Here is a 57671-nt window from a genome sequence, read left to right as displayed (position 1 = left end):
GGGCTCCCGGGTGGTGGGAGCGCTGCTTTTCCTGGAAACTAGAACGTGTTCTAATGTGTCTCATCGACCACTCGGTCCCTCTCGACCGTGCAGACAGGAGCTCGACGATGACCACCACCTTCCCGGCAGAGGTGCAAGCCGTTCTCGACGGTGTCCGCGACCTGCTGCCGACCTTCCGTGACCGCGCCGAGGACGGCGAGCGGCTCCGGGTCGTGCCGGACGCCTCGATCAAGGAGTTGGAGGAGACCGGCTTCTTCCGCCTGCTGCAGCCGCGCCGGTTCGACGGCCTCGAGGCCGATCCGGTGGCCTTCTACACCGCCGTGCGCGACATCGCCTCGGCGGACGGGTCGACGGGCTGGGTCTCCAGCGTGGTCGGCGTCCACCCCTGGCAGGTCGCCCTCTTCGACGACAAGGCGCAGCAGGCCGTGTGGGGCGAGGACACCCGGGTCCGGCTCTCCTCCTCCTACGCGCCGACCGGCAAGGCGGTGCAGACCGACGGTGGGTTCCTGCTCTCCGGCAAGTGGAGCTTCTCCTCCGGCTGCGACCACTGCAGCTGGGTGCTGCTCGGCGGCCTGGTGTTCAACGCCGACGGTCAGGTGGTGGACTTCCGCACCTTCATGGTGCCGCGGGAGAAGTACCAGATCGTCGACGTGTGGAACGTGGTCGGCCTGCGCGGCACGGGATCGAACGACATCGTCGTCGAGGAGACCTTCATCCCCGAGGAGTTCACCCTCTCGATGGGGGAGACCGGCCAGTGCCGGGGGCCGGGTCAGGCGGTCAACACCTCCGACCTCTACAAGCTCCCCTTCCACTCGATCTTCACCTCCACCATCGCCACCCCGATCATCGGGATGGCGAAGGGCGCCTACGCCGAGCACGTGGAGATGCAGAACAAGCGGGTGCGTGCCGCCTACCTCGGTGAGAAGGCGTCCCTGGACCCGTTCGCCGCGGTCCGGATCGCGCGGGCCTCCTCCGAGATCGACGCCGCCTGGGCGCTGCTGATGAGCAACGTCCGCGAGGAGCAGGCGCAGGTCGCGAAGGGGGAGCAGATCCCGCTCGAGCTCCGGCTGCGGGTGCGCCGGGACCAGGTGCTCGGCACGGCGCGGGCGATCGAGGCGATCGACGCCCTGTTCGAGGCCTCCGGCGGGCGCGCCCTCGCCGAGGGCACCTACCTGCAGCGGGTGTGGCGGGACGCGCACGCCGGCCGGGTGCACGCCGCGAACGACCCCGAGCGGGCCCTGCAGATGTACGGCGCCCAGCAGTTCGGCCACAAGATCGATCCGGGGATGTACTGATGGGCGCGGCTCGCACCGGGTTCGGCAAGGAGGAGACCCGGGCCACGGTCCGGGTCGCGACCGAGGCCGCCGGCGAGCTCACCCTCAACTACTACGAGGCCGACGCCCGGAGCGAGGCGGATGCCGACCGGCTCCCGCTGCTGATGCTGCACGGCGGGGGCCCGGGCGCCTCGGCCTGGTCCAACTTCGGGCCCGCGCTGGGCGGGTTCGCGGCTCGCTACCGCACGCTTCTCGTCGACCAGCCGGGCTTCGGCGGCTCCGACAAGCCGCCGGTGGTGGGCAACTACTACCGGTTCTCCGCCGACGCCGTGGTGGCCCTGATGGACCGGCTCGGGCTGGAGCGGGTGCACCTGCTGGGCAACAGCCTCGGCGGGGGCACCGCGATGCGCCTGGCGCTCACCCACCCCGATCGCGTCGGCCGGCTGATCCTGATGGGCCCCGGCGGGCTCTCGCTCAACCTCTTCCACGCCGACCCGACCGAGGGCGTCCAGCGGCTGATGGACTTCTCGGCCGACCCGTCCCGGGACGCCCTGCGCGCGTTCATCTCCACGATGGTGGTGAACCAGGCGCTGGTGACCGACGAGCTCGTTGAGGAGCGCTTCGCCGACGCCACCGCCCCCGGCGCCCAGGACGCCATGCGGTCGATGGGCATGTCGTTCTTCGACCCGGCGACCGCTGAGGACGGCATGCTGTGGCGCGAGGCGCACCGGCTCCGCCACCACACCCTGCTGACCTGGGGCCGGGAGGACCGGGTCAACCCGCTGGACGGCGCGATGGCGGCCCTCAAGCTGATCCCCAAGGCGCAGCTGCACGTCTTCCCGCGCTGCGGCCACTGGGCGCAGATCGAAGCGGCCGACGAGTTCCGCGACATCGCCGTCGCGTTCCTGGACCGACATCGTCCGGCCACACACCCCGCACGCACCACCCCTGGAGAGACCTCGTGACCATCAACCTCAAGTCCATGGGCTACGTCCGCGTGGCCAGCACCGATCTGGACGCCTGGAGGACCTTCGCCGGCAAGGTGCTGGGCCTCGCCGAGGGACGCGGACCGAACCCGGAGAACCAGTACTGGCAGATCGATGCGGTCTCGGCCCGCCTGGTCGTCTTCCCCTCCGACGTCGACCAGCTCGACGCCACCGGGTGGGAGCTCGCCGACCACCAGGCGCTGCAGGAGGCGCGCGACCACCTGACCGCGGCCGGCGTCGACTTCGAGGAGGGCACCACCGAGGAGCTGGCCGAGCGCCGGGTGCAGGAGATGATCCGGTTCCGCGACCCCTGGGACAACGTCTTCGAGCTGTTCCACGGCATCACCTACGAGGCCCGCCCGGTGGTGCCGCCCTACGGCGCGACGTTCGTCACCGCCGACCAGGGCATGGGACACATCGTGATCCCGGTGCTCGACGACGTCGAGGCTCTGCGCTTCTACACCGAGGTCCTCGGCTTCCGCCTCCGCGACTCGATGAGCCTGCCCGGGGAGCTCGGTGGCAAGGAGCCCGGCACCAAGATCTGGCTCCGCTTCCTCGGCATCAACCCGCGCCACCACTCGCTGGCGTTCCTGCCGATGCCGAACCCGACCAAGTGCGTGCACATCATGCTCGAGGTCGACAAGCTCGACCACGTGGGCCGCGCGCTCGAGCGCGTCCGCAAGTACGACGCGCCCCTCTCGGCCACCCTCGGGCGGCACATGAACGACGAGATGATCTCGTTCTACGTGAAGTCGCCCGGCGGCTTCGACATCGAGTTCGGCACCGAGGGCCTGCGGGTGGAGGACGACCGCTGGGTCGCCCGGGAGTCCACCGCGGTCTCCTACTGGGGCCACAACTTCGGCGGTGGCAACTGAGACCCGCCGCGCCGCGAGGAGGACGGATCACTAACGTGGGGGCCGTGCCTGCCGACGAGACGCCATCGGACATCCCGGAGGGGATCAGCCCGGACGCACGCGTGACCTGGCCTCCGCCGGCGCTGATCGACTCCTGGCTGGGCGACGCCGAGGTGGACTTCGAGTTCCGGCCCGGCGAGGACGTGGCCGTCCACGACGATCCGGAGGCCAGGGCGGCGGCGCGCCGTTTCCGCGACGTACTGGGCTGCTTCGGCTCGGGGATCACCGTGATCACCACGATGAGCGGCGACGAGCCGGTCGGGATGACCTGCCAGTCGTTCTCCAGCGTCTCGCTCGACCCGCCGCTGATCACCTTCATCCCGGCGAAGAGCTCCCGGGCCTGGCCGCTGATCCAGCGCTCGGGCAAGTTCTGCGTCAACGTGCTCGCGGCCGACCAGGAGCACGTCTCGGCCACGATGGCCACCCGCGGGATCGACAAGTTCGCCGAGGTCTCCTGGCAGCCCGCCGAGGTGACCGGGTCGCCGGTGATCGACGGCACCCTGGCCCACCTGGACTGCACGATCCACGCCGCCTACGAGGCCGGCGACCACTACATCGTGGTGGGCCGGGTCCAGCACCTCGCCACCCAGGCCGAGGGCGCAGACGTCACCGAGCCGCTGCTCTTCTTCAAGGGCCGCTACCGCACCACCGACGGCTGACCCGCCACCCATCCCGCGGCCCGTCGCGGGTCCCGGTTCGGGCCCTCCGGTGATTCAGTGCCGGCGATGAGGTGTGATCGTCCCGGTTGGGTGGAATCACCCACGGGTACGCAGCGCCGACACGTAGGGTGGAGCAGATGAAGAAGAAGGTCCTCGGACGACCCGTCCGCCGCACACTGGTGATGGCGAGCGCCTTGGCGCTCGCACTGACCTCGGTGCTGGTGGTTCTCGGTGGCACCAGCAGCCAGGCGGCCGCCCCCGGCGGCACCGGCGGCTCGCAGGCGCAGGGCTCGTTCGACAGCCACGTGGTGGCCAGCGGCCGGAGCGCCGCGAAGGCCGCCGCTGCCGCGTCCTACTGGACGCCGCGCCGGATGGCCGCTGCGGTGCCGATGGACGAGACCGTGGGACGGCCCGGCAGCTCCCGGGCGGGTGCCGCCGCAGCGAAGAAGGCCAACAAGCGGGTCAACGTCCCGCGCCCGGTCGGCAAGCTCTTCTTCAGCGACGGGAACGTCGACGCGGTCTGCTCCGCGACCGCCGTCCGCGGCCCCGGCTCCAACCGGGTGCTCACCGCCGGGCACTGCGTGCACACCGGGCCCAACCCGCAGACCGGCCAGCCCCGCTTCTACAGCAACTGGATCTTCGTGCCGCGCTACCACAAGGGCAAGGCGCCGTTGAACCGCTGGGTCGCCAACTACGCGTTCGTCCCCAAGGCCTGGAGCCGCAAGCACCGCTACGCCTCGGACCAGGCCGTGCTGCTGATGCGCAAGTCCAACGGGAAGAAGCTGGTCAAGAAGGTCGGCGGCGCGAAGGTCGTCATCAACGCCAAGCAGCGCCAGCGCAAGGTCCGCGCCTGGGGCTGGCCGGCGCAGGGCCGGTACAACGGTCAGCTCGCCTGGCGGTGCGACGGCCCGACCAAGAAGACCAACAAGTACGGCGCCCGCGGCGACGCGGTGCTCTCCTGCACCATGAACGGCGGCGCGAGCGGCGGTCCCTGGCTGCTGCGTCAGCGCAAGGGCCTGGTGCTCTGGGCGGTGACCTCGCGGCGCGCGCTGGCCCGGCCGCACCTGATCGCGCACCCGCTGCCGAAGGTGGTCCGCGCGATGATCAAGGCGCGCCCCAGTTGACCGACGCCTGACGGCGCCTGAACGACGCCCTGACCGGGGATTCCCCGGTCAGGGCGTCGCTGCGTCAGAGGGTCGCTGCGTCAGAGGGTCACCGCGGCGCGGTGCCGGTGCGGAGCGCCGGCGAGGTGGCTGAGCGCGTGCGCGCGCTTGAACCAGAGATGGGCATCGTGCTCCCAGGTGATCGCGATGCCGCCGTGCAGCTGGATCGCCTCGCCGGTGACCAGCTGGGCGGACTCCAGGGCGTAGGAGACCGCGGTGCGGACCAGCATCGCCGTCTCCTCGGCGTCGTCGGAGTGCGCCAGCGCGTAGCACGCGGCCCAGCTCGCCGACCTGCTGATCTCGGTCCGCACCAGCATGTCGGCCATCCGGTGCTTCAGCGCCTGGAACGAGCCGATCGGTCGACCGAACTGCTCCCGCTCCCGGGCGTAGCCGACGGTCTCGTCGAGCGCACGCTGGCACAGGCCGACGGCCAGCGCGGCGACCGCCGCGGCGGTGACCAGCTCGGTGCGGGCGAGCGCCGCGGCGCCGTCGCCGATCACCGTGGTCGCCGCAGCGTCCAGGTCCGCCCGGCCCAGCCGGAGGGTCTGGTCCATCGACTCGGCCCACGTCGTCCGCGGATCGGAGACCTCGACGAGGTCGTCGCCGACCACCGCCAGCACGATGGTGGCGTGCTCCACGTCCAGCACGGCCCAGGGGTCGGTGACCAGGGTGCCGATCTCACCGGCCGCCAACCGGGGGAGCAGCCGCTGCCGGACCTCCTCCGTGCCACCGGCGAGCAACGCCTCGGCGGCGACGGTGGTCGCCAGCAACGGGTTCGGGGCGAGACTGCGACCGAGCTCCTCGAGCACCACGGCGGTCTCGAAGAACGAGGCTCCGACGCCGTCGTACTGCTCCGGCACGGCCAGGGCGGCCACCCCGACCTGCTCGGCGAGGGCGCTCCACAGGGCTGAGTCGTACCCGGCCTCGGACTCCGCCGCGGCGCGGACCGCAGCGGAGCCGGCACGCTTGTCCAGCAGGGAGCGGACCGTGCTGGCCAGCTCGCGCTGGTCGTCGTCGAGTGCGAAGTCCATCAGCGCGCTCCGGCCGGGGTGGCGGTCAGGCTCTGCAGGATCCGGGCCCGGTGGAACCCCGGCGTGCCCCACGCGGTGACCAGCGCACGGATCCGGGTGATCCACACGCTCAGGTCGAACTCCTCGGTGTAGCCGATCGCGCCGTGCACCTGCAGGCCGGTGCGCGAGGCGCGGTAGGCGGCGTCGGCGCAGGCGACCTTCGCGGCCGAGACCGCCCGGCCCCGGTCGACGTCGTCGGCCAGCGCGGCCCCGTGGACCAGGGGGCGGGCGAAGTCGAGCGCGATCCGCACGTCCGCGAGCTGGTGCTTGATCGCCTGGTAGGAGCCGATCTCGCGTCCGAACTGACGGCGCTGCTTGACGTAGGTGACCGCGCCGGCGAGCACCCGCTCGCCGGCGCCGAGCAGCTGCGCGGAGGTCGCCAGCGCCGCCGCGTCGAACGCCTCGGCGGCCCGGTCCGCGGTGTCGTGGATGCCGCCGGCCCGGAGCCGGAAGAGCCGGCGGGTGCGGTCCACCGAGGTGAGCTGCTCATCGGGGGTCGCGGTGCGCAGCCCGTCGCTCCCGGCCAGGTACACCTGGGTGGCGACGTCGGCATCGAGCGCGTACGGCGTGTGCGGCGGCACCGCGACCGTCGCCACCGCGCCGGCGGCGACCGCCTCCTGGGCCTCGCCGGAGAGCTCGGTGGCCAGGTAGGCGGCGGCCTCGACCCAGGGGCCGGGCACCGCGTGCTTGCCGAGAACCTCGAAGGCCACCGCGAGCTCGACCGGGGTGGCGCCCATCCCGCCGGCCTCCTCGGGGACCAGCAGCGCCGAGACCCCCTGGTCGGCGAGACGCCGCCACAGGCTCAGCCCGGGGGCGGTGTCGCCGGCGCCCCAGGCGCGAGCGACCCCGACCGGGTCGGCGCCGGCGATCAGTCGGTCCAGCGACGCGGCGAAGTCCCGCTGGTCCTCGGTCAGCTCGAACCTCATCGGCCCGCTCCCTTCGGCTCGCGGGGCAGACCGAGGATCCGCTCCGCCACGATGTTGCGTTGGATCTCGTTGGTGCCGGCGTAGATCGGTCCGGACAGCGAGAAGGTGTAGCCGTCGAGCCAGCGCGACTCCAGCTCGGCGTCGGGGCCGAGCAGGTCGAGCGCCGTCTCGTGCAGCGCGATGTCCAGCTCGCTCCACCAGACCTTGTTGACCGACCCGGCCGCGCCCACGTCGCCGCCGTCGGCGAGACGGGTGACGGTGCCCCAGGTGTAAAGGCGGTAGGCCTCGGCCTTGATCCAGGCGTCGACCACCCGGTCGGCGACCCGGGCGTCGGGCCGCTCACCGTAGAGGTCGACCAGGCGGTCGGCGGCGGCGGTGAACCGGCCGGGAGAGCGCAGTGAGAGACCACGCTCGTTGCCGGCGGTGCTCATCGCGACGCGCCAGCCGTCCCCGGGCGCGCCCAGCACGTCGGCGTCGGGGACGAAGACGTCGTCGAAGAAGACCTCGGCGAACCCGGCCTCACCGTCGAGCTGGGCGATCGGCCGCACCGTCACTCCCTCGGCGTCCAACGGGAACAGGAAGTAGGTGAGCCCGGAGTGCCGCGCGGCGTCCGGGTCGGACCGGAAGAGCCCGAAGCCCCAGTGCGCCAGCGCCGCCCGCGAGCACCAGATCTTCTGCCCGTTGAGCAGCCACCCGCCGCGCTCCTCGTCCCGGCGCGCCGTCGACTTCAACGATGCGAGGTCCGAGCCCGCCTCCGGCTCGGACCAGCACTGCGCCCAGATCCGCTCGCCGGTGGCCATGGTGGGCAGGAACCGGTCCTGCTGCTCGGCGGTGCCGTGCTCGAAGATGATCGGCGCGAGCAGGAAGATCCCGTTCTGGGAGACGCGTCCGGGAGCGCCGGCGCGGTAGTACTCCTCCTCGAAGATGATCCACTCGATCAGCGACGCCTCACGTCCGTGGTACTGCTCGGGCCAGGAGACGACGGAGTAGCGGGCTGCCGCGAGCCGCGCCTCCCACTCCTGGTGCAGCGCCCACCCCTCGGGGGTGTCCATCGAGGGCAGCGGGGTCGTCGGGACGTTCTCCGCCAGCCATGCCCGTGCCTCGGCCTGGAAGGCCTGCTCGGACTCGTTCAGTTCCAGATCCATTCAGCTGTCCCTCAACTCGTTCTTCAGCACCTTGCCCCCGAGGTTGCGGGGGAGTGCGTCGACCTTGGCCACCTGTCGGGGCACCTTGAAGTTCGCGACGCGCTCCTTGGCGAAGGCGATCAGCGCGTCCGGGTCCACGTCGCCGACGACGAACGCCTTGCCGACCTCGCCCATCCGCTCGTCGGGCACGCCGACCACCGCGACGTCCTGGACGCCCTCCATCCGCAGCAGCGCCTGCTCCACCTCGGCGGGGTAGACGTTGAAGCCACCGCAGATGTACATGTCCTTGAGCCGGTCGGTGATCGTCAGGTTGCCGGCCGCATCGAGCGTGGCCACGTCACCGGTGTGCAGCCAGCCGTCCTCGTCGATCGTCCTCGCCGTCGCCGCGGGGTCGTCCAGGTAGCCCTGCATCACGAAGTCGCCGCGGACCAGCAGTTCGCCGGCGACCGCGGCGTCCGGTGCTGTGTCGGTCGCGGTGTCGGCAGCCCTGTCGGGAGCATCGATCCGGACCTCCATGCCGGGGATGGCCCGGCCGCAGGTGGACGCCACCAGCTCGGCGGGGTCGCCGGCCCGGGCCATGGTGACCACCACGGCCTCGGTCATCCCGAAGGCGGTGACCACCTGCTCGAAGCCGAGGCCGTCGGGGGCCGCCGCCCGCATCCGCTCGATCAGCACCACCGGGACCACGGCCGCGCCGGTGACCGCCAGCCGCAGCGAGCCCAGGTCGTAGTCGGCACGGTCCGGGGCGGCGAGCAGGCTCTGGTAGATCGTCGGCGCGCCGGGGAGCACGGTGATCCGCTCGTCCTGGATCAGCTGCTGGGTGCGGGCGAGGTCGAAGGTGGCGACGGGATAGAGCGTCGCGCCGCTGGTCAGCGCGGTGATGATGCCGACCTTGTAGCCGAACGTGTGGAAGAAGGGGCTGATCACCAGGTAGCGGTCGTCGCGGCCGACGCCGCCGAGCTCGCCCCAGGTGCGGGCGACGCCCACCGTCTGGCGGTGGGCGGTCATCGCGCCCTTGGGCAGCCCGGTGGTGCCGGACGTGAACAGGATGTCGGCGGTCTCGTCGGGCGTGACCGAGTCCGCACGCGCCTCGATCTCGGTCAGTGGGACCGCCTGCCCGCGCGTGACCAGCGCCTCCAGCTCGGCGATGTCGATCACCTCGGCGACGCCCGGCAGGTCGGAGGCGTCGCGGAGCTCGGCGATCTGGTGCCGGCCCAGGAAACCGTCGGCGACCACGACCAGACGCGCCCCGGCGCGATCCACGATGTCGGCCGCCTCGTGCCCGGTGTAGCGGGAGTTGAGCGGGACGAGGACGCCCCCGGCGTAGGTGATGGCCAGGCCCGCGACGGCCCAGTCGATGCTGTTCGGTGCCCAGATGGCGACCCGGTCGCCGGGCCGCACGCCGGCGGCGAGGTAGCCCCGGGCCACGTCGCGCACCCGGTCCAGCAGGCCGGCGTAGGAGAGCGTGGTGCCACCCTCCACGTAGGCGGCATGGTCGCCGAAGGTCGCCGCTGCGGCGCGCAGGACCGCGGGGATCGTGCTCGGGGTGCTGGTCTCGCTCATTCCCTCTCCTCCATCGGCCGCCGAGGCTGCCTACCAAGCATTTGCTTGGTAGAGTAGCACTCGTGGACTTGACCGAGAGCGCGGAGGACCGCGCGTTCCGTGCCGAGATCCGGGACTGGCTCGCCGACAACCTGGCGGGGGAGTGGGGAGCCCTCAAGGGGCTCGGAGGTCCCGGTCGCGAGCACGAGGCGCATGAGGAGAGGCTGGCGTGGAACCGTCACCTGGCCGAGCACGGCTGGACGGCCGTCGGCTGGCCGACCGAGCACGGGGGTCGTGGGCTCTCGCTGTGGCAGCAGGTGATCTTCCACGAGGAGTACGCGCGCTCCGGGGCGCCGGCCGGGGTCAACCACCTGGGTGAGCAGCTCCTCGGCCCGACCCTGATCGCCTTCGGCACGCCCGAGCAGCAGCAGCGGTTCCTGCCCGAGATCGTCGCGGTGCGCGAGCTGTGGGCGCAGGGCTACTCCGAGCCGGGCGCCGGCTCCGACCTGGCCGCGGTGCAGACCCGGGCCCGGCTCGACGAGGCGAGTGGCGAGTGGGCGGTCGACGGACAGAAGGTGTGGACCTCGATGGCGCACGTCGCCGACTGGTGCTTCGTGGTGGCTCGCACCGAGCCCGGCTCCCAACGGCACCGCGGACTCTCCTTCCTGCTCGTCCCGCTCCAGCAGGACGGCGTCGAGATCCGTCCGATCGAGCAGCTCACCAGCGGATCGGAGTTCAACGAGGTCTTCTTCTCCGACGCCCGCACCCCGGCTGACCACGTGATCGGCGAGGTGGGCGCCGGCTGGGGAGTGGCGATGGGCCTGCTCGGCTTCGAGCGCGGTGTCTCCACCCTCGGCCAGACCGTCGGCTTCGCCCGCGAGCTCGAGGACGTGGTGCAGCGGGCGAAGGCCAACGGCAGCATCGACGACCCGGTGGTGCGTGACCGCCTCGCGACGCTGCGCACCGAGCTCAGCGCGATCCGCAGCTATGCCCTGCGCTCGCTCGCCCTGGTCCAGGGCGGGGAGGACTCCGCGGCAGGCGGGGGCGCCGGCTCCATCTTCAAGCTCGCCTGGTCCGGCTGGCACCGCCGTCTCGGCGAGGTGGCGATGGACGTCGCTGGAGCCGAGGGACTGCTGACCCGCGCCGGGCGTGGCCTGGACGGTGCCGGCCACTACGACCTCGACGCGCACCAGCGTCTCTTCCTCTTCTCGCGTGCCGACACCATCTACGGCGGCAGCGACGAGATCCAGAAGAACATCCTCGCCGAGCGTGTGCTCGGTCTGCCCAAGGAGGCACGCGCATGACCGACCCGACCCGCACGCTGAAGACCGAGCAGCCCACCCCGGACTACGTGCCCGGGCACGACCTCCTCGCCGGCAAGGTGGTGGTGGTCACCGCGGCCGCCGGAGCCGGGATCGGGGCCGCGGTGGTGCGGCGGGCGCTGGAGGAGGGGGCGAAGGCGGTCGTGTTCAGCGACACCCACGCCCGGCGCCTGGCCGAGGCCGAGGAGAGCCTGGCCGCCGAGTTCGGTGCCGAGCGTGTGCGTCAGCTGGTCTGCGACGTCACCGACGAGGAGCAGGTCGCCGCGTTGCTCGACGCGGCCGAGGAGTTCGGCGGCGTCGACATCATGATCAACAACGCCGGCCTCGGCGGCACCGCCGACATCCTGGAGATGAACGACGAGGAGTGGTCCAGGGTCCTCGACATCACCCTCACCGGCACCTTCCGCTGCGTCCGGGCCGCCGGCCGCCGGATGAGCGAGGCCGGCAAGCGGGGCGTCATCGTCAACAACGCCTCGGTGATCGGCTGGCGGGCCCAGGAGGGCCAGGCCCACTACGCCGCGGCGAAGGCCGGCGTGATGGCGCTGACCCGGTGTTCGGCGATCGACCTGGCGCCGCACGGCATCCGGGTCAACGCGGTCTCGCCCAGCCTGGCGATGCACCCCTTCCTGGAGAAGGTCACCTCGGCCGAGCTCCTGGTCGAGCTGAAGCAGCGCGAGGCCTTCGGCCGCGCCGCGGCGCCGTGGGAGGTCGCCAACGTGATGGTGTTCCTGGCCAGCGACTACGCCTCCTACATGACCGGCGAGGTGGTCTCGGTGAGCAGTCAGCATGCCTGAGTCCCAGCGCCGGACGCCGGCGCGCGTCCGCACCGGCGCCGGTACGACGAGCGGCGGGCGTCGTACTGAGCTGCTGGCGATCGCGGCGCGGCTCTTCGCCGAGAAGGGCTTCCGCAACACCACGGTGCGCGACATCGCGGATGCCGCCGGCATCCTCTCCGGCAGCCTCTACCACCACTTCGACTCCAAGGAGTCGATGGTCGACGAGATCCTCTCCTCGTTCCAGGCCGAGCTCTTCGGACGCTACGAGGAGATCCTGGCCAGCGACGACGACGCGCGCTCCAAGCTCGAGGGTGCCGTCCGGGTCTCGTTCGAGGCGATCGAGAACCACCCCGACGAGGTGGCCATCTTCCAGAACGAGGCCGACTACCTCGGCACGTTCCCGCGGTTCGGCTACCTGGCCGACCGCAACGCGCAGTCCCGAGAGGTCTGGGTCACCCTGATCACCGAGGGCGTCCGCACCGGCGTGCTGCGCGACGACCTCGACGTCACGCTGACCTATCGGTTCATCCGCGACACGGTCTGGGTCGCGGTCCGCTGGTACCGCCCCGGCGGGGACTGACCCACACCGACGTCGCCGACCAGTACGTCCGGATCCTGCTCGACGGGATCGCGAAGTGAAAGGAACCCACCATGGCTGAGGCCTACATCGTCGACGCCGTCCGCACCGCGGTCGGCAAGCGCGGGGGAGCGCTCGCCGAGGTCCACTCGGCGGACCTCGCCGCGCACACCCTCGGCGCCCTCGTGGAGCGCACCGGGGTGGACCCCGGGGCGGTCGAGGACGTGATCCTCGGCTGCTGCGACACGATCGGGTCGCAGGCCGGCGACGTCGCGCGCACCGCCTGGCTGGTCGCGGGCCTCCCGGACCACGTCCCGGGCGTCACCATCGACCGCCAGTGCGGCTCCTCGCAGCAGGCGGTGCACTTCGCCGCGCAGGGCGTGCTCTCCGGGACCCAGGACCTGGTGGTCGCCGGTGGTGTGCAGAACATGAGCGCGATCCCGATCTCCGCGGCGATGCTGGTCGGCCAGCAGTACGGCTTCTCCACCCCGTTCGCGGAGTCGCCCGGCTGGGTGAAGCGCTACGGCGACCAGGAGGTCAGCCAGTTCCGCTCGGCGGAGATGATCGCCGAGAAGTGGGACATCACCCGCGAGGAGATGGAGGCGTTCGCGCTGGCCTCCCACGAGCGCGCCCGCACCGCGATCGCCGAGGGGCGCTTCGCCGGTGAGATCGCGCCGCTCGCCCTGGCCGACGGCTCGGAGTTCGCCACCGACCAGTGCCCGCGGGAGACCTCGCTGGAGAAGATGGCCGGGCTCGAGCCGCTCGCCCCCGGCGGGCGGATCACCGCCGCCGTCGCCTCGCAGATCTGCGACGGCGCCTCGGCGCTGCTGGTCGCCTCCGAGCAGGCCGTCTCCGACCACGGGCTCACCCCGCGGGCCCGGATCCACCACCTCTCCGTCCGCGGCGACGACCCGGTCTGGATGCTCACCGGGCCGATCGGGGCGACCAAGCACGCCCTGGCCAAGACCGGGCTCGGCATCGACGACATCGACCTCTTCGAGTGCAACGAGGCCTTCGCCTCCGTGGTGCTGGCCTGGATGAAGGAGACCGGCGCCCCGCACGAGAAGGTCAACGTCAACGGCGGCGGCATCGCGCTCGGCCACCCGATCGGCGCCACCGGCACCCGTCTGATGACCACCCTGCTCAACGAGCTGGAGCGGACCGGCGGGCGCTACGCGCTGCAGACCATGTGCGAGGGCGGCGGCCAGGCGAACGTGACCATCCTCGAGCGTCTCTGACCTCCGGCGCCGAGGATCCAGGTGCAGCCAGGTGAGCTGACCTGCTCGCCCGGGACGGCGCTGGGCGAGCAGGGCCAGGTGCCCCCGCACTGATCCTGGAGTCTCCCGGGACCGGCGGCGATGGCCCGCCCGGCTCCGACGTGCTTGTGTGGGGTCATGACCGTGGACCTGCGCCCCTTCGAGCCCGCCGACGCCGCGCACGTCGCGCGGCTCGCGGGCCGCGTCGGCTGGCCCTCGCTCACCGACCCCGAGCTGGTCCGGCGGATCTGTACGTCGCCGGGCGCGACGTCGTACTCGGCCGTGGCCGGCGACCGGGTGGTCGGGTGGGCCCAGGCGCTCGGCGACGGGGTGCTCCAGTCGCACCTGAGCTTCCTGGTGGTGGACCCCGACCATCGGCGCCACGGGATCGGGCGGCTGCTGGTGATGGCGACCTTCCAGGCGACCGGCACCAAGCGGATGGACCTGATCACCGAGGCCGGGGAGGGGTTCTACGCCCGCTTCGCCCACCACGCGATGCACGGCTACCGGCTCTACCCGGGTGCCGACGACCCGCTCCTCGGCGACGGACGCTGAGCAGACCGGCCGGCCGGACGGTATCGACCGCGCGTGCTCGCCCGCGCCTCGATACGATCGAGTTCCCCGTCGCGGTCCCCGGGCGGGTCAGCAACAGCCAGGAGGCAGCGCAGTGTCCGAGATCAAGGTCGTCCGCATCCACGCCGGTGAGCGTGAGGAACGGGTGACGACTGCGGGCACCCGGGCCTGGGAGCTGTTCACCGACGCGGCGGACTCCGCCGACGTGGTCGCCGCGCGGGTCGCCGGCGAGCTCAAGGACCTCTCGTACCCCCTGGTCGACGGCGACCAGGTCGAGTCGGTGCACATCGCCAGCCCGGACGGGCTGGACATCCTGCGCCACTCCACCGCCCACGTCCTGGCCCAGGCCGTGCAGCAGGTCTTCCCCGACGCCAAGCTGGGCATCGGTCCGCCGATCACCGACGGCTTCTACTACGACTTCGACGTCGAGACGCCGTTCGTGCCCGAGGACCTGGCCCGGCTCGAGACCGCGATGCGCAAGATCATCAAGGAGAACCAGCGCTTCGACCGACGGGTGACCACCGACGCCGACGCGCTGGTCGAGCTCGCCGACGAGCCCTACAAGGTCGAGCTGATCGGGCTGAAGGGCTCGGTCGGCGGAGACGGTGCCGCCGAGGCCGCCGAGGGAGCGTCCGCGGAGGTCGGCGCCGGCGAGCTCACCATCTACGACAACGTCAACCGCAAGGGCGAGGTCGCCTGGTCCGACCTGTGCCGAGGCCCGCACCTGCCGACCACCAAGCGGATCCCGGCCTTCAAGCTGATGCGCAGCGCAGCCGCCTACTGGCGCGGTGACGAGAAGAACAAGCAGCTCCAGCGGATCTACGGCACCGCCTGGCCGAGCAAGGGCGAGCTCGACGCCCACCTGCACCGGATCGAGGAGGCCGAGCGGCGCGACCACCGCAAGCTGGGCCGCGAGCTGGACCTGTTCAGCTTCCCCGACGAGATCGGCTCCGGCCTGCCGGTCTTCCACCCCAAGGGCGGCGTGATCAAGCGGGCGATGGAGGACTACGTCCGCGAGCGGCACATCGCCGAGGGCTTCGACTACGTCGGCACTCCGCACATCGCCAAGGAGGGACTCTTCTACACCTCCGGGCACCTGCCGTACTACGGCGAGGGCATGTTCCCGGCGCTCGACGTGGACGGCATGGAGTATCGCCTGAAGGCGATGAACTGCCCGATGCACAACCTGATCTTCCGCTCCCGGCAGCGCTCCTACCGGGAGCTTCCGCTGCGGCTCTTCGAGTTCGGCAGCGTCTACCGGCACGAGAAGTCCGGCGTGATCCACGGCCTGACCCGGGTCCGCGGCTTCGCGCAGGACGACTCGCACTCCTACTGCACCCCGGAGCAGGCACCCGGCGAGGTCCGGCACCTGCTGGACTTCATGCTGTCGCTGCTGCGGGACTTCGGGATCGACGACTTCTACCTCGAGCTGTCCACGCGCGACGCCTCCAAGGACAAGTTCATCGGCTCCGACGAGGACTGGGCGGCCGCGACCGAGGTGCTCGAGGACGTGGCCACCGCGACCGGCCTGGAGCTGGTGCCGGACCCGGGCGGGGCCGCCTACTACGGCCCGAAGATCTCGGTCCAGGCGCGCGACGCGATCGGCCGCACCTGGCAGATGGGCACCGTCCAGTACGACTTCAACCAGCCCTCCGCCGACCGGTTCGCCCTCGAGTACGTCGCCGCCGACGGCTCGCGCCAGCAGCCGGTGATGATCCACTCGGCCAAGTTCGGCTCCATCGAGCGCTTCCTCGGCGTCCTCGTCGAGCACTACGCGGGCGCCTTCCCTCCGTGGCTGGCCCCGGTCCAGGTCCAGGGCATCCCGATCGCGGAGCGCCACGAGGACTACCTGCGCGACGTCGCCGGCCAGCTGCGCGGCCGGGGCATCCGGGTGGAGGTCGACGTGACGGACGACCGGATGCAGAAGAAGATCCGGAACGCGCAGTTGCAGAAGGTGCCGTTCATGGTGATCGCCGGGGACGACGACGTCGAGGCCGGCGCGGTCAGCTTCCGCTACCGGGACGGACGGCAGGACAACGGCGTGCCGGTGGCGGAGGCGATCGAGCGGGTGGTGGCGGCGGTCGCCTCGCGCGAGCAGGTCTGACCGCCGGGACCCAGGTGACCCGACCGTCCGTCCTCCTCGCAGCGCTCCTGGTCGCACTGGGGCGCTGACCGGCTGCGCCTCCACCTCCGAGGAGGCCGGTCCGGACGGGGCGTCGACCTCGTCGGGCGCGCCGAGCGCGGGGCCGGGGCAGGACGGTGGCGGGGCCAGAGCGTGCCCGACGACGACGCCGGCGACCTCGCCGACCTCGCCGAGCAGCTGGCCCAGGACGGTGAGAGCCGGCAGGAGATCCCGCCGGTCGACGGCGCCCTGCTCGGCGCCGACATCAGCTGGCCCCAGTGCCCGCCGGGGATGGGCATCCCGGAGAAGCGCACCCTGGGGATGCCGATGCCGGTTCCCGAGGCCGAGTACGTGGTGGTCGGGCTGACCAACGGCCCGGGCTTCACGCCGAACCCCTGCCTGGCCGACCAGGTCGACTGGGTCGGCGACCACCAGCTGCTGCTCTCGGCGTACGCGGTGGCGAGCTATCCGGACGCCGGCACGCTCGAGGACTACGGCGACCAGGGGCCCTACGACGCCGGCAGCAGGCTGGGGCGGCTGAAGAACGTCGGCTACCAGCAGGCCCGCTACAACATCGGCAACATGGGCACCGTCGGCCTCCGCACCCCGATCGTGTGGATCGACGTGGAGCCCGTCCCGGACTTCGAGTGGAGCGCGGACACGACGGCGAACGCGGCCGTGGTCGAGGGTGCCGCCCGCGGCTATGTCGACGCGGGCTACGCGATCGGGGTCTACTCCACGCCGCACCTGTGGGAGCAGGTCGTCGGCGACCTCCGCCTGGAGGTGCCGGAGTGGCGCGCCGCCGGTGAGACCTCCCGCGAGGAGGCGCTGTCGCGCTGCGGGGACGACTGGTCGATCCAGGGCGGCGAGGCGGTGCTCGGCCAGTGGGTGGAGCAGCGTCGCGACCACAACGTGACCTGCCCGGGGATCACCGCCGACCTGGGCCGCTGGTTCCACCAGACCTGAGATCACGCCGAGCCCGTGCGGCGTGCCCGCGTCAGGCCGGGGCGGCGTGCCCGCGTCAGGCCGGGGCGGTGGGTCCCGAGGAGTCGCGGGCGCCGGTGGAGCCACCGGTAGGCTGCGCAGCGGCGCATCGGGACGGCACGGGAGGAGAGTGGGCGGATGAGCGCGCCCGACGGGCTGGAGCGGCTGTGGACGCCGCACCGGATGACCTATGTCCGTGGCGAGGAGCAGGACGCGCCGAGCGACGGACCGCCGAAGCCGGAGTGCCCGTTCTGCCGGATCACCCGCGACCCGGCGACCTCCACCGACGACGACCTGGTCGTGGTGCGCGGGGAGAGCGCCTACGTGGTGCTCAACCTCTACCCCTACAACCCCGGGCACCTGATGGTGCTGCCCTACCGTCACGTCGCCGACTACACCGACCTCGACGAGACGGAGACGATCGAGGTCGCCCGGCTCACCCAGCAGGCGATCAGCTCGATCCGCAAGATCGCCCAGCCGCACGCGTTCAACGTCGGGATGAACCTCGGCGGCGCGGCCGGCGGCTCGCTGGCCGCGCACCTGCACCAGCACGTCGTGCCGCGGTGGTCCGGCGACGCCAACTTCCTGACCGTGATCGGCGGCACCAAGACGCTCCCGCAGCTGCTCGAGGACACCCGGGACCTGCTGGCCGCGCACTGGGGCTGAGCCCGCTAGGGTTCGCTGCGATGTTGGACCGATTCAAGGACTTCTGGCAGGGCGTGGTCCTGCTCCCGGTGGTGCGCCTGTTCATCCGCCTCGGGATCAGCCCGGACGCGGTGACGCTCGTCGGGACCCTCGGCGTCGTGGCCGGCGCCCTGATCTTCTTCCCGATCGGCGAGCTGCTGATCGGGGTCCTGGTCATCACCGCCTTCGTCTTCAGCGACCTGGTCGACGGCAAGATGGCACGCGAGCTGGGCCGCAAGTCCCGCTTCGGCGCGTTCTGGGACTCCACCCTCGACCGGATCGGCGACGGCGCAGTCTTCGGCGGGCTCGCCCTCTACTTCGCCCGGCCCGAGCACGGTGACAGCTACCTCTACCTGTGCCTCACGCTCTACTGCCTGGTGATGGGATCGGTCACCTCCTACGCCCGGGCCCGCGCGGAGTCGCTGGGCATGGACGCCAAGGGCGGGATCGCCGAGCGCGCCGACCGGCTGGTCGCCATCTTGGTGATGACCGGCTTCGCCGGAATCTTCGACGCCGACATCCTGATCTACCTGACGCTGTGGGTGCTCGCCTTCGCCAACACCTACACGGTCGCCTTCCGCGTGCTGAAGGTGCGCCGCCAGGCGCTCGCCCTGGACGCCGCCGATGCTGCTGCGGCGTCCGGCCCGGCGGACGACGGCAACCCTGAGACCGCCTCCTGAACACTGTTCGGGTGGTCCTAGACTCGACCCCATGAGCGAGCAGCAGCCCACCACCGGAACGACCCGCGTCAAGCGCGGCATGGCCGAGATGCTCAAGGGTGGCGTGATCATGGATGTGGTCACCCCCGAGCAGGCGAAGATCGCCGAGGACGCCGGTGCGGTCGCGGTGATGGCGCTGGAGCGCGTCCCGGCCGACATCCGGGCCCAGGGCGGGGTGTCCCGGATGAGCGACCCCGACATGATCGACGGCATCGTCGAGGCGGTCTCCATCCCGGTGATGGCCAAGGCCCGGATCGGTCACTTCGCCGAGGCGCAGGTGCTGCAGTCGCTGGGGGTGGACTACATCGACGAGTCCGAGGTGCTCACCCCCGCCGACTACGAGAACCACATCGACAAGTGGGCCTTCCAGGTCCCCTTCGTCTGCGGTGCGACCAACCTGGGCGAGGCCCTGCGCCGGATCACCGAGGGCGCCGCGATGATCCGCTCCAAGGGCGAGGCCGGCACCGGCGACGTGTCCAACGCGGTGACCCACATGCGCACCATCCGTCGCGAGATCCGCCGCCTGGGGGCGTTGGCCGAGGACGAGCTGTTCGTGGCGGCCAAGGAGCTGCAGGCACCCTTCGACCTGGTGGCCGAGGTCGCCCGGTCCGGCAGGCTGCCGGTGGTCCTCTTCACCGCCGGCGGCATCGCGACGCCCGCGGACGCTGCGATGATGATGCAGCTGGGCGCCGAGGGCGTCTTCGTCGGCTCGGGCATCTTCAAGTCCGGCAACCCCGCCCAGCGGGCCGAGGCGATCGTGAAGGCGACCACCTTCCACGACGACCCGGACGTGGTCGCCAAGGTCTCCCGCGGCCTGGGTGAGGCGATGGTCGGGATCAATGTCGAGGAGCTGCCGGCGCCGCACCGGCTCGCCGAGCGCGGCTGGTGACCGGCGGTCCACCGCGTCGCGACGTGCCGACGGTCGGTGTCCTCGCACTGCAGGGGGACGTGCGCGAGCACCTCGGCGCACTGACCTCGCTCGGCGTCGAGGCCCTCGCCGTACGGCGTCCGGGGGAGCTGGCGCGCTGCGACGCGCTGGTGCTGCCCGGGGGAGAGTCGACGACGATGGCCAAGCTGGCCCGCACCTTCGACCTGCTCGAGCCGCTGCGTGAGCGGATCGCCGGCGGGATGCCGGCCCTCGGCACCTGCGCCGGGATGATCCTGCTCGCCGACCGGATCGTCGACGGGGCGGTCGGCCAGGAGACCGTCGGCGGTCTGGACGTGACGGTGCGCCGCAACGCCTTCGGCCGCCAGGTGGACTCCTTCGAGGACGACATCGCCTTCACCGGACTCGCCGACCCGGTGCACGCGGTCTTCATTCGGGCTCCCTGGGTGGAGAGCGCGGGGCCCGGCGTGGAGGTCCTCGCCGAGGCGCACGGGCACCCGGTCGCGGTGCGGCAGGGGCCGCTGATGGCGACGTCGTTCCATCCGGAGGTCGACACCGACCGGCGTGTGCACCGGCTCTTCCTCGATCTGGTGCAGCGATAGACTTCCTGGTCGGAGCGACGCAGGTGCTCCGTTACGTGTCGAGTCGGAAGTAGGGGACGGATGTCTGGCCACTCCAAGTGGGCGACCACGAAGCACAAGAAGGCCGCGATCGACGCCAAGCGCGGCAAGCTCTTCGCGAAGCTGATCAAGAACATCGAGATCGCCGCGAAGATGGGCGGCCCCGACCCCTCCGGCAACCCGACCCTCTACGACGCCATCCAGAAGGCGAAGAAGCAGTCGGTCCCGAACAAGAACATCGACTCCGCGGTCAAGCGCGGCGGCGGGCTCGACGGCGGCGGCGTCGACTACGAGACGATCATGTACGAGGTCTACGGGCCCCAGGGCGTCGCGCTGCTGGTGGAGTGCCTGACCGACAACCGCAACCGTGCCGCCATGGAGGTCCGCACGGCGGTCACCCGCAACGGCGGCACCATGGCCGACCCGGGCTCCGTCTCGCGCCTCTTCGTCCGCAAGGGCGTGGTCGTGGTCGCCAAGTCGCAGGAGGAGAAGGAGATCTCCGAGGACGACGTGCTGGAGGCCACCCTCGACGCCGGTGCCGAGGAGGTCAACGACATCGGGGACTCGTGGGAGGTGCAGTCGGACTCCGGTGATGTGGTGGCGGTCCGCAGCGCCCTGCAGGAGGCCGGCATCGACTACGACTCGGCCGAGATCCAGTTCGTGGCGACCCTCGACATCCCGGTCGGCGAGGCCGACGTGGCGAGCAAGGTGTTCCGCCTGGTCGACGCGGTCGACGACCTGGACGACGTGCAGAACGTCTTCAGCAACGCCGACATCCCCGACGAGGTCCTGGAGACCATCGACGCCTGAGCGGCGTGTCCGCCGCCCTGGCCGGCCCGCGGTCGGGGTAGCCTGCGAACACGTGTTCGACAGGCGAGTGGGAGGCAGGCGCATGCGCGTGGTCGGTATCGACCCCGGGCTGACCCGTTGTGGCATCGGGATCGTCGAAGGGGCGATCGGCCGTCCGCTGCGGATGCTCGACGTCGGCGTGGTCCGCACCTCCTCGGACCTCACGGTGCCGGAGCGGCTGGTCAGCATCGAGGCCGGGATCGAGGCGCGACTGGAGGAGTACCGGCCCGACGCCGTCGCCATCGAGCGGGTCTTCGCCCGCTCCGACGTCTCCACCATCATGGGGACGGCCCAGGCCGCCGGCATCGCGATGGTCTGTGCCGCCCGTCGTGGACTTCCGGTCGCCCTGCACACGCCCAGCGAGGTCAAGGCCGCGGTCTCCGGCAACGGCCGGGCCGACAAGGCCCAGGTGGGCGCGATGGTGACCCGGATCCTGCGCCTGGACGCCGCGCCGAAGCCCGCCGACGCCGCCGACGCCCTCGCACTGGCCATCACCCACGTGTGGCGGGGCGGCGCACAGGCACGGATCGACGCCGCACTCGCCGCGAACCACCGCCCCCGCCGCCCACGCACCTCCGGGAGTCCTCGTTGATCGCCTTCGTCCGGGGCCGTGTCGCGGCCGTCAGCCTCTCCAGCGCGGTGCTCGAGGTCGGGGGAGTCGGCCTCGAGCTGATCTGCACCCCGGCCACGTTGGCCGGCCTGCGCCACGGTGACGAGGCCACGCTGCCGACCAGCATGGTCGTCCGCGAGGACTCGATGACCCTGTTCGGCTTCGCCGACGAGGACGAGAAGACGATCTTCGAGATGGTGCAGACCGCGTCGGGGGTCGGCCCCAAGGTCGCCCAGGCGATCCTCGCCGTGCTCACGCCCGACGGCGTACGGACCGCCATCGCCGGCGAGGACGCCAAGACGCTGACCAAGGTGCCGGGGATCGGCCAGAAGGGCGCACAGCGGATCATCCTCGAGCTCAAGGACCGGATCGGCGCCCCGACCGGGTCCCGCGCCGGCCACCCGGTCGCCGCGGCGTCGGCGCCCTGGCGGGACCAGGTGCACCAGGGCTCGTGGGCCTCGGCTACAGCGCGAAGGACGCCGAGAAGGCGGTCGACGCGGTCGCGCCGGAGGCCGAGGCCGCCGGGGGAGCCGCGGACGTCGGCGCGCTGCTGCGCGCGGCACTGCGCACCCTGTCCAAGGCCTGAGGCAGGATCGGACCCAGAGGTCGCGTGCAGTCACACCGGAAGGGATGAGCGTTGCCGTTCGGAGAGAATGAGCTCGAAGCCGCCGAGGAGACCCACCTGAGGTCCCTGACCGCGGCCGAGGCCGACGGCGACGAGCGAGCCGTGGAGGCGGCGCTGCGACCGCGCAGCCTCGACGAGGTGGTCGGCCAGGTCCGGGTCCGCGACCAGCTCGGCCTGGTCCTGGAGGCCGCCCGCCGACGCGGACGGGCTCCCGACCACGTGCTGCTGTCGGGCCCGCCCGGGCTCGGCAAGACCACGCTCGCCATGATCATCGCCCACGAGATGGGGACGCCGCTGCGCCTCACCAGCGGGCCGGCGATCACCCACGCCGGCGACCTCGCGTCGATCCTGTCGGGTCTCAACGACGGCGAGGTGCTCTTCGTCGACGAGATCCACCGGATGTCGCGTCCGGCCGAGGAGATGCTCTACATGGCGATGGAGGACTTCCGGGTCGACGTCGTCATCGGCAAGGGCCCCGGGGCGACCGCGATCCCGCTGGAGCTCCCGTCGTTCACCCTGGTCGGCGCCACCACCCGGGCCGGTCTGCTGCCGGGGCCGCTGCGCGACCGGTTCGGCTTCACCGCCCACCTCGAGTTCTACGAGCCGGACGAGCTCGACCTGATCGTGCACCGCTCGGCCGGGCTGCTGGGGGTGGAGCTCACCGAGGAGGGTTCGGCGGAGATCGCCTCCCGGTCCCGCGGCACGCCCCGGATCGCGAACCGACTGCTGCGCCGGGTGCGCGACTTCGCCCAGGTCCGCGCCGACGGCGTCGTCACCCGGGAGGTGGCCCGCGCCGCCCTCGACCTCTACGAGGTCGACGAGCTGGGTCTGGACCGGCTCGACCGCGGCGTCATCGACGTCCTCTGCCGCCGCTTCGGGGGTGGCCCGGTGGGCGTCTCGACGCTCGCGGTGGCCGTCGGGGAGGAGCGGGAGACCGTCGAGGAGGTCGCGGAGCCCTTCCTGGTCCGCAACGGCTTCCTGGCCCGGACACCGCGCGGCCGCGTGGCGACCGCCGCGGCCTGGCGGCACCTCGGGCTCGCCCCGCCGGCGGTCCCCGACGGCGCGTCGCAGCTCGGCGACCTCCGGAGCGCGGACGAGACCCTGTGGGGTGAATGACCCCGGACCTTCGGGCACTGGGTGACCCCTGGCTACACTTGCCCGTCGGTCGACGCCTGCCCTCTTCCGGGGTGCCGGGCACACCAACCGTTGAGAGGTTTCTTCGTGGAGGAGTACGCGTCCTTGCTGTGGATCGCCGCGATCGCAGTCATCTTCTGGCTGCTCATCATCCGTCCTGCTCAGCGGCGTCAGAAGGCGATGCAGCAGATGCAGTCCGGCCTCGACGTCGGTGACCGGGTGCTGCTGACCAGCGGTGTCTTCGCCACCATCGCCGAGATCACCGACGACGACCTCGCCGTCGAGGTGGCGCCCGGCGTGGTGCTGCGGGTGGTCCGCGGCGCGATCGGCTCCAAGGTGGACCGCAGCGACGAGGCCGAGGAGTCGGACGACGAGGACCCGCTGCCCGAGCAAGGGGACGACTGACCGATGGCTGACCGACGACTTCGACCGGGGCGCACCCTGGTCGTCTTCTTCCTGGGCGTGGCGATCTGCTACGGCCTGGTCGCGCTGACCGGCACCTGGAAGCCGGCGCTCGGCCTCGACCTCGAGGGCGGCACCCGGATCACCCTGACGGCCACCGAGACGCCCAGTCAGGAGAGTCTCGAGGAGGCGCGCAAGATCCTCGACCAGCGTGTCAACGGCTCCGGCGTCAGCGAGGCGGAGGTGACCACGCAGGGCGACAAGTTCATCGTGGTCGAGGTGCCGGGCTCCACCGAGAACCGCAACGAGCTCGAGGAGACGGTCTCGCGGCAGGCGCAGCTGCGCTTCCGCCTGGTCGCCTGCAGCCCGAACCAGCCGAACAAGTGCGCCACCGGCACCCCGGGCCTCGGTCGGGTCGCACCGGACCTCGCGCCCGGCGACGACCCCACCGACGCGCCCGCGGACGGCAAGAACAAGAAGTCCGACAAGGACGACGCGGCCCAGCAGGCCACCGAGTCGGCGGGACCCACCGGCGACTCCTCCGACCCGGCGACCGCGGAGCCGACCGACGGCTCCACCCAGGCGCCGGCCGAGGGCCAGACCGCCGCCGGCGACGGCACCGCGGAGGGCGAGATCGCCTGGAGCCGCAGCCCCGACGCCCAGTCGGTCGCGCTCTACAACGCCTCCACCTGCACCGCCGACGGGGTGCTGACCGACGCCGAGGGCAAGCCCGCCGAGCTGGTCGACGACCCGGACAAGCCGTTGGTCGCCTGCGGCGAGCCGCAGGACGGGCAGTCCCCGAAGTACCTGCTGTCCCGCTCGATCATCGAGGGCACCGAGCTCACCGACGCCTCCGCCGGCATCCCGCAGAACCAGCTGCAGTGGGTCGTCAACATCGAGATGGGCAACGACACCGAGAAGGCCAACCCGCCGGGCAGCACCGGTGCCGCCGACGACTTCGAGACCGTCTCCCGCGAGTTCCAGGGCACCGACGAGCAGTTCGCGATCGTGCTGGACGGCCAGGTGCTCTCCGCGCCGGTGATGACCGCGGTGATCACCGACGGTCAGTCCCAGATCGAGGGCGACTTCAACGAGACCACGGCCAACTCGCTGGCCACCAGCCTGAAGTACGGCGCGCTGCCGATCACCTTCGAGGACGAGCCGACGGTCGAGGAGATCGGCCCGTCGCTGGCCGGCAACCAGCTGACCGCCGGTCTCACCGCGGGTGCCTTCGGTCTCGCCCTGGTGATGCTCTACTGCCTCTTCTACTACCGCGGCCTCGGCCTCGTCGTGGTCGCCTCGCTGTTCGTCGCGGCGTCGGTGACCTACGCGATGGTGCTGCTGCTCAGCGAGACCGCCGGGTTCACGCTGACCCTGCCCGGTATCGCGGGTCTGATCATCGCCGTCGGTGTCACCGCCGACTCCTTCGTGATCTTCTTCGAACGCATCCGCGACGAGATGCGGGAGGGGAAGTCGATGCGGGTCGCGGTGGAGACCGGTTGGGCCCGTGCCCGGGTCACCCGGATCGCGGCGAACACCGTGCAGCTGCTCTCGGCCGCCGTGCTCTACATCTTCGCGACCGGCGCCGTGAAGGGCTTCGGCTTCGCGCTGGGTCTGACCACGCTGATCGACCTCGCGGTGCTCTTCTGGTTCACCAAGCCGATGGTGTCGTGGCTGGCCCAGTTCAAGTTCTTCAACTCCGGCAACAAGTGGTCCGGCCTCAGCAAGGAGACGCTGGGCATGGACGCACCCCGCCCGGCCAGGACCGTGGGAGGGGAAGCCTGATGGGCAAGATGTCCCGGCTCGGCAACGAGCTCTACCAGGGCCGCCGGTCCATCGACTTCGTCGGCAAGCGTGCCCTCTGGTACGGCATCTCCGTGGTGCTGGTCGCGCTGGCGATCACCGCGGTCTCCGTCAAGGGCCTCAACTTCGGTGTCGAGTTCGTCGGCGGTACGACGTACTCGGTGCCCGTAGGCGATGGCAACGCCACCCAGGACAACGCCGACGAGCTCTCCGCGGCGATCGACGAGGCGGAGATCGACGGCGCGGTGAACCCCACCGTCACCACCGCCGGCAGCGACGCGCTCACCGTGCAGATGGAGGAGCTCGACGAGGACGGTCGGGCGGCGGTGTCGGAAGTGGTCATCGGCCTCTACCCGGACCTGACCGACGCGGACATCTCCAAGACCGAGGTCGGCCCCAGCTGGGGCGCGGAGGTCGCCGAGCGGGCGCTGCTCGGTGTGCTGATCTTCCTGATCCTCGTGGTGCTCTTCATCTGGGGCTACTTCCGCGAGTGGAAGATGTCGGTGGCGGCACTGGTCGCGCTGTTCCACGACGTCGCGATCACCATCGGGATCTACGCGCTCTCGGGCTTCCAGGTGACGCCCGCCGCGGTGACCGGTGTGCTGGCGATCCTCGGCTTCTCGCTCTACGACACGGTCGTGGTGTTCGACAAGATCAAGGAGAACACCACCACGCTGCGGAAGAACACCCAGTCGTACTCCGACGCCGCCAACCTGGCCGTCAACCAGACGCTGGTGCGCTCGATCAACACCTCGATCGTGGCGCTGATCCCGATCGGCGCGATCCTCTACGTGAGCGCGACCCAGCTCGGCGCGAGCTCGCTGCAGGACCTGGCCCTCGCGCAGTTCGTCGGCATGGCGGCGGGTGTCTACTCCTCGGTGATGATCGCTCCGCGACTGCTGGTGCAGATGAAGTCGCGCGAGGGTGACGTGCAGGAGCAGGCACGCCGAGCGCGCGCCAAGAAGCGCGCGGCGGCCGACCGCTACGCCGCGGTGCCGACGTTCGTCGACGACATGCCGGTCAAGGAGACCACCGCGGAGCTCGACGAGTACGGCTTCGAGGACGACGAGGGCTTCTCCGCTGACGAGGAGGAGCCGGAGACCCCGCGGGGTACGTCATCCACCGACGCCTCGGAGATGCCGGTCGCCGGCAAGGGCCGGACTTTGCCCACCTCGACCCGCAAGGTCGACGAGAGCGGTGCCGCCGGACGCAAGCAGCCGGTCCGTGAGACGCGCTCCAAGCGCGGCAAGAAGTAGCCGGTGACCGGGGCGACCGAGGTCGGCGAGGTCCTCGAGCGGCTGGTCCGCGACGTGCCGGACTTCCCCGAGCCCGGCATCGTGTTCAAGGACATCACGCCGCTGCTGGCGGACCCGGCGGGCCTGGCCGCGGTGGTCACCGCGCTGGCCGCGGCCGGGCGCGACCTGACCGGCGCGCCGGTCGTGGACAAGGTCGCCGGCATGGAGGCACGGGGATTCATCCTGGCCGCGCCGGTGGCGCTCAGCCTCGGTGTCGGCTTCGTCCCGGTGCGCAAGCCCGGGAAGCTGCCGGGGGAGACCCATGCGATCTCCTACGCCCTGGAGTACGGCGAGGCCACGCTCGAGGTGGCCCACGACGCCTTCGCGCCCGGCGACCGGGTGCTGCTGATCGACGACGTGCTGGCGACCGGGGGCACCGCGGTGGCCACCGCCGACCTGGTCCGCCGCTGCGGGGCCGAGCCGGTCGGGCTCGCCGTCCTGATGGAGCTCGGCTTCCTGGACGGCCGCGCCGGCCTGGGCGAGGTCCCGGTGACCGCGCTCAGCGTCGCGTGAGGCGCTGATCCCGACTCGGCGGCCGGTGCTCGGGACCACGCCCTAGACTGGCGCAATGGCAGAGGAACGCACCGCTCCGCGACCGTCGCCGGTCCGCGCGCGCCTGGCCAGGATGGGCGGGCGCAGCGGGAGCAGCAACCCCGTCCTCGAGCCACTGTTCCGTGCCGTCCGGGCCAACCACCCCAAGGCCGACCTGGCGCTGCTGGAGCGTGCCTACGCCACCGCCGAGCGGCTCCACGGCGACCAACGGCGCAAGAGCGGTGACCCCTACATCACCCACCCGCTCGCGGTGACCACGATCCTGGCCGGGATCGGGATGACCGAGCCGACGCTCGTTGCGGCGCTGCTGCACGACACGGTCGAGGACACGCCGTACACGCTCGACGAGTGTCGTCGGGACTTCGGTGACGAGGTCGCCCGCCTCGTCGACGGTGTCACCAAGCTGGACAAGGTCGTCTACGGCGAGAACGCGAAGGCCGAGACGATCCGCAAGATGATCGTCGCGATGTCCCGCGACATCCGGGTCCTGGTGATCAAGCTGGCCGACCGCCTGCACAACATGCGCACGCTGCGGTTCGTCCCGCCGAAGAGCCAGGAGCGGACCGCGCGGGAGACGCTGGACATCTACGCCCCGCTGGCCCACCGGCTGGGCATGAACACGATCAAGTGGGAGCTGGAGGACCTGGCCTTCGCCACCCTCCACCCGAAGATCTACGACGAGATCGTACGGATGGTCGCCGAGCGGGCGCCGGCCCGGGACACCTTCCTGGCCGAGGTGATCAGCCAGGTCGAGAAGGACCTGCGCGAGTCGAAGATCAAGGCGACCGTGACCGGCCGACCGAAGCACTACTACTCGATCTACCAGAAGATGATCGTCGGCGGCCGCGACTTCTCCGACATCTACGATCTGGTCGGCATCCGGATCCTGGTCGAGCAGGACCGCGACTGCTACGGGGTCCTCGGCGTACTGCACTCGCGGTGGAACCCGGTGCTCGGCCGGTTCAAGGACTACGTCGCGATGCCGAAGTTCAACATGTACCAGTCGCTGCACACCACCGTGATCGGCCCGGCCGGCAAACCGGTGGAGATGCAGATCCGCACCTTCGCGATGCACCGGCGTGCGGAGTACGGCGTCGCGGCGCACTGGAAGTACAAGGAGGACGGGCGCGTCGGCAACGACACCGACCAGCGCGGCGACCTCGACGACATGAGCTGGGTGCGCCAGCTGCTCGACTGGCAGAGCGAGATCGACGACCCGGGCGAGTTCCTGGAGTCGCTGCGCTTCGAGATCAACCAGACCGAGACCTACGTCTTCACCCCTCGCGGCGACGTGATCGCGCTGCCGTCGGGCTCGACGCCGGTGGACTTCGCCTATGCGGTGCACACCGAGGTCGGCCACCACACGATCGGCTCGCGGGTGAACGGGCGGCTGGTGCCGCTGGAGTCGACCCTGGAGAACGGCGACGTGGTCGAGGTCTTCACCTCCAAGGCGCCCACCGCGGGACCGTCGCGTGACTGGCTCAACTTCGTCAAGTCCCAGCGCGCCCGCTCCAAGATCCGTCAGTGGTTCACCAAGGAGCGGCGCGAGGAGGCGATCGACAAGGGCAAGGACGAGATCGCCAAGCTGATGCGCAAGGAGGGCCTGCCCCTCAAGCGCCTGATGAGCCACGACATCCTCAGCCAGGTCGCCGAGCAGTGCAAGGTCGCCGACGTGACCGCGCTCTACGCGGCCGTGGGGGAGAGCAACATCGGTGCGCAGACCGTGGTGCGCCGGGTGATCGAGCTGCACGGCGGCGACGAGGGCGCCCAGGAGGACCTCGCCGAGGCCGTCACCATCACCGGCCGCAGCCGGCGGGCCCGCTCCACCAGCGGCGGAGACTCCGGCGTCATCGTGCGCGGCGCCCCGGACGTCTGGGTCAAGCTGGCCCGCTGCTGCACCCCGGTGCCGCCCGACGAGATCCTCGGGTTCGTCACCAAGGGCGGCGGCGTCTCGGTGCACCGCACGGACTGCACCAATGCCGCCAACCTGATGACCCAGCCCGACAAGGTGCTCGACGTCGAGTGGGCGCCCACCGGTCAGTCGACGTTCCTGGTCAACATCCAGGTCGAGGCACTGGACCGCGCGCGCCTGCTCTCCGATGTCTCCCTGGTGCTCTCCGACGCCCACCTGGACCTGCTGTCCGCCACCTTGAACACCAGCCGCGACCGGGTCGCCAAGCTGCGGTTCACCTTCGAGATGGCCGACGCGAAGCACCTCGACACGGTGCTGAACGCGGTACGCAGCGTGCCGGGCGTCTTCGACGTCTACCGGGTGACCGCCTGAGGGGTGCCGGTCTCCGGCGCCGCTCCGCGCCCGAGACCGACACCGCCGGTCAGCTGAAGTCGGCGCTCGCCCGCCGCGCCATCTCCAAGAAGGAGCGCTGACCCTCGAGGTTCTTCTCCAACTCGGCGATCCGCTTCTGGTCCCCCGACGCCTGGGCCTTGGCGAGCTTCTCCTCGGCCTCCGCGATGGCGGACTCGAGCTTGGAGACCATGTCGTCGGCGCGGGCCGACTTCTCCGGGTCGGTACGACGCCACTGGTCGTCCTCGAGCTTGCGGATCTCCTGCTCGACGACCCTCATCCGTCCCTCGAGCTCCTTGATCCGGGCGCGCGGCACCTTGCCCGCCTCGTCCCAGCGCTCCGCGATGCCGCGGAAGGTGGCCTTGGCCGCGGCGAGATCGGTGATCGGGAGCAGCGCCTCGGCCTCGACCAGGATCGCCTCCTTCACCTCGGCGTTGGCGGCGAACTCGGCGTCCAGGGCGGCGTTGGCCGCGTCGCGGGCGCCGAAGAACCTGTCCTGGGCGCCGCGGAAGCGACCCCAGAGCTGGTCGTCGACCGCCTTGGGCGCGGGTCCGGCGGCCTTCCACTGGCGCATCAGGTCCCGGTAGCGTCCGGCGGTCGGACCCCACTCCGTGGAGTCGGCGATCGCCTCGGCCTCCTTGACCAGCCGCTCCTTGATCACCCGGGCGCCCTCGCGACGCTCGTCCTGCTGCGCGAAGTGCGCCTTGCGGGCCTTGGTGTAGGCCGAGCGTGCGGAGGAGAAGCGCTTCCACAGCTCGTCGTCGGTGGCGCGGTCCAGGCGGGGGAGCTGCTTCCACTGGTCGAGCAGCTCACGCAGCCGGTTGGCCCCGTTGCGCCAGTCGCGGCCGGACGCGATCTTCTCCGCCTCGGCGGCCAGCGCCTCCTTGCCCTCCCGCGCCTCGTCGGCCTTGCGGGCCTTCTCCGCGCGGCGCAGGTCGCGCTGGGAGGCGATCACCGGGCCGAGCTCGTCGAGCTTGGCGGCCAGGCCGGCCAGGTCGCCGACCGCGTTGGCCTCGACGACCTCCGCACGGACGGACTTCACCCGTGACGCCGCTTCGTCGGGCGAGAGCACACCGGAGTTCACCCGCCGATGCAGCAGGTCGACCTCGACCACGAGCGCGTCGAAACGCTTGGTGAAGAAGGCAAGGGCCTCCTCTGGGCTCGTATCCGGGACCTGCCCGACCTGTCGTTCGCCGTCGGTGGTCTTCACATAGACGGTGCCGTCGTTGTCGACCCGTCCCCACTCCGAGGTAGTCACAGTGGGCCATGCTAGTGCCGATCGCCACGACGGATAGGCTGGGTCGGTGCTGATCGCCGGCTTCCCCGCAGGACCGTGGGGCACGAACTGCTATCTCGCCGCCACCGGACCGGGGGCCGAGTGCATCGTGATCGACCCCGGCAAGGACGCCGCACCCGGCGTCGCCGAGGTGGTCCGGGAGCACCGGCTCAAGCCGATCGCGGTGCTGGTGACCCACGGCCACATCGACCACATGTGGTCGGTCGCGCCCGTGGCCGGGACCTACGACGCCACCGCGTGGATCCATCCCGAGGACCGTCACCTGCTCACCGATCCGATGGCGGGATGAGCCCGGAGAGCACCCAGATGCTGCTCGGCGGCGACTACCGGTGGGCCGAGCCGGACGACGTGCAGGAGCTCAGCGACGCCCAGGTCCTGGAGCTGGCCGGGATGGAGTTCACCATCGACCACACCCCGGGACACACCCGCGGGTCGGTCAGCTTCCGCACGCCCTACGGCGAGCAGGACATCTCCCAGCTGCTGTTCTCGGGCGACACGCTGTTCGCCGGCTCGATCGGACGCACCGACCTGCCCGGCGGCGACCATCCGACGATGCTGCGGACGCTCGCCGAGAAGGTGCTGGTGCTCGACGACGACATCGTCGTGCTCCCGGGCCACGGGGAGCAGACCTCCATCGGCCGGGAGCGGGCGACGAACCCCTTCCTCCTCGACCTCCAGGACTCCGGCAGCGCCTCGCGCGTGACCCGGGGCCTCTGACCGCCGCCCACCCCGGCACGCCGCGCCGCAGCAGGCGCGCGACCGCCTCGCCACGAGACACGAAAGACTGATGAGCGCCAAGCCCACCCCGCTCAGCGGGTTCCCCGAGCTCCTCCCCGAGCAGCGGATCGTCGAGCAGCAGATCATCGACACGCTGCGCCACACCTTCGAGCTCTACGGCTTCGGCGGCATGGAGACCCGTGCCGTCGAGCCCCTCGACCAGCTGCTGCGCAAGGGGGACACCTCCAAGGAGGTGTACCTGCTGCGCCGGCTGCACGAGGAGAGCCCGGAGGGCCACGCCGGGATGGGGCTGCACTTCGACCTGACCGTCCCGTTCGCCCGCTACGTGCTGGAGAACGCCGGCAAGCTCGAGTTCCCGTTCCGGCGGCACCAGATCCAGCGGGTGTGGCGCGGCGAGCGTCCGCAGGAGGGACGCTTCCGGGAGTTCCTCCAGGCCGACATCGACGTGGTCGGGCGCGACACGCTGCCGTTCCACCACGACGTGGAGGTCGCCCGGGTCATGGTCGACGCGCTGACCCGCCTCGACTTCCTGCCCGCCTTCCGGCTCCAGGTGAACAACCGCAAGCTGATCCAGGGCTTCTACCTGGGCCTCGGGGTGACCGAGCCCGACGAGGTGATGCGCCTGGTCGACAAGCTGGACAAGCTGCCCGCCGAGAAGGTGCACGAGCTGCTGGTCACCGAGGCCGGCATCGACGCCGGCACCGCGGACCGGGTGCTCGCGCTGGCGACCATCCGCTCCGCCGACGACTCCTTCGTGCAACGGGTCCGCGACCTCGGCGTCGAGCACCCGCTCCTCGACGAGGGGCTCGACGAGCTGGCCCGGCTGGTGACCGGGGTCGCCGACCTGGTCTCCGCCCAGGTCGGCGTCGAGGCGGACCTGGCCATCGCCCGCGGGCTGGACTACTACACCGGCACCGTCTTCGAGACCCGTCTCGACGGCTACGAGTCGCTCGGTTCGATCTGCTCCGGGGCCGGTACGACGCGCTGGCCAGCGACGGTCGCTCGACCTACCCGGGGTGGGCATCTCGCTCGGCGTCAGCCGCGTCGTCGTACCGCTGATCGCGCGGACCGGGCTGGTCGCGGACCGGAAGGTGCCCAGCGTCGTCCTGGTCGCCCTGGCCGACGAGGAGAGCCGGGCCGGCTCCGACGCGATCGCGGCCGCCCTGCGCGCCCGCGACATCCCGTGCGAGGTGGCCGCCGCGCCCCAGCGTTTCGGCAAGCAGATCCGCTACGCGGAGCGGCGCGGCATCCCCTACGTCTGGTTCCGCTCGACGGCCGAGGACGGCACCGTCACCGACGAGGTGAAGGACATCCGCAGCGGCGAGCAGTTCGCGGCGGACGCCGGGACGTGGCAGCCTCCTGCGGAGGACCTGCGTGCCCGCATCACCCGCGGCTGAGACCCAGCCGCAGCCCCGCAGCACCACCCGAGCTCACGAAGCACCCCACGAAGCACCTCACAAGGAGACGACGAAGTGATCCGCACCCATGACGCCGGCAGCCTGCGCCCCGAACACGTCGGTGAGACCGTCACGCTGGCCGGGTGGGTGGCCAACCGGCGCGACCACGGCGGTGTGGCCTTCATCGACCTGCGTGACGCCAGCGGCGTGGTCCAGGTCGTGATCCGGGACGAGGAGGTCGCCCACGCCCTGCGCGCCGAGTACTGCCTCAAGGTCACCGGCGAGGTCACCGCCCGCCTGGAGGGCAACGAGAACCCCAACCTGCCCACCGGCGCGATCGAGGTCGTCACCCTGCCCGGCACCGAGGGCGTCGAGGTGCTCAGCGCCGCCGCGCCGCTGCCGTTCCCGATCAGCGACCACGTCGACGTGGGCGAGGAGGCGCGCCTGCGCCACCGCTACCTGGACCTGCGCCGCTCGGGCCCCGGCAGCGCTCTGCGGCTGCGCAGCAAGGTGAACAAGACCGCCCGCGACGTGCTCGACGCCCACGGGTTCGTCGAGATCGAGACGCCGACCCTGACCCGCAGCACGCCGGAGGGCGCCCGCGACTTCCTGGTGCCGGCCCGGCTGCAGCCGGGCAGCTGGTACGCCCTGCCGCAGAGCCCGCAGCTGTTCAAGCAGCTGCTCATGGTCGCCGGCATGGAGCGGTACTTCCAGATCGCCCGCTGCTACCGCGACGAGGACTTCCGGGCGGACCGCCAGCCCGAGTTCACCCAGCTCGACATCGAGATGAGCTTCGTCGAGCAGGACGACGTGATCGCCCTGGGCGAGCAGATCGTCGCCGGGCTCTGGAAGCTGATCGGGTACGACGTGCCCCTGCCGCTGCCGCGGATGACCTACGCCGACGCGATGGCCCGCTACGGCTCCGACAAGCCCGACCTGCGGATGGGCCAGGAGCTGGTGGAGTGCACCGAGTACTTCGCCGACACCCCGTTCCGCGTCTTCCAGGCCGACTACGTCGGCGCCGTGGTGATGCCCGGGGGAGCGAGCCAGCCCCGCAAGCAGCTCGACGCCTGGCAGGAGTGGGCCAAGCAGCGTGGCGCCCGCGGCCTGGCCTACGTCCTGGTCCAGGAGGACGGCGAGCTCACCGGTCCGGTCGCCAAGAACATCACCGACGCGGAGAAGGCCGGTCTGGCCGCGCACGTCGGCGCCCGGCCCGGCGACTGCATCTTCTTCGCCGCCGGTGCGGTGAAGACCAGCCGGGCCCTGCTCGGCGCGGCCCGCCTGGAGATCGGCCGTCGCTGCGGGCTGATCGACGAGGACGCCTGGAGCTTCCTCTGGGTCGTGGACGCTCCGCTGTTCGAGCCGGCCAGCGACGCCGTCGCCTCCGGTGACGTCGCGGTCGGCGAGGGCGCCTGGACCGCGGTGCACCACGCGTTCACCTCGCCGCAGGACCTCGACGCCTTCGACGCCGACCCCGGCAACGCCCTGGCCTGGGCCTACGACATGGTCTGCAACGGCAACGAGATCGGCGGCGGCTCGATCCGTATCCACCGCGAGGACGTGCAGAAGCGCGTCTTCGAGGTGATGGGGATCAGCAGCGAGGACGCCGAGGAGAAGTTCGGCTTCCTGCTCGAGGCGTTCAAGTACGGCGCCCCGCCGCACGGCGGCATCGCGTTCGGCTGGGACCGGATCGTGGCGCTGCTGGCCCGCACCGACTCGATCCGCGACGTGATCGCCTTCCCGAAGTCCGGGGGCGGGTTCGACCCGCTCACCGCCGCGCCCGCGCCGATCACGCCGGCGCAGCGCAAGGAGGCCGGTGTGGACGCTCCGGCGGAGGCGAAAACCGAAGCCTGAGGGTGTGCGGCCGGACGATCTGGTGCGGGTCGCGACCAGATCGTTATCGCTCGGTGACCGACGCAGGTCCTTTCAACAACTAGGTTTCGTGCGGTGCCCGGGTTTTTCGGGATCACGCATTTTCACTTGAGGAGGACATGCATGCGAGGCATCAATCGTGCGGTCGGCGTGGTCGCCGCATCCGCGCTCGCCCTCACATTGTCGGCATGTGGCGGCGATGACTCGGGCGACGAGAGCGAGGCTGGGTTGACCGTCTTCGGTTGCAACCCGGAGAACCCGCTCGTTCCGCAGAACACCGCCGAGACCTGCGGTGGAGACCCGCAGGACCTGACGGTCGCGAAGCTGATCCACTACGACGTCGAGAACGCTGCGCCCAGCTACGACATCGCGGAGTCGATCGAGACCGACGACAACCAGAACTTCACGGTCAAGATCAAGCCCGACTACAAGTTCTCCGACGGCACGACCGTCACGGCCGAGAGCTTCGTCAAGGCGTGGAACTACGCCGCGTGGGGCCCCAACGGCTACCAGGCCAACTACTTCTTCGAGCCCTTCGCCGGCTACGCGGCGATGCAGTGCGCCCCGCCGGAGAACGCGGAGCTCGCCGAGGACGAGGACCCCTGCGCCAAGTACCCGCCGGTCGACAAGGACGAGGCCCTGGACGGCCTGGAGGTCGTCGACGAGACCACCTTCACCATCCAGACCACCGAGAAGGTCTCGAACCTCGAGGTCCGTCTCGGCTACACCGCCTTCGCGCCCCTCCCGGAGTCCTTCTTCGAGGACCCGGACGCCTTCGGCGAGAAGCCGGTCGGCGCCGGCCCCTACATGGTCGACAAGTGGACCAAGAACGAGGAGATCGTCCTCTCCAAGAACCCCGAGTACAGCGGTGAGTATCCGGGCGTCGAGGACCAGATCACCTTCCGGATCTACGAGAACGCCGAGGCGGCCTACGCCGACCTGCAGGCCGGCAACCTCGACGTGATCAACCAGATCCCGACGGACTCGCTGATCGACGACAAGTGGCTGACGGACCTCGACGACCGCGGCACCTCGCGTCCGGTCGGTGTGATCCAGACGATCGGCATCAACCCGGTCGCCGACAAGGGCCTGGACGACCCGGATCTGCGCAAGGCGATCTCGATGGCGATCGACCGGCAGACCGTGATCGACCAGATCTTCGCGGGCACCCGTGAGCCGGCCACCGGCTGGGTCTCCCCGGTCGTCGACGGCTACGAGGCCGGCGCGTGCGGCGATTGGTGCAACTACGACCCCGAGGCCGCGAAGAAGCTGTGGGACAAGGCCGGCGGCTACGACGGCGACCTGACCCTCGCGGTGAACAACGACAGCGACCACGGCCCCTGGGCCGAGGCCGCCTGCAACTCGATCCGGCAGGCGCTGGACGTCGAGTGCACCGTCGACCTGAGCCGTGACTTCGCGACCTTCCTCACCGACCTCGGCGAGGGCAAGATCAAGGGTCTGTTCCGTCAGGGCTGGCAGATGGACTACCCGTCCATCGAGAACTTCCTCGTCCCGCTGTACAGCAAGGGCGCGTCGTCGAACTACTACGGTCCGTACGACAACCCGGAGTTCGAGCAGCTGACCCGCGAGGCGGCGGCAGCCGACGACCTGGACACCGCCAACGGCCTGTACCAGCAGGCCGAGCAGTTGCTGTCCGAGGACATGCGGATCATCCCGCTGTGGTACGCGACCGGTCAGGCCGGCTGGTCCGACCGCGTCGACGGAGAGGTCGCGATCAACGCCTTCGGTGTTCCGGACTACCGGAACGTCGAGCTGGCGAACTGATCGTCCGACGGTGAGGACGACGGCTGCCGGTCCGCGGATCCCCGCGGGCCGGCAGCCCGAGTCCGCCGTCACCCACGCTGGACAACACACCCCTGCGCGCCCCCGGCGCGCTCTGCGCTGACACGGAGGAACGGTGGGCAAGTACACCCTCCGACGGCTGCTCCAGATGATCCCGGTGGTCATCGGATCAACCTTCTTGATCTACGCGATGGTCTTCTCGCTCCCGGGCGACCCCACCGCCGGCAAATGCGGTGAACGGCCGTGCTCACCGGAGTACGTCGCTCAGTTCAAGGAGAAGTACAACCTCAACGACCCGCTCCCGGTCCAGTACGTCAAGTACATGGGCAACGTGATCCAGGGCGACCTCGGTGAGTCCCAGTACGGGGTCCCCGTGCGCGACGAGCTGGCCGACCGCTTCACCACGACCCTCAAGCTGGGCGTCGTCGCCCTCGCCTTCGAGGCGGTGATCGGCATCGGCGCCGGCGTCCTCTCCGGACTCAGACGCGGCGGGTTCATCGACAACCTGGTCCTGGTCAGCACGCTGGTCGTGATCTCGATCCCGATCTTCGTGATCGGCACGGTCCTCCAGCTCTATCTCGGCGTGAAATGGGGCATCTTCCCGGTCACCGTGGGCTCCGACGCCCCCTGGTTCGACCTGCTGCTGCCCGGCATGGTCCTCGGCTCGACGTCGGTGGCGTACCTGGCCCGACTGATGCGCTCCGACCTCGCCGACACGATGCGGACCGACTACATCCGAACCGCCCACGCGAAGGGCCTCGCCCAGGGCCGGGTGGTCGGCGTGCACGCGCTGCGCAACTCGATGATCCCGGTGGTCACCTTCCTGGGCTACGACTTCGGCGCGCTCCTGGGCGGCGCGGTCATCACCGAGGGCATCTTCAACATCCACGGCATCGGCGGCTACGTGTACCGCGGTATCGGGGACCGCGACGGCATGGTGGTCGTCGGCACGGTGACCGTGCTGGTGCTGGTCTACCTGCTCGCCAACCTGATCGTGGACCTCGTCTACGGCCTCATCGACCCGAGGATCTCCCATGACTGACACCGCTGACGCCGCGCTGGTCCCGGACGCCAGCGACGAGGTCAACGACGCACGACCGCTCAGTGCGGAGGCGTGGCGCTCGCTGCGCACCAAGCCTATGTTCTGGATCTCGGCGACGCTGATCTTCGTCTTCGTGATGATGGCGGCGTTCCCGAGCATCTTCACCACCCTCGACCCGCGCGAGTCCATCCTCTCCGAGGCCCGCCGCGGGCCGAGCTCGGAGCACTGGTTCGGGCAGGACCGTCAGGGCTACGACCTCTACACCCGCTGCATCTACGGAGCCCGAGCCTCGATCCTGGTCGGCCTCACCGCCACCATCGGCACGTCGGTCGTCGGCGTCACCCTGGGTCTGATCGCGGGCTACATGGGCGGCTGGATCGACGCGCTGATCAGCCGGTTCGCGGAGATCTTCTTCGCCCTTCCGCTGCTGCTCGGCGCGATCATCATCCTGCAGTCGGTCAGCTTCGGCGACACCTACTTCGCCATCGTCGGCCAGGTGGCGGCCGTGCTGATCGTGCTCGGCTGGCCGAGCATCTTCCGCCTGATGCGCTCGGCGGTGATCCAGGTCAAGCCGCAGGAGTACGTGCAGGCGGCCCGCGCGCTGGGCTGCTCGCCGCTGCGGATCGCCCGCTCGCACATCCTGCCCAACGCGCTCGGTCCGGTGATCGTGGTCTCCACCATCAACCTGGGTGTGTTCATCTCCGCGGAGGCGGCGCTGTCGTTCCTCGGCATCGGTCTCCGGCCGCCCACGGTCTCGTGGGGCGTGATGATCTCCGACGGTGCCGGTGCCATGCAGTCGGCGCCGCACGGGTTGCTGTTCCCGTCGCTGTTCCTGAGCCTGGCCGTGCTGGCCTTCATCATGCTCGGCGACGCGATCCGTGACGCGTTCGATCCGAAGTCCAAGTGAGTTGAGTGCCGAGATGACGACTTCGCAGAAGTACCCCGAGTACGAGAACCGGGCGTCCGCCGCGAGCGGCGACGCCCCGCTGCTCGAGGTCGAGGACCTCCACGTCGAGTTCCACACCCGCGACGGCGTGGCGAGCGCGATCAACGGCGTGAACTTCCAGCTCGACGAGCGGGAGACGCTCGCCATCCTGGGCGAGTCCGGCTCCGGGAAGTCGGTGACCGCGCAGGCGATCATGGGCATCCTGGACATGCCGCCGGCCCGGATCCCGCACGGGCAGATCCGCTACCGGGGCAACGACCTGCTGACCATGTCGGACAAGAGCCGGCAGGCGATCCGAGGCTCCGAGATCTCGATGATCTTCCAGGACGCCCTCTCCTCGCTGAACCCGGTCTTCCCGGTCGGCTGGCAGATCGCCGAGATGTTCCGCAAGCACCGCAGGATGAACCGCCGTGACTCGCTCGACGAGGCGGTCCGGCTGATGGAGCGGGTGCAGATCCCGGCCGCGAAGGAACGCGTCCGGTCCTACCCGCACCAGTTCTCCGGCGGCATGCGCCAGCGGATCATGATCGCGATGGCGATCGCGCTGAACCCGCGGGTGCTGATCGCGGACGAGCCGACCACCGCGCTGGACGTGACCGTGCAGGCCCAGATCATGTCGCTCCTGCAGGAGATCCAGGACGAGGAGGGGATGGGCCTGATCCTGATCACCCACGACCTCGGCGTCGTGGCGGACGTGGCGGACCGGATCGCGGTGATGTACGCGGGCCGGATCGTGGAGACGTCCGACGTGGTGCCGCTCTACCAGAAGCCGGCCCACCCCTACACCAAGGGCCTGATCGAATCCATCCCGCAGCTGGAGGACAAGGGCAAGGAGCTGTTCGCCATCAAGGGCCTCCCGCCGAGCCTGCTGCGGATGCCCACGGGCTGCAAGTTCCACCCACGCTGCAACCGGGCTGTCGAGGTCTGCCGGACCGACGACCCCGAGCTGCGTGAGGTGCAGCCCGGTCGTTACTCGCGTTGCCACTTCGCGGAGGAGGTGCTCGGTGAGTGAGGTCGTCCTCAAGGCCGAGGGACTGAAGAAGCACTACCCGATCAAGGACGGCGTCATCCGCCGTACGGTCGGGCACGTCAAGGCCGTCGACGGGGTCTCCTTCGACCTCAAGGCCGGCGAGACCCTGGGCATCGTGGGGGAGTCGGGGTGTGGCAAGTCCACCCTCGGCCGCCTGCTGATGCGCCTGGAGGAGCCGACCGCCGGCAGCGTCTACTTCGGTGACCGCGACATCTTCAAGGCGAGTCGCAGCGACATGCGACAACTGCGTCGCGAGATCCAGATCGTCTTCCAGGACCCGTACACGTCGCTGAACCCCCGCAAGACCGTCGGCGCGATCATCGGGGAGCCGTTCGACATCCACAAGGACGCGGTGCCGAAGTCCGGGCGCAAGAAGCGCGTCCAGGAGCTGATGGAGATGGTCGGGCTCAGCCCGGAGCACATCAACCGCTACCCGCACCAGTTCTCCGGTGGTCAGCGCCAGCGGATCGGCATCGCCCGCGGGATCGCGCTGAACCCGAAGGTGCTGATCTGCGACGAGCCGGTCTCCGCGCTGGACGTCTCGGTCCAGGCGCAGGTGATCAACGTGATGGAACGGCTCCAGGACGAGCTGGGCTTGGCCTACGTGTTCATCGCGCACGACCTGGCCGTGGTCCGTCACATCTCCGACCGGGTCGCCGTGATGTATCTCGGCAAGGTGGCCGAGATCGGTACCGACGAGGAGATCTACGACCGCTCCACGCACCCCTACACCCGGGCGCTGCTCTCCGCGGTCCCGGTGCCGGACCCGACACTGCGCGGTGAGCGGCAGCAGATCACCCTCACCGGCGACGTTCCGTCCCCGGCGAACCCGCCCGCCGGCTGCCGGTTCCACACCCGGTGCTGGCGCGCGGAGGCGATCTGCGGTGTCGAGGAGCCGGAGCTGATCGAGCGGGCCGACATCGGCGGCATGCACCACTCGGCGTGCCATTTCGTCGAGGACGTCATGATCAGCAACAGCCGCAGCTGACCCGCCCGACGTCCGAGGCGGGCACCGCCTAGTGTTCCCTCCCATGGAGGGCCTCTTCGACATGGGTGGGAGTACGCCGCCCTCGGGCGGCGGCTCCCTCAGCCACAGCAGCCACGCGGCAGCCCCGCTGGCGGTGCGGATGCGCCCCCGCACGCTCGACGAGCTGGTCGGGCAGCAGCAGCTGAAGGCACCGGGCTCCCCGCTGCGCCAGCTGGTCGAGGGCGACCAGTCCCTCTCGCTCCTGCTCTGGGGGCCGCCGGGCACCGGGAAGACCACGATCGCCTCGATCGTCAGCCAGCAGACGGGCCGGAGGTTCGTCGAGGTCTCGGCGGTCTCCGCCGGCGTCAAGGAGGTCCGGGCCGCCATCGAGGGCGCCCGCGCCTCCCTGGTCGCCACCGGCGCCGAGACGGTGCTCTTCGTCGACGAGGTGCACCGGTTCTCCAAGGCGCAGCAGGACGCCCTGCTGCCCGGGGTGGAGAACCGGTGGGTGACCCTGGTCGCGGCGACCACCGAGAACCCGTCCTTCAGCGTGATCTCGCCGCTGCTGTCGCGCAGCCTGCTGCTGCGGCTGGAGTCGCTCACCGACCAGGACGTGCGCGACGTGCTGGACCGGGCGGTGGCCGACGAGCGCGGACTCGCGGACGGGTACCTGCTCGAGGAGGAGGCCGCCGCGCACATCGTCCGGCTCGCCGGCGGCGACGCACGGCGGTCCCTGACCTACCTGGAGGCGGCCGCGGGTGCGGCGACGCTCGGCGGCCGCACCGCCGACGACGGCCGGGTGGTGATCGACGTCTCGACCGCGGAGGCGGCGGCCGACCAGGCCGCGGTGCGCTACGACCGCGACGGCGACCAGCACTACGACGTGATCAGCGCGTTCATCAAGTCGATCCGCGGGTCGGACGCCGACGCCGCCCTGCACTACCTGGCCCGGATGCTGGAAGCGGGCGAGGACCCCCGCTTCATCGCCCGCCGGCTGATCATCCTCGCCAGCGAGGACATCGGCCTGGCCGACCCGACCGCGCTGACCACGGCGGTCGCCGCCGCGCAGGCGGTGCAGCTGATCGGCCTCCCGGAGGGCCGGATCACCCTGGCGCAGGCGGTGATCGCGCTGGCGGTCGCCCCGAAGTCGAACGCCGTGATCACCGCGGTCGACGAGGCGCTGCGCGACGTCCGGGCGGGCAAGATCGGATCGGTGCCAGCACACCTGCGCGACGCCCACTACGCCGGCGCGAAGAAGCTCGGCCACGGCGCCGACTACCAGTACAGCCACGACCAGCCCTACGGGATCGCGTCCCAGCAGTACGCGCCCGACGCCATCGGCGACGCGCGCTACTACCGCCCCACCGAGCTCGGTGCGGAGGGCCCGGTGAAGCAGCGCTGGGAGCGGATCCGGGCCATCATCCGCGGCCGCTAGGCTTGACCGTCGTGATCGCCCACCTCGCCGTTCCCACCTGGCTGGCCGCCGTGCTGCTGCTGGCCGTGGCCGGGCTCGCCCTGGCGGTGGTCGCACTGGCCGGTTCGCTGCGCGCGCAGCGCAGGCGCACCCAGGCACTGTTGGAGCAGGCCGCCGTCGACGCCGAGGAGCTGCGCACCCAGCTCGCCGGGATCGAGCGGCAGCTGGCCGACGCGGCGTCCGTTCCGGACCCGCGGGCTCCCCGCAGCCCGGTGCGCGCGGACGGCCGCGAGTACGTGATCACCGACCTGGGCACGTCGAGCACGGAGGCCGTCCCGGCGTTGCCCGCGCCGGTCTTCGTGGACGTGCTGCTGCGCGAGTCGATGATCCGGACCGTGTCGCTGGCCGCCGGCCTGCGACGTGCGCTCGCCCCCGAGGTACGCAACCGGATCCGGTTCGAGATGAGGCGCGAGGTCAGGCGCGCCCGCAAGCAGCGCAGGACGGACCTGAGGACCGCGCGACGCGAGTTCGAGGCGCGCCAGCGCGCCGGGATGGAGCCGACCGGATGAGCCGCGGACTGTGGTTCGGTGCCGGGATCGCGGCCGGCGTGTATGGAATGGTCCGGGCCCGCCGGGCCGCCGAGGTCCTCACCGTCGACGGCCTGCGGGACCGGGTGGGCGCCGTCTTCGTCGGAGCCCGGATGTTCCGCGAGGAGCTCGACCAGGGGCGGGTCGAGGCCGAGCACGACCTGCGCGAGCGCTACCGCCGGGCCACCGAGCACCTCGGACCCCCCGCGCTCAACGCCGCCGACGGCACCCGCCGCCCGCTCGGCGTCCCCACCACCGGCGTTCCCACCACCGGCGTTCCCACTGACGCACCCGAAGCACCCGAGAAAGGCACCGATTGATGACGGGCTACCTGAGCACCGCCGAGATCCGACGGCGGTTCCTCGCCCACTTCGAGGAGCGGGGGCACACCGTCGTACCGTCGGCGTCGCTGCTGCTCGACGACCCGAACCTGTTGTTCGTCAACGCCGGCATGGTGCCGTTCAAGCCGTTCTTCCTCGGTCAGGAGACGCCGCCCTACGACCGGGCGACCAGCGTGCAGAAGTGCATCCGGACGCCGGACATCGAGGAGGTCGGCAAGACCACCCGGCACGGCACGTTCTTCGAGATGTGCGGCAACTTCTCCTTCGGCGACTACTTCAAGGAGGGTGCGGTCGAGTTCGCCTGGGAGCTGGTCACCCGGCCCCAGGCCGACGGCGGGTTCGGCCTCGACGAGTCGGTGCTCTACCCGAGCGTCCTCGACGGCGACGACGAGGCGGTGGGCGTCTGGAAGAAGGTCACCGGCCTGCCCGACGACCGCATCGTGCGGCTGCCGCCCAAGGAGAACTACTGGTCGATGGGCGTCCCGGGCCCCGGAGGCCCGTGCTCGGAGATCCTGATCGACCGCGGCCCGGAGTTCGGCGCCGACCGCGACTGGGACGCCGGCGACCGCTACCTGGAGTTCTGGAACCTGGTCTTCATGCAGGACGAGCTCTCGGCGGTCCGTTCGAAGTCCGACTTCGACATCGCCGGTCAGCTGCCGAAGCGGAACATCGACACCGGCATGGGTCTGGAACGCGTCGCCTACCTGCTGCAGGGCACGTCGAACATGTACGAGACCGACGTGGTCTTCCCGGTGATCGCGAAGGCGGAGGAGCTGTCCGGCAAGAGGTACGGCGCCGCCTACCCCGACGACGTCCGCTTCCGGGTGGTCGCCGACCACATCCGGTCCTCGATGATGCTGATCAACGACGGCGTGACGCCCGGCAACGAGGGGCGCGGCTACGTGCTGCGCCGGCTGCTGCGCCGCGCGATCCGCAACATGCGCCTGCTCGGGTACGGCGACCCCGCGCTGCCCGAGCTGATGCCCGTCTCCCGCGACAAGATGGGGGAGACCTACACCGAGCTGCACGGTGAGTGGGACCGGATCGCCCGGGTCGCCTTCGCCGAGGAGGACGCGTTCCGCAAGACGCTCGCCTCCGGCACCCAGATCTTCGACCTGGCCGCCGGCGAGGTGAAGGCGGCCGGCGCCGCCACCATCTCCGGTGACAAGGCGTTCGCGCTGCACGACACCTACGGGTTCCCGATCGACCTGACGCTCGAGATGGCCGCGGAGGCCGGCCTCGACGTGGACGAGAGCGGCTTCCGCCAGCTGATGTCCGAGCAGCGGGAGCGGGCCAAGGCCGACGCCCGGGCCAAGAAGGGACAGCACGCCGACACCGGTGTCTACCGCGGCATCCTCGATGCCAACGGCCCGACCCGGTGGCTCGCCTACGAGACCCTGGAGACCGAGTCTCGCGGCCTGGCCCTGCTGAAGGACGGGGTGACCGTCCCGGTGCTCGGCAACGGTGAGGTCGGCGAGATCGTGCTCGACCGCACCCCCTTCTATGCCGAGTCCGGCGGCCAGGCCGCCGACGCCGGTGTCATCGAGTTCGACGGCGGCGCCCTCGAGGTGCTCGACGTGCAGCGACCGGTCCGCGGCCTGGTGGTGCACCAGGTCCGGGTCGTCGACGGCGAGCTCCCTGCCGGTGTCGCCGCGCTGCACGCCAAGGTGGACCCGCAGTGGCGGCTGGGCGCGCGACAGGCGCACTCCGGCACGCACGTGGTGCACGCCGCGCTGCGCGAGGTGCTCGGCCCCACCGCCCTGCAGTCCGGCTCCTACAACCGGCCCGGCTACCTGCGCCTCGACTTCGGGTGGACCCAGTCGCTGAGCCCCGGGCAGGTCCGGGAGCTGGAGGAGATCTCCAACAACGCGCTGCGTGCCGACCTCCCGGTCTCCTGGCAGTACATGTCGCTGCCGCAGGCCAAGGACTGGGGCGCGATCGCACTGTTCGGCGAGACCTACGACGAGTCGCAGGTGCGGGTCGTGGAGATCGGCGGCCCCTGGTCGCGCGAGCTCTGCGGCGGCACGCACGTGGACCACTCCAGCCAGATCGGCACCATCGTGGTCACCGGTGAGGCCAGCGTCGGCTCCGGCAACCGTCGGATCGAGGCACTGACCGGCGTGGAGGGGTTCGCCTACCTGGCCCGCGAGCGCGACGTGGTGAGCCAGCTCTCCACCCTGCTCAAGACCCAGCCCGACGACCTGGTCGGGCGCGTCGGCGACCTGGTGGACCGGCTGAAGCAGACCGAGAAGGAGATGGAGCGGATCCGTCTGGCCCAGCTGCTCTCCGGTGGCGCCGCACTCGCCGACGCCGCCGTCGACGTGGACGGTGTCCGCCTGGTCGCGCAGCGGGTCGACGGGGCCTCCGGCGGTGACGCTCGCACCCTCGCCCTCGACGTGCGTGGCCGGATGCCCGCGGACGTCCCCGGCGTGGTGGTGATCATCGGTGCCGCGGACGGCAAGGCCGCCGTGGTGGCCGCGCTCAACGCGCCGGCCCAGCAGCGTGGCCTGGCCGCCGGCGACCTGGTCCGGGCGGTGGCGCCGTTCATCGACGGGCGCGGCGGCGGCAAGGCCGACGTGGCGCAGGGCGGTGGCAGCGACACCAGCCGCATCGACGAGGCGCTGGCCGCGGTCGCGGCCGCGGTGGCCGGGGCTGACGCCGGTGCGCCACGGCGTGCGTCTCGGCGTGGATCCCGGCGACGCCCGGATCGGGGTCGCCCGATGCGACCCCTCGGGGATGATCGCCACCCCGGTCGAGACGGTGCGCCGCGGGAAGGGCGACCTGCGCCGCCTCGGCCAGCTGGTCCGGTCCGAGGAGGCCGTCGAGGTGGTGATGGGCCTGCCCCGGTCGCTCTCGGGCGCCGAGGGCCCCGCGGCGCTCAAGGTCCGCGCTCTCGCCGCCCGGCTCGCGGAGCGGATCGCTCCGGTGCCGGTGCGCCTGGTCGACGAGCGGCTCACCACGGTGAGCGCGGAGGCTATGCTGCGCGACCAGCGCAAGGGAGCCAGCCGGCGCGCGGTGATCGACCAGGCAGCTGCCGTGGTGATCCTGCAGCACGCGCTGGACACCGAGCGCGCCACCGGGCGCCCGCCCGGCGAGCTGGTCGGCCGACCCGGCCACGACCCTGACGACCCTGACGACTCGCACGACCCCCACGTCACCGAGGAGACCCATGACTGAGCCGGTCCTGCCGATGGAGCGGGCCGACACCCCCGTCGAGGGCGGTCGCCGCCGCGGCACGAAGCGGCGCTCCGGCTGCCTGCCGGTGCTCGTGGTGGCGGCGATCTTCGCCGCGCTACTGGCCTACTTCGTGCCCAAGGGCCTGGACGAGGTCCGGGAGATGTTCGCCGCACCGGAGGACTACCCGGGGCCGGGCTCCGGCAAGGTCAGCGTCGTGATCGAGCCCGGCGAGTCCATCCCCGCGATGGGCGACGAGCTCGCCGAGCTCGACGTCGTCGCCTCCGCGGAGGCGTTCGTCGACGCGGCGTCGGCCAACCCCGACGCCCAGGGCATCCAGGCCGGCTCGTACGTCCTGAAGAAGCAGATGAGCGCGGCCGACGCGGTCGCCCACCTCGCCGACCCGGCCAACGTCGGCGCGGGCAACACGGTGACCGTGCCGGAGGGTGCGAGGGTCGGGCAGATCGTCGAGGCGATCGTGGACAAGTCCGACTTCACCGCCAAGGAGCTGACCCGTCTGCTCGACAACCCCGACCGGATCGGGCTCCCGGCCGAGGCGGACGGCAACCCCGAGGGGTACCTGTTCCCGGCCACCTACGAGATCACCGCGGACTCCACCCCGCGCAGCCTGCTCAGCGAGATGGTCGACCAGACCGTCGCCGTGGAGGAGGAGCTGAAGATCGAGCAGGGGGCCGGCCGTCTCGGGCTCACCGTGCACGAGGTGATGACGGTCGCCAGCATCATCGAGCGCGAGGTCAACCGGGAGCAGGACTACCCCAAGGTCGCCCGGGTGATCTACAACCGTCTCGACGACGGGATGCCGCTGCAGATGGACTCCACCGCCGCCTACGCCAGCCAGCGCGAGGGCGACGTGTGGACCACCGACGAGGAGCGCGCCAGCGACTCGCCGTACAACACCTATCGCCACACCGGGCTCCCGCCGGGCCCGATCGGCTCGCCGGGGCGCGCCACGATCGACGCGGCGCTCAACCCGGCGGACGGTGACTGGCTCTACTTCGTCGCCGACTTCGAGAACGGCGGCACCCTGTTCGCGGACAACTACGCGGACCACCAGGCCAACGTCGCCGAGGTGCAGGAGTACTGCCGGAACAGCGATGAGTGCTGAGCCACTGCGATGCGGGGTGGTCGGTGACCCGATCGCGCACTCGCTCTCACCGGCCCTGCACAACGCCGGCTACGCCGCGCTGGCCCTCACCGCGTCGTACGACGCCCGCCGGGTCGCCGCCGGCCGGCTGGCCGCCCACGTGGCCGGTCTCGGCGCGGACTGGCGCGGCCTCTCGGTCACCGCACCGCTGAAGCGGGAGGCGCTGGACCTGGCGACCACCGCGACGGACCGGGCACTGCTCGCCGGCGGTGCGAACACCCTGGTGCGCGGGACCGGCAGCGGTGGCGCCTGGCACGCCGACAACACCGATCTGCCCGGTGCCGTCGCGGCGATCCGGGAGCGGTATGCCGGCCCGGTGACCGCCGGTGTGGTGCTGGGCGGCGGCGCCACCGCCGCGTCGACCGCACTCGCCCTGGCCGAGCTGGGTGCGCGCCGGATCCGGGTCGCAGTCCGTGACGCCGACCGCGCCGAGGAGACGGTGGCCGCGATCCGCCGCCACCCCAGCGATGTCGACGTGGCCGCTGTCGAGCTGGCCGGCTACCGGCCGGCGCGGGAGGAGGTCGTGGTCTCCACCGTCCCCGCGGCCGCACAGAGCGCGGACCTGGTCGCGCGCTTCGCCTCGGTGCCGGTGCTGTTCGAGGCGGTCTACGACCCGTGGCCGACCCCGTTGGCGGCCGCCCACCCCGGCCCGGTGGTCACCGGTCTCGACCTGCTCGTGCACCAGGCGGTGCTCCAGTTCGAGATGTTCACCGGACGGCCGGGGCCGCTTCCCGCGATGCGGGCCGCAGGCGAGACGGCGCTGCGAGAACGCTCCGCGGATCCGGCCCGGCGCTGAGGTGACCGGCATCGACTGGCACCTGGGGGCGGCCGTACTCGGCGCCGTGGTCGGCGTCGTCTCCGGCCTGGCCGCGCCCGCGGTGATCCGGAGGCTGCCGGAGCCGCCGCCGGACCCCGCCGAGGACCCGGACGACTTCCCGGCGAAGGTGCCCTACGTCGAGCTGGCCGGCAGACGCGGCCTGGCCGCGGGGTGCGCGGTGGCCGGCGCGGCGGTCGGCACCGCACTCGGTGCGGTGCTCGGCTGGACGCCGGCGCTGGCCTGGCTGCTGGCGATGCTGCTGCCGGGCCTGGTGCTGGCAGTGGTCGACTACGTGACCTGGTACCTGCCCAGCCGCCTGATCTGGCCCACCGCCGCTGTGGTGCTGGCCATCGAGGGGGTCGCGGCGCTGACCCGGTCCGATCCCCGGGTGCTGGGCCTGGCCGCGCTCGGGTTCGTCCTGGTCGGTGGCTACTACGGCCTGCTGTGGCTGGTCAGCCCGCGGGTGATGGCCTTCGGCGACGTCCGCCTCGGCGCGCTGCTCGGTCTGGCGCTGGGACCGTTCGGGCTGCCCACGCCCTGAGTTGCACAGACTTAGTGGGTCACGCGGTCGATGAGTTCTTGGGCCTCGGGCGGGATCTGTGGTTGGGCGGCGATCGACTGGCCGGCGACGCTGACTGTGATCTCCTGCAGCGGGCGCAGGGTCTGGACGAGCTTCTTGATGCTGACGCCGCTGCGTTGCTGGAGGTAGCGCGCGACGGCGAGCGCGGCGAACACGATGGTGAGGTGGGCTTCGATCGATTCGCGCTTGTGGTGGAACATCGGCCGGGCGCGTAGGTCGGTCTTGGACATCCGGAACGACTGCTCAACGCGCCACAGGTCGTGGTAGCTGCCGATGACCTCGTCGGGGTCCATCACGCCTGCGGGGATGTTGGTGACGTAGCCCTTCAGCCCGACCAGCCGACGTGCCCGCGTCAAGGACGCCTCATCGAGTGTCTTGGTGCCGTTGGTGGTCTTGACGAACCGCGGTGTCCGGGCGGTCTTCTCGCCCGCGATGACTTCCTTGGCGCGGTTCTCCTGCAGGGTCAGCGTCTTGCCGTCACGGGCGGCGCGTTTGGCCGAGTAGGCCCACACCGCCCGCCAGGATCCCGGGTGCTGTTCCGGGTCCCAGACCGGCTCGCGCTTCTTCTTCGTGTCGTTCTCGATGCTGCGTCGGTTCTTCGGGTGATCGTGTCGATGAGTTGCCCGTCGCTGAGGGCGTCGCCGTGCCAGCGGAAGTGGGACTCCAGATCGACCGGCGCCTTGGTCACCCGGGAGCCGACGATGAACCGCAGACCGGCTTGGTCGAGTTCGCGCAGGTTGGTCGCGGACAGCATCCCGGCATCAGCGACGACAGCCATGTCGCTCACGCCGTGGCGCTTCTGGAAGGCCTTGATGATCGGGATCATCGTGAGCGTCTCGGCCTTGTTGCCCTCGAAACAGCCGATCTCGAGCGGGAAACCGCGCCGGTCGACCAGGAGCCCGACGACGACCTGGGGATCGACACGGCGTTCTTTGGAGTAGCCGACCTTCCTGAGGTCGTCTTCCTTCTCGGCCTCGAAGTACAGCGTCGTCACGTCATAGAGACACAGCGACACGTCACCCCACGCGGTGGCATCGCGGAAGCAGGCGGCCGCGATCTGGTCGCGGTAGCCGCGCTGTCCGGCACGGCGCAGGGTGGCGCTGAAGGTGTTGCGGTGCGCAGGCGTGAGGCCGAGCTCGCTCAGCACCCGCCCGGCATCCAGCATCGACGTCGGCTCGACGATCCGGGCCAGCACGAGCTGGAAGAACGCCTCGTCGTTGATCACACCGAACCCCAATGTCTGCCACGCCGACTCGATGACCGCGACCAGCAGCCGCGAGGCCTTGGCCTGCACGATCGTGGCGCGCGGATCCTGCTCGGGCTCCAGTCCGAGGTCGAGAACGCCTTGGCCTTCCTCGATCTTGCGGCGCCCGACCTGCATCAACGCCGCGAGCTCGGCTTCGGTGTGCGCGGAACCCAAATGCTCGATGACGACGTCGCGTCGATGTTCCCGGCGGGCGATCTGCACGGCCGTCGCGCCCGAGGCCGTCTTCACCTTCCGCAGGAACACCACCCCGGAAACGTAGCCGCTTAGTGTGTCACCACCGACACCCGCACCGGCCCTGACCAGCGCAAACGCTGAGCCGGCCCCAGAATCACGCCCGACCTGTGCAAGTCAGGTACTACGGCCTGCTGTGGCTGGTCAGCCCGCGGGTGATGGCCTTCGGCGACGTCCGCCTCGGCGCGCTGCTCGGTCTGGCGCTGGGACCGTTCGGGCTGCCCACGCTGATCCTCTCGGTGCTCGCGGCCGCCGTGCTCGGGGCGCTCGCGCTCCTCCCGATGCGCCGGGCCGGCCACACCATCCGGCGGCACGTCCCGTTCGGGCCGTACCTGCTGCTCGGCGGCGTGGTCGCGGTGGTCGGCGGGCAGGTCCTCGCCCACGTCTGAGACCGCGGCGGGGACCGGCCCCGGCGCCGTGGGAGACTCGTGCCCATGTTGCGCTGGCTGACCGCGGGGGAGTCCCACGGACCTTCCCTCGTTGCGATCCTCGAAGGCCTCCCGGCCCACGTCGAGGTGACGACCGACGACATCGCCGACTCCCTGGCCCGCCGCCGTCTGGGCTACGGCCGAGGGGCCCGGATGAAGTTCGAGGCCGACGAGGTGCGCGTGGTCGGTGGCGTCCGCCACGGTCGCACCCAGGGCGGTCCGGTCGCGATCGAGGTCGGCAACACCGAGTGGCCGAAGTGGGAGAAGGTGATGGCCGCCGATCCGGTCGACCCCGTCGAGCTGGAGGCGATGGCGCGCAACGCCCCGCTGACCCGCCCCCGACCCGGCCACGCGGACCTGGCTGGGATGCAGAAGTACGACTTCGCCGACGCGCGCCCGATCCTGGAGCGGGCCTCGGCCCGGGAGACCGCGGCCCGGGTCGCACTCGGACGGGTGGCCAGCAACTTCCTTGCACAGGCCACCGGGGCGAGCGTCGTGTCGCACGTGCTGGAGATCGGCGGGGTGCGCACCCCCGGCACCGCGCTGCCGACCATCGACGACGTCGCTGCGCTCGACGCCGACCCGGTGCGCTGCTTCGACGCCGACGGCTCGCAGCGGATGGTGGAGCGGATCGACGCCGCGCACAAGGAGGGGGACACCCTGGGCGGCGTGGTCGAGGTGGTCGTGCACGGCCTGCCGCCCGGCCTCGGGTCGCACGTCCACTGGGACCGGCGCCTCGACGCGCGCCTGGCCGGCGCGCTGATGGGCATCCAGGCGATCAAGGGGGTCGAGGTCGGCGACGGGTTCGAGCTGGCCGCCACGCCGGGCTCCGCCGCCCACGACGAGATCGTGCCGACCGTCGACGGGATCCGCCGCGTCTCCGGCCGCTCCGGCGGCACCGAGGGTGGGATGACCACCGGAGAGGTGCTGCGGGTGCGTGCCGCGATGAAGCCCATCGCCACCGTCCCGCGGGCGCTGCGCACCGTCGATCTCGCCACCGGCGAGGAGGCCGTCGCCCACCACCAGCGCTCCGACGTGTGCGCGGTGCCCGCCGCCGGCATCGTGGCCGAGGCGATGGTGGCCCTGGTGCTCGCCGACGCGGTCACCGAGAAGTTCGGCGGCGACGCGCTCAGCGAGGTGCGCCGCAACGTGAACGGCTACCTGGACTCCCTGAGGTACCGCTGAGGTGGCCGGCACGGCCGCCGGGCCGCTCGTCGTCCTGATCGGACCGATGGGCGCCGGCAAGTCGACGGTGGGTGCGCTGCTGGCGCAACGGTTCGCTGTCGCGTGCCGCGACACCGACGCCGACGTGGAGCAGGGGACCGGGCGCACCATCGCCGACCTGTTCGTCGACGAGGGCGAGGCGCGCTTCCGCGCCCTCGAGCAGGAGGCGGTGGCGGCCGCGATGGACGAGCACCCGGGCGTGCTCTCCCTCGGCGGCGGTTCGGTGCTGGACCCGGGCACCCGCGCCCGACTCGGCCGGTACGTCGACGCGGGCGGCACGGTCGTCTTCCTCCGGGTCGGGCTCTCCGACGCGGTCAAGCGGGTCGGCCTCGGCTCCTCCCGGCCGCTGCTCCTGGGCAACGTGCGGGGACGGATCAAGACGCTGCTCGACGAGCGCACACCGATCTACCAGGCCTGCGCCTCCCACACCGTCGACACCGACGGCCGCGACGCCGACGCGGTCGCTGCCGAGATCGAGGAGCTGATCCGCCGATGACCGCCACCGCGCCCACCACGATCCGCGTACGGACCGCCGCGCCCTACGACGTGGTGGTCGGACACGGGGTGCTCGACCGACTGCGGGACCTGATCCCGTCCGGCGCCCAGCGGGTGGCGATCGTCTGCCCGGAGTCGCTGGAGGACCTGCTCGACCCGTTCGCCGACCTGCTCGACGACTACGACGTGGTCGTCCTCCAGGTCCCCGACGGTGAGGAGGCGAAGTCCGCCGAGGTGGCCTCGGCCTGCTGGGACGGCCTCGGCGAGGAGGGGTTCACCCGGTCCGACGTGGTGGTCACCCTCGGCGGTGGCACCACCACCGACCTGGGCGGTTTCGTGGCGGCGACCTGGCTGCGCGGTGTCGCGGTCGTGCACGTGCCGACCACGGTGCTGGCGATGGTCGACGCCGCCGTCGGCGGGAAGACCGGGATCAACACCGACGCCGGCAAGAACCTGGTGGGTTCCTTCCACGAGCCGGCCGGCGTGCTGTGCGACCTCGCGCTGCTCGCCTCGCTGCCCCGGGTCGACCTGGTCGCCGGGCTCGCCGAGGTGATCAAGTGCGGCTTCATCGGGGACCCCGAGATCCTGCGGATCGTCGAGGAGACGGACCCCGCCGCCATCACCGCCGACTCCCCGGCGCTCGCCGAGCTGATCGAGCGCGGCATCCGGGTGAAGGCCGAGGTCGTGGCCGGGGACCTGAAGGAGACCGCCGGCACCACCAGCGTCGGGCACCCGGGTCGCGAGGCGCTCAACTACGGCCACACGCTGGCGCACGCGATCGAGCGGGCCAGCGGCTACACGGTGCGCCACGGCGAGGCCGTCGCGATCGGCTGCGTCTACGTGGCCGAGCTCGCCCGCCGCACCGGCGACCTGGACCCGGCGCTCGTCGAGCGCCACCGCACGGTCCTGTCCCGGGTCGGCCTGCCGACGTCGTACGACGGCGCCGCGACGTTCGAGGAGCTGCTGGCCGCGATGCGGGTGGACAAGAAGGCCCGCGGCTCGCTGATCCGTTTCGTGGTGCTGGACGGCCTCGCCTCGCCGGTCTCGCTGGCCGGGCCGAGCGAGGAGCACCTGCGGGCGGCCTTCGAGGCGGTGCTGGACCGATGAGTGCGGTGCTGGTGCTGAACGGTCCGAACCTGGGCCGGCTGGGTCGACGGCAGCCGGAGATCTACGGTCACACCACGCACGAGGACCTGGCCCGGATGTGCCGGGAGTGGGGCAGCGGACTCGGGCTCCGCGTCGAGGTGCGGCAGACCAACCACGAGGGCGAGCTGTTGGACTGGCTCAACACGGCCGCGGACCAGGAGACCCCGGTGGTGCTGAACGCCGCTGCCTGGACGCACTACTCGCTGGCCCTCTACGACGCCTGCGCCCAGCTCGTCGCCCCGCTGGTCGAGGTGCACATCTCCGAGCCGAAGCAGCGGCCGGAGCAGTTCCGGCACACCTCCTACGTCGAACCGCACGCGGCGGCCACGATCAGCGGCCAGGGCATCGACGGCTACCGGCAGGCGCTGGAATTCATCGCTGCCGCACCCGCCCACTAGACTGCAGCGTTGGCCCGGGGGCCGGACTCGCAGAGCGGGCGGCCCTCCGGCGGCCGCGGTACCACGTTGACAATCCATCCAGGTCTGACCCACCTGGCTCACCACGCATCGGAGAACACGGACGCATGGCAACCACGAACGACCTCAAGAACGGCATGGTGCTCAAGCTGGACGGCCAGCTGTGGCAGGTGGTCGAGTTCCAGCACGTCAAGCCGGGCAAGGGGCCCGCGTTCGTGCGTACCAAGATCAAGAACGTCGAGTCGGGCAAGAACGTCGACAAGACCTTCAACGCCGGCACGAAGGTGGAGACCGCCACCGTCGACCGTCGCAGCTACCAGTACCTGTACAACGACGGCACGAACTACGTGTTCATGGACACCGAGACCTACGAGCAGTTCGAGGTCGCCCCGGAGATCGTCGGTGACGCGAAGCACTTCCTCCTGGAGAACGCCGAGGCGATCCTGGCGATGAACGAGGGCCGGATCCTCTTCATCGAGCTCCCCGCCTCGGTCGAGCTGGTGATCACCTACACCGAGCCCGGCGTCGTCGGCGACTCCGCCACCGGCCGCACCAAGCCCGCCACCGTCGAGACCGGCCACGAGATCCAGGTGCCGCTCTTCGTGGAGCAGGGCGAGAAGGTCAAGGTCGACACCCGCGACTCCTCCTACCTCGGCCGCGTGAAGGGCTGATGAGCGCACGGACCAAGGCGCGCAAGCGCGCGCTCGACCTCCTCTTCGCTGCGGACCTGCGCGGCGAGACGGGGGTGGACGGGCTCGAGCGGGCGATCGCCGAGGGCAACCCGCCCAGCAACGTCTACACCGCGGAGCTGGTCCGCGGTGTGGTCGAGCGCCAGACCCGGATCGACGAGGTGCTCCGCGAGTTCGCCCAGGGCTGGTCGCTGGAGCGGATGCCGGCGGTCGACCGGAACGTGCTCCGGCTGGGCGTCTACGAGCTGCTCTACGCCGAGGACGTGCCCGACGCGGTGGCGGTGAGCGAGGCGATGGGCCTGGTCCGCGAGCTCTCCACCGACGAGTCGCCCGCCTTCGTCAACGGCGTGCTCGGCGCGATCCAGCGCGGCAAGGACACCCTGGTCTGACCTTCCCTGCCGTCCTGGGCCGACCTAGGGTCGGGAGCATGACCCAGGACAGCACCGTCGACGTCGTCGTGATCGGGCTCGGGCCCGGCGGCGAGCACCTGGCCGCCGAGCTGGCCCGCTCCGGCCTGGAGGTGGTCGGCGTGGAGCGCCGCCTGGTGGGCGGCGAGTGTCCCTACTACGGCTGCATCCCGTCCAAGATGATGGTGCGCGCCGCCGGCACCCTCGCCGAGGCACGCCGCGTGGACGGTCTCGCCGGCGCCGCGTCCCTCAGCCCGTCCTGGGCCCCGGTCGCCGCACGCATCCGTGACGAGGCCACCACCGACTGGGACGACCGCGCCGCGGTGGATCGGCTCGAGGCGGCCGGAGCGAGCCTGCTGCGCGGCACCGCCCGACTCACCGGTCCGGGGCAGGTGACGGTGCGCACCGCCGACGGTCCGCGCACCCTCGTCGCCCGCCGGGGCGTGGTGCTCAACACCGGCACCGAGCCCGCGACGCCGCCGATCGAGGGACTGGCGGGGACGCCGTACTGGACCAACCGCGAGGCGGTGCGGGTCACCGAGCTCCCGGATCGCCTGGCTGTGGTCGGCGGTGGCGCGATCGGCGTGGAGATGGCCCAGGCCTTCGCCCGCTTCGGCGTGGCGGTCAGCGTGATCGAGGCCGGCCCCCGGATCCTCGGACCGGAGGAGCCGGAGGCCGCCGACGTGGTACGTCGTGCCCTGCGCGCGGACGGGATCACCGTGCTGGAGGACGTCGGGGTGGACCGGGTCGAGCACGCCGCCGGACGGTTCACCGTGCACGCCGGCGGCGACAGCGTCGTCGCCGACGCCCTCCTGGTGGCGGCCGGACGTCGCAGCAACCTGGGCGACGTCGGACTGGAGACGGTCGGACTCGACCCGGCCGCACGGTTCATCGACGTCGACGACCGGATGCGCGCCGGCGAGCGGCTCTGGGCGGTCGGCGACATCACCGGCAAGGGCGCCTTCACCCACCTCTCGATGTACCAGGCCGGGGTCGCGATCCGCGACATCCTGGATCAGGACGGACCGGCCGCCGACTACCGCGCGGTCAGCCGGGTGACCTTCACCGACCCGGAGGTGGGCGCCGTGGGGTGGACGGAGCGGCAGGCCCGCGACGCGGGTCGCCGGGTCGCCGTCGGCGTCACCGACCTGGCCGACTCCTCACGCGGCTGGCTGCACGGCCCCGGACCGGACGGCACCGCGAACGCCGGCGTGGTCAAGGTGGTCGCCGACCTGGACCGCGGCGTGCTGCTCGGCGGGACCACGGTGGGACCGTCGGGCGGCGAGATGATCGGACTGCTGGCGACCGCCGTTCACGCCGGGACCCCGATCGACACGCTGCGTTCGATGCACTTCGCCTACCCGACCTTCCACCGGGCGATCGAGTCCGCCCTGGCCGCGTTGCCCGACTCGGCACGCACACCCTAGGGAGGGGGAGCGCCGAGCGGACCGGCGAGGATTCATCTCCCGCTGCTCGGGTAGGTTGACGCCCGTCGGATGCCCTATCTCGGAGGTGCCCATGAGCGACTCGCCCATCGATCCGACCGGTCCGGAGGAAACCTCTGACCGGTTGTACACCCCGGACGAGCTCGAGGAGTTCGCCCGCCGGCAACTCTCCGCGGCACGGTCCGGTGACGAGGCCGACCCGCTCACCGACCCGCTCACCGATCCGATCGCGCCGGGCTCCGACCCGCTCTCGGACCCGCTCACCGATCCGATCGCGCCGGCGCGGGGGTCGACCACCGGCTGGCCGAGTGCACCGCCTCCGGCGGCACCGCCTGCCGCGCCGCCGGCCGCGCCGCCTGCCGCACCGCCTGCCGCGCCGCCGGTGAGCGCGGCACCGTCGAGCGCCCCTCCGTCCGGACCCCCTGCCGCGCCGCCCTCCGCACCCCCGGCGGCACCCCCGGCGGCACCCCCGTCCCATGCCGCCCCGACACCGACGGGTCCGCCGACGACCCCACCGGCGGTCCCACCGACCGGCCACGACGAAGCGCCGGCCGAGCCCCGACGGTTCATGACCGCGACCGACTTCCTGGACCGGCGCGACGCCGAGCTGGACCTCGGTCCCGCCACCTGGGGCTGGCGCGGTCGCGCGCGCCGCTGGTCCGGGGGGCTGATCAGGCCGAAGATGGGCGCCAAGGAGACCTCCTACCACGAGGACCGGCGGCTCATCCAGAAGGACTTCGACGGCCCGCGCACGATCGCCTTCATCAACCCCAAGGGTGGCGCGGCCAAGACGACCAGCGTGCTCGCGGCCGGGTTCACCTTCGGCACCGTCCGGGGCGGGGGAGTCGTGGCCTGGGACAACAACGAGACCCGCGGCACCCTCGGCATCCGGGGCTCCCGCAGCGCCCATCGCAACACCACCCGCGAGCTCCTCGAGGACCTCGGCCGCTTCAAGGACGTCTACCAGTCCCGGATCGGCGACC

General features: G+C 71.3%; 51 protein-coding genes and 5 pseudogenes (1 of these 56 running past the window's edge). 50 read left to right on the top strand and 6 right to left on the bottom strand.

Features of this window, described 5'->3' with window-relative positions; all coding sequences use genetic code 11:
* Positions 1–107: 107 nt before the first annotated feature.
* The 5 genes from hsaA to FIV43_RS06400 all read left to right on the top strand — a co-directional run bounded on the left by hsaA (position 108) and on the right by FIV43_RS06400 (position 4957).
* Positions 108–1295, top strand: a complete 1188-nt coding sequence (gene hsaA, locus FIV43_RS06420; protein WP_141013462.1) for a 3-hydroxy-9,10-secoandrosta-1,3,5(10)-triene-9,17-dione monooxygenase oxygenase subunit — start codon at positions 108–110, stop codon at positions 1293–1295.
* Entirely contained in the window at positions 1295–2239 is a 945-nt protein-coding gene (gene hsaD, locus FIV43_RS06415) for a 4,5:9,10-diseco-3-hydroxy-5,9,17-trioxoandrosta-1(10),2-diene-4-oate hydrolase (protein ID WP_141013461.1), read from the top strand. Before hsaA ends, hsaD begins: the two co-directional genes overlap by 1 nt.
* Positions 2236–3135 (top strand): iron-dependent extradiol dioxygenase HsaC, encoded by a 900-nt coding sequence (gene hsaC, locus FIV43_RS06410; protein WP_231123771.1) that lies wholly within the window; start codon positions 2236–2238, stop codon positions 3133–3135. The genes hsaD and hsaC overlap by 4 nt, the downstream gene beginning before the upstream one ends.
* 44 nt (positions 3136–3179) lie before the next feature.
* Positions 3180–3833, top strand: coding sequence for a flavin reductase family protein (locus FIV43_RS06405; RefSeq protein WP_231123770.1), 654 nt, complete (start codon positions 3180–3182; stop codon positions 3831–3833).
* Positions 3834–3970: 137 nt separating this feature from the next.
* The gene (locus FIV43_RS06400; protein ID WP_141013460.1) at positions 3971–4957 is read left to right on the top strand and encodes a trypsin-like serine peptidase; all 987 of its coding nucleotides are present in this window, start codon (positions 3971–3973) and stop codon (positions 4955–4957) included.
* An 80-nt stretch (positions 4958–5037) separates the two neighbouring features.
* Here FIV43_RS06400 and FIV43_RS06395 read toward each other — a convergent pair whose 3' ends face one another.
* The 4 genes from FIV43_RS06395 to FIV43_RS06380 are packed head-to-tail and all read right to left on the bottom strand — an operon-like array spanning position 5038 to position 9700.
* Positions 5038–6027, bottom strand: coding sequence for an acyl-CoA dehydrogenase family protein (locus FIV43_RS06395; protein ID WP_141013459.1), 990 nt, complete (start codon positions 6025–6027; stop codon positions 5038–5040).
* A complete protein-coding gene (locus FIV43_RS06390) occupies positions 6027–6992 on the bottom strand; it encodes an acyl-CoA dehydrogenase family protein (RefSeq protein ID WP_141013458.1) in 966 nt (321 codons plus the stop codon). The genes FIV43_RS06395 and FIV43_RS06390 overlap by 1 nt, the downstream gene beginning before the upstream one ends.
* Positions 6989–8137: an acyl-CoA dehydrogenase family protein gene (locus FIV43_RS06385; RefSeq protein WP_141013457.1), complete on the bottom strand. Its 1149-nt coding sequence runs from the start codon at positions 8135–8137 to the stop codon at positions 6989–6991. The genes FIV43_RS06390 and FIV43_RS06385 overlap by 4 nt, the downstream gene beginning before the upstream one ends.
* The gene (locus FIV43_RS06380) at positions 8138–9700 is read right to left on the bottom strand and encodes a FadD3 family acyl-CoA ligase (RefSeq protein WP_141013456.1); all 1563 of its coding nucleotides are present in this window, start codon (positions 9698–9700) and stop codon (positions 8138–8140) included.
* Between the two features lie 62 nt (positions 9701–9762).
* Here FIV43_RS06380 and FIV43_RS06375 point away from each other — a divergent pair, with 62 nt between their 5' ends.
* From FIV43_RS06375 to FIV43_RS06280, 20 genes and pseudogenes are all read left to right on the top strand, one after another.
* Positions 9763–10983: an acyl-CoA dehydrogenase family protein gene (locus FIV43_RS06375; RefSeq protein WP_141013455.1), complete on the top strand. Its 1221-nt coding sequence runs from the start codon at positions 9763–9765 to the stop codon at positions 10981–10983.
* The gene (locus FIV43_RS06370) at positions 10980–11795 is read left to right on the top strand and encodes an SDR family oxidoreductase (protein ID WP_141013454.1); all 816 of its coding nucleotides are present in this window, start codon (positions 10980–10982) and stop codon (positions 11793–11795) included. Before FIV43_RS06375 ends, FIV43_RS06370 begins: the two co-directional genes overlap by 4 nt.
* Positions 11788–12357, top strand: coding sequence for a TetR/AcrR family transcriptional regulator (locus tag FIV43_RS06365; protein WP_269204064.1), 570 nt, complete (start codon positions 11788–11790; stop codon positions 12355–12357). The genes FIV43_RS06370 and FIV43_RS06365 overlap by 8 nt, the downstream gene beginning before the upstream one ends.
* Positions 12358–12428: 71 nt before the next feature.
* Positions 12429–13592, top strand: coding sequence for an acetyl-CoA C-acetyltransferase (locus FIV43_RS06360; RefSeq protein ID WP_141013453.1), 1164 nt, complete (start codon positions 12429–12431; stop codon positions 13590–13592).
* A gap of 156 nt (positions 13593–13748) precedes the next feature.
* Positions 13749–14165 carry a GNAT family N-acetyltransferase gene (locus FIV43_RS06355; RefSeq protein WP_181407700.1) on the top strand — a complete coding sequence of 139 codons (417 nt, stop codon included), beginning with the start codon at positions 13749–13751 and terminating at the stop codon, positions 14163–14165.
* Positions 14166–14277: 112 nt separating this feature from the next.
* The gene (thrS, locus tag FIV43_RS06350; protein WP_141013451.1) at positions 14278–16287 is read left to right on the top strand and encodes a threonine--tRNA ligase; all 2010 of its coding nucleotides are present in this window, start codon (positions 14278–14280) and stop codon (positions 16285–16287) included.
* 171 nt (positions 16288–16458) lie between these two features.
* A complete protein-coding gene (locus tag FIV43_RS06345) occupies positions 16459–17271 on the top strand; it encodes a glycoside hydrolase family 25 domain-containing protein (RefSeq protein WP_141013450.1) in 813 nt (270 codons plus the stop codon).
* A gap of 156 nt (positions 17272–17427) precedes the next feature.
* Positions 17428–17955 (top strand): HIT family protein, encoded by a 528-nt coding sequence (locus FIV43_RS06340; RefSeq protein WP_141013449.1) that lies wholly within the window; start codon positions 17428–17430, stop codon positions 17953–17955.
* A 20-nt stretch (positions 17956–17975) separates the two neighbouring features.
* Positions 17976–18653 carry a phosphatidylinositol phosphate synthase gene (gene pgsA, locus FIV43_RS06335; protein WP_141013448.1) on the top strand — a complete coding sequence of 226 codons (678 nt, stop codon included), beginning with the start codon at positions 17976–17978 and terminating at the stop codon, positions 18651–18653.
* A gap of 31 nt (positions 18654–18684) precedes the next feature.
* Positions 18685–19581 carry a pyridoxal 5'-phosphate synthase lyase subunit PdxS gene (gene pdxS / locus FIV43_RS06330; RefSeq protein WP_141013447.1) on the top strand — a complete coding sequence of 299 codons (897 nt, stop codon included), beginning with the start codon at positions 18685–18687 and terminating at the stop codon, positions 19579–19581.
* Between the two features lie 23 nt (positions 19582–19604).
* Positions 19605–20180, top strand: coding sequence for a pyridoxal 5'-phosphate synthase glutaminase subunit PdxT (pdxT, locus tag FIV43_RS06325; protein WP_141013446.1), 576 nt, complete (start codon positions 19605–19607; stop codon positions 20178–20180).
* A gap of 60 nt (positions 20181–20240) precedes the next feature.
* Entirely contained in the window at positions 20241–21008 is a 768-nt protein-coding gene (locus FIV43_RS06320) for a YebC/PmpR family DNA-binding transcriptional regulator (RefSeq protein WP_141013445.1), read from the top strand.
* Positions 21009–21090: 82 nt separating this feature from the next.
* The gene (ruvC, locus tag FIV43_RS06315) at positions 21091–21639 is read left to right on the top strand and encodes a crossover junction endodeoxyribonuclease RuvC (protein WP_141013444.1); all 549 of its coding nucleotides are present in this window, start codon (positions 21091–21093) and stop codon (positions 21637–21639) included.
* A pseudogene (gene ruvA / locus FIV43_RS06310) lies at positions 21636–22243 on the top strand (Holliday junction branch migration protein RuvA). The gene ruvC and the pseudogene ruvA overlap by 4 nt, the downstream one beginning before the upstream one ends.
* Before the next feature lie 51 nt (positions 22244–22294).
* Complete coding sequence (ruvB, locus tag FIV43_RS06305) at positions 22295–23398, top strand: Holliday junction branch migration DNA helicase RuvB (protein ID WP_141013443.1); 1104 nt, start codon at positions 22295–22297, stop codon at positions 23396–23398.
* Positions 23399–23503: 105 nt separating this feature from the next.
* Positions 23504–23821, top strand: a complete 318-nt coding sequence (gene yajC / locus FIV43_RS06300) for a preprotein translocase subunit YajC (RefSeq protein WP_231123769.1) — start codon at positions 23504–23506, stop codon at positions 23819–23821.
* Between the two features lie 3 nt (positions 23822–23824).
* Entirely contained in the window at positions 23825–25603 is a 1779-nt protein-coding gene (gene secD / locus FIV43_RS06295; protein WP_141013442.1) for a protein translocase subunit SecD, read from the top strand.
* On the top strand, positions 25603–26877 hold the full coding sequence (gene secF / locus FIV43_RS06290; protein ID WP_141013441.1) for a protein translocase subunit SecF: 1275 nt from the start codon (positions 25603–25605) through the stop codon (positions 26875–26877). The genes secD and secF overlap by 1 nt, the downstream gene beginning before the upstream one ends.
* 3 nt (positions 26878–26880) lie before the next feature.
* Complete coding sequence (locus FIV43_RS06285; RefSeq protein ID WP_141013440.1) at positions 26881–27429, top strand: adenine phosphoribosyltransferase; 549 nt, start codon at positions 26881–26883, stop codon at positions 27427–27429.
* 55 nt (positions 27430–27484) lie between these two features.
* Positions 27485–29752 carry a RelA/SpoT family protein gene (locus FIV43_RS06280; RefSeq protein ID WP_141013439.1) on the top strand — a complete coding sequence of 756 codons (2268 nt, stop codon included), beginning with the start codon at positions 27485–27487 and terminating at the stop codon, positions 29750–29752.
* A 49-nt stretch (positions 29753–29801) separates the two neighbouring features.
* On the opposite strand, the gene FIV43_RS06275 is transcribed toward FIV43_RS06280, so the two are convergent.
* The gene (locus FIV43_RS06275) at positions 29802–31028 is read right to left on the bottom strand and encodes a DUF349 domain-containing protein (protein ID WP_141013438.1); all 1227 of its coding nucleotides are present in this window, start codon (positions 31026–31028) and stop codon (positions 29802–29804) included.
* Between the two features lie 46 nt (positions 31029–31074).
* Between FIV43_RS06275 and FIV43_RS06270 the strand changes: the two are divergent.
* From FIV43_RS06270 to FIV43_RS06195, 16 genes and pseudogenes are all read left to right on the top strand, one after another.
* Positions 31075–31784 (top strand): annotated as a pseudogene (locus FIV43_RS06270) (MBL fold metallo-hydrolase).
* Positions 31785–31854: 70 nt separating this feature from the next.
* Positions 31855–33202: pseudogene (gene hisS, locus FIV43_RS06265) on the top strand (histidine--tRNA ligase).
* Between the two features lie 75 nt (positions 33203–33277).
* Entirely contained in the window at positions 33278–35056 is a 1779-nt protein-coding gene (aspS, locus tag FIV43_RS06260; protein ID WP_141013437.1) for an aspartate--tRNA ligase, read from the top strand.
* Between the two features lie 141 nt (positions 35057–35197).
* Positions 35198–36859 carry a peptide ABC transporter substrate-binding protein gene (locus FIV43_RS06255; protein WP_141013436.1) on the top strand — a complete coding sequence of 554 codons (1662 nt, stop codon included), beginning with the start codon at positions 35198–35200 and terminating at the stop codon, positions 36857–36859.
* A 133-nt stretch (positions 36860–36992) separates the two neighbouring features.
* Complete coding sequence (locus FIV43_RS06250; RefSeq protein ID WP_141013435.1) at positions 36993–37919, top strand: ABC transporter permease; 927 nt, start codon at positions 36993–36995, stop codon at positions 37917–37919.
* On the top strand, positions 37912–38826 hold the full coding sequence (locus FIV43_RS06245) for an ABC transporter permease (RefSeq protein ID WP_141013434.1): 915 nt from the start codon (positions 37912–37914) through the stop codon (positions 38824–38826). Before FIV43_RS06250 ends, FIV43_RS06245 begins: the two co-directional genes overlap by 8 nt.
* A gap of 13 nt (positions 38827–38839) precedes the next feature.
* The gene (locus FIV43_RS06240; protein ID WP_141013433.1) at positions 38840–39877 is read left to right on the top strand and encodes an ABC transporter ATP-binding protein; all 1038 of its coding nucleotides are present in this window, start codon (positions 38840–38842) and stop codon (positions 39875–39877) included.
* The gene (locus FIV43_RS06235; RefSeq protein WP_141013432.1) at positions 39870–40883 is read left to right on the top strand and encodes an ABC transporter ATP-binding protein; all 1014 of its coding nucleotides are present in this window, start codon (positions 39870–39872) and stop codon (positions 40881–40883) included. Before FIV43_RS06240 ends, FIV43_RS06235 begins: the two co-directional genes overlap by 8 nt.
* Positions 40884–40926: 43 nt before the next feature.
* Complete coding sequence (locus FIV43_RS06230) at positions 40927–42297, top strand: replication-associated recombination protein A (protein ID WP_141013431.1); 1371 nt, start codon at positions 40927–40929, stop codon at positions 42295–42297.
* Between the two features lie 11 nt (positions 42298–42308).
* A complete protein-coding gene (locus tag FIV43_RS06225) occupies positions 42309–42845 on the top strand; it encodes a hypothetical protein (RefSeq protein ID WP_141013430.1) in 537 nt (178 codons plus the stop codon).
* Positions 42842–43183, top strand: a complete 342-nt coding sequence (locus FIV43_RS06220; RefSeq protein WP_141013429.1) for a DUF6167 family protein — start codon at positions 42842–42844, stop codon at positions 43181–43183. The genes FIV43_RS06225 and FIV43_RS06220 overlap by 4 nt, the downstream gene beginning before the upstream one ends.
* A pseudogene (gene alaS / locus FIV43_RS06215) lies at positions 43183–45849 on the top strand (alanine--tRNA ligase); the annotation flags it as partial. The gene FIV43_RS06220 and the pseudogene alaS, both read left to right, overlap by 1 nt.
* 16 nt (positions 45850–45865) lie before the next feature.
* Positions 45866–46381, top strand: coding sequence for a Holliday junction resolvase RuvX (gene ruvX / locus FIV43_RS06210; RefSeq protein WP_141013428.1), 516 nt, complete (start codon positions 45866–45868; stop codon positions 46379–46381).
* Positions 46374–47504 carry an endolytic transglycosylase MltG gene (gene mltG, locus FIV43_RS06205; RefSeq protein ID WP_141013427.1) on the top strand — a complete coding sequence of 377 codons (1131 nt, stop codon included), beginning with the start codon at positions 46374–46376 and terminating at the stop codon, positions 47502–47504. Before ruvX ends, mltG begins: the two co-directional genes overlap by 8 nt.
* Positions 47494–48339 (top strand): shikimate dehydrogenase, encoded by an 846-nt coding sequence (locus tag FIV43_RS06200; RefSeq protein WP_141013426.1) that lies wholly within the window; start codon positions 47494–47496, stop codon positions 48337–48339. Before mltG ends, FIV43_RS06200 begins: the two co-directional genes overlap by 11 nt.
* A gap of 1 nt (position 48340) precedes the next feature.
* Entirely contained in the window at positions 48341–48901 is a 561-nt protein-coding gene (locus FIV43_RS06195) for a prepilin peptidase (protein WP_141013425.1), read from the top strand.
* An 11-nt stretch (positions 48902–48912) separates the two neighbouring features.
* Here FIV43_RS06195 and FIV43_RS23705 read toward each other — a convergent pair.
* Positions 48913–50453 (bottom strand): annotated as a pseudogene (locus FIV43_RS23705) (IS1634 family transposase).
* Between the two features lie 95 nt (positions 50454–50548).
* On the opposite strand from FIV43_RS23705, the gene FIV43_RS06185 reads away from it, so the two are divergent.
* From FIV43_RS06185 to FIV43_RS06145, 9 genes are all read left to right on the top strand, one after another.
* Entirely contained in the window at positions 50549–50827 is a 279-nt protein-coding gene (locus FIV43_RS06185) for a hypothetical protein (RefSeq protein WP_141013424.1), read from the top strand.
* A gap of 45 nt (positions 50828–50872) precedes the next feature.
* Complete coding sequence (gene aroC, locus FIV43_RS06180) at positions 50873–52051, top strand: chorismate synthase (RefSeq protein ID WP_196780991.1); 1179 nt, start codon at positions 50873–50875, stop codon at positions 52049–52051.
* A 1-nt stretch (position 52052) separates the two neighbouring features.
* Positions 52053–52586 carry a shikimate kinase gene (locus FIV43_RS06175; protein ID WP_331251052.1) on the top strand — a complete coding sequence of 178 codons (534 nt, stop codon included), beginning with the start codon at positions 52053–52055 and terminating at the stop codon, positions 52584–52586.
* Entirely contained in the window at positions 52583–53692 is a 1110-nt protein-coding gene (gene aroB / locus FIV43_RS06170) for a 3-dehydroquinate synthase (protein ID WP_141013423.1), read from the top strand. The genes FIV43_RS06175 and aroB overlap by 4 nt, the downstream gene beginning before the upstream one ends.
* Positions 53689–54129, top strand: coding sequence for a type II 3-dehydroquinate dehydratase (locus tag FIV43_RS06165; protein WP_141013422.1), 441 nt, complete (start codon positions 53689–53691; stop codon positions 54127–54129). Before aroB ends, FIV43_RS06165 begins: the two co-directional genes overlap by 4 nt.
* A gap of 125 nt (positions 54130–54254) precedes the next feature.
* Positions 54255–54818: an elongation factor P gene (gene efp, locus FIV43_RS06160; RefSeq protein WP_141013421.1), complete on the top strand. Its 564-nt coding sequence runs from the start codon at positions 54255–54257 to the stop codon at positions 54816–54818.
* Entirely contained in the window at positions 54818–55225 is a 408-nt protein-coding gene (gene nusB / locus FIV43_RS06155) for a transcription antitermination factor NusB (RefSeq protein WP_141013420.1), read from the top strand. The genes efp and nusB overlap by 1 nt, the downstream gene beginning before the upstream one ends.
* A 38-nt stretch (positions 55226–55263) precedes the next feature.
* A complete protein-coding gene (locus tag FIV43_RS06150; RefSeq protein WP_141013419.1) occupies positions 55264–56670 on the top strand; it encodes a dihydrolipoyl dehydrogenase family protein in 1407 nt (468 codons plus the stop codon).
* Positions 56671–57256: 586 nt separating this feature from the next.
* A protein-coding gene (locus tag FIV43_RS06145; protein WP_231123768.1) for a MinD/ParA family ATP-binding protein crosses the window boundary here: on the top strand, positions 57257–57671 show its 5' end (the start). The gene runs 518 nt beyond the window's last position; 415 of the gene's 933 nt are visible here — the first part of the coding sequence; the start codon lies at positions 57257–57259; the stop codon falls past the right edge of the window.

It is taken from the genome of Nocardioides sambongensis (genome assembly GCF_006494815.1).
Lineage (GTDB): Bacteria > Actinomycetota > Actinomycetes > Propionibacteriales > Nocardioidaceae > Nocardioides > Nocardioides sambongensis.
This window is presented reverse-complemented; position numbering and strand designations above follow the sequence as displayed.

Bases quoted from the DNA above. Each gene is read 5' to 3' on its own strand.
- hsaA (WP_141013462.1), top strand. From the start codon at position 108: ATGACCACCACCTTCCCGGCAGAGGTGCAAGCCGTTCTCGACGGTGTC.
- hsaD (WP_141013461.1), top strand. From the start codon at position 1,295: ATGGGCGCGGCTCGCACCGGGTTCGGCAAGGAGGAGACCCGGGCCACG.
- FIV43_RS06400 (WP_141013460.1), top strand. From the start codon at position 3,971: ATGAAGAAGAAGGTCCTCGGACGACCCGTCCGCCGCACACTGGTGATG.
- FIV43_RS06395 (WP_141013459.1), bottom strand. From the start codon at position 6,027: ATGGACTTCGCACTCGACGACGACCAGCGCGAGCTGGCCAGCACGGTC.
- FIV43_RS06390 (WP_141013458.1), bottom strand. From the start codon at position 6,992: ATGAGGTTCGAGCTGACCGAGGACCAGCGGGACTTCGCCGCGTCGCTG.
- FIV43_RS06385 (WP_141013457.1), bottom strand. From the start codon at position 8,137: ATGGATCTGGAACTGAACGAGTCCGAGCAGGCCTTCCAGGCCGAGGCA.
- FIV43_RS06380 (WP_141013456.1), bottom strand. From the start codon at position 9,700: ATGAGCGAGACCAGCACCCCGAGCACGATCCCCGCGGTCCTGCGCGCC.
- FIV43_RS06370 (WP_141013454.1), top strand. From the start codon at position 10,980: ATGACCGACCCGACCCGCACGCTGAAGACCGAGCAGCCCACCCCGGAC.
- FIV43_RS06365 (WP_269204064.1), top strand. From the start codon at position 11,788: ATGCCTGAGTCCCAGCGCCGGACGCCGGCGCGCGTCCGCACCGGCGCC.
- FIV43_RS06360 (WP_141013453.1), top strand. From the start codon at position 12,429: ATGGCTGAGGCCTACATCGTCGACGCCGTCCGCACCGCGGTCGGCAAG.
- FIV43_RS06355 (WP_181407700.1), top strand. From the start codon at position 13,749: ATGACCGTGGACCTGCGCCCCTTCGAGCCCGCCGACGCCGCGCACGTC.
- FIV43_RS06340 (WP_141013449.1), top strand. From the start codon at position 17,428: ATGAGCGCGCCCGACGGGCTGGAGCGGCTGTGGACGCCGCACCGGATG.
- pgsA (WP_141013448.1), top strand. From the start codon at position 17,976: ATGTTGGACCGATTCAAGGACTTCTGGCAGGGCGTGGTCCTGCTCCCG.
- pdxS (WP_141013447.1), top strand. From the start codon at position 18,685: ATGAGCGAGCAGCAGCCCACCACCGGAACGACCCGCGTCAAGCGCGGC.
- FIV43_RS06320 (WP_141013445.1), top strand. From the start codon at position 20,241: ATGTCTGGCCACTCCAAGTGGGCGACCACGAAGCACAAGAAGGCCGCG.
- ruvC (WP_141013444.1), top strand. From the start codon at position 21,091: ATGCGCGTGGTCGGTATCGACCCCGGGCTGACCCGTTGTGGCATCGGG.
- secD (WP_141013442.1), top strand. From the start codon at position 23,825: ATGGCTGACCGACGACTTCGACCGGGGCGCACCCTGGTCGTCTTCTTC.
- secF (WP_141013441.1), top strand. From the start codon at position 25,603: ATGGGCAAGATGTCCCGGCTCGGCAACGAGCTCTACCAGGGCCGCCGG.
- FIV43_RS06280 (WP_141013439.1), top strand. From the start codon at position 27,485: ATGGCAGAGGAACGCACCGCTCCGCGACCGTCGCCGGTCCGCGCGCGC.
- FIV43_RS06255 (WP_141013436.1), top strand. From the start codon at position 35,198: ATGCGAGGCATCAATCGTGCGGTCGGCGTGGTCGCCGCATCCGCGCTC.
- FIV43_RS06245 (WP_141013434.1), top strand. From the start codon at position 37,912: ATGACTGACACCGCTGACGCCGCGCTGGTCCCGGACGCCAGCGACGAG.
- FIV43_RS06240 (WP_141013433.1), top strand. From the start codon at position 38,840: ATGACGACTTCGCAGAAGTACCCCGAGTACGAGAACCGGGCGTCCGCC.
- FIV43_RS06230 (WP_141013431.1), top strand. From the start codon at position 40,927: ATGGAGGGCCTCTTCGACATGGGTGGGAGTACGCCGCCCTCGGGCGGC.
- FIV43_RS06220 (WP_141013429.1), top strand. From the start codon at position 42,842: ATGAGCCGCGGACTGTGGTTCGGTGCCGGGATCGCGGCCGGCGTGTAT.
- mltG (WP_141013427.1), top strand. From the start codon at position 46,374: ATGACTGAGCCGGTCCTGCCGATGGAGCGGGCCGACACCCCCGTCGAG.
- FIV43_RS06200 (WP_141013426.1), top strand. From the start codon at position 47,494: ATGAGTGCTGAGCCACTGCGATGCGGGGTGGTCGGTGACCCGATCGCG.
- aroC (WP_196780991.1), top strand. From the start codon at position 50,873: ATGTTGCGCTGGCTGACCGCGGGGGAGTCCCACGGACCTTCCCTCGTT.
- aroB (WP_141013423.1), top strand. From the start codon at position 52,583: ATGACCGCCACCGCGCCCACCACGATCCGCGTACGGACCGCCGCGCCC.
- FIV43_RS06165 (WP_141013422.1), top strand. From the start codon at position 53,689: ATGAGTGCGGTGCTGGTGCTGAACGGTCCGAACCTGGGCCGGCTGGGT.
- efp (WP_141013421.1), top strand. From the start codon at position 54,255: ATGGCAACCACGAACGACCTCAAGAACGGCATGGTGCTCAAGCTGGAC.
- nusB (WP_141013420.1), top strand. From the start codon at position 54,818: ATGAGCGCACGGACCAAGGCGCGCAAGCGCGCGCTCGACCTCCTCTTC.
- FIV43_RS06150 (WP_141013419.1), top strand. From the start codon at position 55,264: ATGACCCAGGACAGCACCGTCGACGTCGTCGTGATCGGGCTCGGGCCC.